Raw genomic sequence first — 51,212 nt, 5'->3', positions numbered from 1 at the left:
CGGCTATTCCGGGGGCGGCATGGCCAGCGCGTGGGCGGCGGCGCTGGCCCCGACCTACGCGCCGGAGCTGAAACTCGACGCGGTGGTGGCGGGTGGGATTCCCGCGGACCTCGAGCAGATGGCCCTGGGTCTGGGGTTCAATCCGCATCCGGGGTTCGGGCTCGCGTTCGCCGCCGCGATCGGTTTGGAACGCGAATACCCGGAGCAGCTGCCGATCTCGTCGCAGCTCAACGAGACCGGGCTGTGGCTGCGCGAGTGGATGTCGAACGAATGCCGCCGGTTCCTGCTGTTCCACGGCGCCTTCCGCAGCGCGGGACAGCTGGCCGCGTCCACCAGCCTCATGGCGAGTTCGGGTGCGCACCAGGTGTTGCGCGAGAACAGCCTGCGCTACTTCGAGGGTGTTCCGACCGCGCCCCTCTACCTGTGGCACGGGACCCTCGACGGGCTGACGCCGTTCGATTCGATCGCGGAGACCGCGCACCGCTATTGCGCTGCCGGCGCCCGGCTGACGTTCGTGCCGTACGAGATATCCGAGCACATGACGACGGCAGTGGTGGGCTTTCCGGACGCGTACGAATACGTGGCCGCACGATTCCGCGGCGAACCGGCGCCCACCCGCTGCTGACCCGTCAGGTCAGACGCCGCCGCCCGCTCTCTTCGGCGCACCCGGCCGGACGGGCGTGTTCCCGCTCATCTCGCGGGCGATGAAATCCTCGATGTCGAACAGGTTGTCGCCGGCACGCTCGACGATCGTCAGGAGCGTGTGCATGTCCGAGACCTCCTCGACCTGTTCCTCGAGGAACCACTGGATGAACCGCTCGCCGAGGTAGTCGCCGCTCTCGCGGGCCGTGCGGGCGAGCTTGGTGATCTGCTCCGTGACGGCGCGTTCGCGCTCCACCGCGAGTGCGACGGGGGCGCGCACCGAGTCGAAATCGGTGACCACGTCGTCGATGCCGGTGACTTTCACCTCGAGGTTGTTGTCGATCAGGTACTGGATCATCATCATCGCGTGGCCGCGCTCCTCGGCGGCCTGCGAATAGAAGCGGCGAGCCAGTTGCGGGAGAGCGTGCGAGTCGAAATAGACGGCCACCGCGATGTACTGCTGGGATGCGGTGAATTCGTTGCGGATCTGCTGCTGCAGGAGGGCATGGAACTCGCTGGGTGCTTTCGGCGCCGGTTGCGTCATGGATGTCAGTTTACGGCCGAGCGTCACGGACCGGTGGTGACAAGTTCGGCCGGGACCTGACGGTCGTTGGCCAGTGCGTCGAAGAACTGCGACGCCCGGTCGTGATCCCAGAGCAACACGTTCCCGGAGCCGTCGACGTCCTCGAAACCGCCGACGGGGACGGTCGTCGTGACCATGTCGCCCTTGACCGCCCAGGCGAGTGCGGCGAGATTCCAGATGTGGTCGCTCTCGTCGACCCGCAACGATGCGGCGGTGTCGGTGACGAGCGGCCAGACACGGAACGGGTTGAGCCACGTCGCCGGGCTGGTGGCCTTCGACATCAACGCCGCCATGAACATTCGCTGATGGTTCATCCGGTCGATGTCGGCGAGCGCGGTCGCGCGGCTGCGGACGAAGCCGAGCGCCTCCGCTCCCGCCAGTTCCTGGCAACCGGGCGCGAGGTTGATCCCCGCGAGCGGGTCGTCGATGGCGGTGTCCAGGCACATGTCGACGCCGCCGATCGCGTCGACGATGCCGGCGAATCCACCGAACCCGATCTCCGCGTAGTGGTCGATGTGCAGACCGGACGCTTCCTCGACCGTCTGGGTCAGCAGTTGCGGACCACCGAATGCGAAGGACGCGTTGATCTTGTCCTCACCGTATCCGGGGATCGACACGTACGAGTCGCGCGGAATGCTGACCATCGTCGCCGGGCCGCCGCCGCTGGGGACGTGCACCACGATGATGGTGTCGGTGCGGTCGGGGCCGCTGTTGCCGCCGGTCGACAGCTGCTGTTCCTGTTCGGGGGTCAGCCCGGTGCGGCTGTCCGAACCGACCAGCAGCCAGTTCGTGCCGGGGGTGTCGCCGATCCGGCCGGGGTAGTCGGCCAGCGCGTCGATCCGGTTCAGCGAACTGTCGAGGTAGTAGGTCATGCCAGCGAGCGCCAGGACCAGCACCAGGAACAGGATGCCGATGCGACGCCCCCAGTGCCGTGGCCGCCGGGGCCTGCGCTGCTGCGGCGGCTCCGGGGTCCGCGACGGTGCGGGCGGCGGGGGTGGTGGCGTGCGCGGGGGACGCCGGTCGGGCACCCATTGCGGCGGTGGTGGTGGCGCGTCGCGGTACGGCTGCGGCGTCTGGGTGGGTGCGTAGCCGCGCGGACCCTGCGGCGGGGCCGAGCGGGACAGCTGCGGTTCCGGGGCCTGCGACCACGCCTGCTGGGGCTGCGGCGGGGCGCCACGGCCGTCGCGGCGGATCACCTGGGTGCCTTCCTGCGGCGGCGGAGGGCCCTGACGCGGCGCGGGGTGTCGCGGGCGGGGCGCAGGAGGCCCCTGTTGCGGCGGACCCTGCGGCGGCACTCGCCGCGTTAGCGGAGGGACTCGCTGGTCAGGAGGCGGAACGCGGCGGTTCTGGGGTGGCGGCACCTGCTGCCCGCCCGGCGTCCGCCGAGGCGGACGGGGCGGCAGCGGAGGATAAGGGGCGTCGCCGGTCACCCGCACGACTTTACTGGTCCGGCCGGATTACGGAATCCAGCCGACGTGCCCTCGCAGCGCGGCGTAGCCGACGAACGCGACCGAATCGATGGTGGCGTGCGCGATCACGAGAGGCCACAACCGTCCGGTCTTCTGCCAGTACCGGCCGAACACCAGACCCATCGCGACGTTGCCCAGCCCGCCCCCGAATCCCTGGTAGAGGTGGTACGTCCCCCGCAGCAGCGCCGACGCCAGCAGCGAAGAATTCTCACTCCACCCGAGTTGCCGCAGCCGGGTGATCAGATACGCGACGACGAGCACTTCCTCCGCGCCGGAGTTCGCGATCGCCCACAGGATCAGGGCGGGCAGGCGCCACCAGTGGTCCCCGATCGTGCTGGGGACGACGGTGAGGTTGGCGCCGATCGCGCGGGCCAGCAGGTAGAAGCCGAGCCCGGGCAGACCGATGAGCGCGGCGAGCCCGACACCCTGCGTCGCGTCGGGGCGCCAGCGGAATCGGCCGAGCCCGACGTCGCGTGGGCGGACACCGCTCCGCCACAGGAGATACAGCCCCAGGGCGGCCCATGAGAGGAGTTTCACGATGCCGAGCAGCTGCCGGGCGACGTCGATGATCTGGTTCTCGGCGCGGGCGGCGTTGAGGGCGACGGCCTGGTCGGCGAGGTTGCCCGGTGTCAGCAGCGACTCGGTCAGCGACAGCAGTCCCGACAGCCCGCTCGTCCCGAACGTGACGAGCAGGACGATCGTGATCTCGATCCACAAGGCGCGGCGCTCGGTGCCGGTGGCCACCGGCGTGGCCGGTTCGGGTGCGGCCGGCTGTAGCCAGGACGTGAGCGTTGCGCGCGAGATCACGCCGCACACGCTAGCGTGCGGCGACGAAGGCCGGGTCAGCCGCGCGCGCGGAGCCCGTTCACGAACGGGCATCCCACCAGCAGACGGATCGCCCTGCTCAGGGCGACGGCGTCGTCGACCGGAGCGGAGAACGGCATCCAGATGTCGCGGTCGCCGTGGTCGTTCTCGACGCGCAGCCGCAGTCCGTACCGGTCGATGCCCAGGGGGCGGACGCGTCCGCGCCGCATGTGCGGCGGCAGTTTGCGGGACAGCATGTCGATGAGGTCGCGGTGGTCTTCGTCGAGGTGCTGGAGCCACGCCGTCTCCATCTCCCAGAAGGGGTCGGGCCGGGCGGCGAGCAGATCGTCGAGGGCGACGGGTTCGGCGCCACTCGAATCGGCGACCACCGCCGATTCGAGGCGCAGTTGCAGCAGCGTCGCATCGTGCCCGACGTCGAGAAGTCCGGGGTGCGGGTATTCGGAGGCCACCTCGTCGGCGAGGGTTCGGGTGTGTGCCTCGCACAGCGCGTGCAGGGTGCCGCGCAGCCAGACGAGCGACCGCACGGGCTCACGCAGCGCGAGCGGTGAGTTGTCGGTCAGTTCGAGCACGGCCGGGATTCCGCCGCCGCCGGCGAGCCAGGACAGCGTGGCGGCCGCCGACTCGGTGGGTACCGCGACGACGACGTCGCCGCTGGACCGGAGGTGGTGGACCGACGTGACGGTCGGCGCGCTGCCTTCGACGGCGAGTACCGCGTCCTGGGTCCGTGCGCACGAGCTACGCACACGCTCGGCGGTGGACGGACCGGTGGTCGTGACGGGCATGGAGCCTCCTTCAGGGTTCCGCGATACTGAGGTAACCCTAACCTAATGTGATGGAGTCGGCGAGGCAAGACCCCGAAAACACGCCGGTCCACGAGGCGGGCATACGGTGGGACGGTGGCCATACCCCTTTCCCTCGGTGTCCCGCGCTCCCGCGGACCGCAGTCGCTGCTCGCGGATCTGCTCAGCGGGACCGGGGACACGAGCCCGGCCGCCGGTGGCGCAGTTGGACCGCGGGTGGTCGCGGCGTCCGCGCTGCTCGACGCCGTCGGCACCGACGCCGGCCGCGTGATCGTGGGGCTCGACGTCGACCCGGCCGTTCTCCGCACCCGCGAGCAGGCTTCCTACGAAGCGGTACGCTTCCACCTCGACTGCCCGGCGGCCCAGCTCGGCGACGCGGTCGCGCTGCGGCTGCCGTCCCCGCTCGCCGTGTTCGTCTCCGCGGACGGCAGCGACGACGCAGGCCTGGCCGAGACGGCGCAGCACCTCGCGGACGCCGGCCGCATCCCGGGACTCGCGAGCGGGCACTCCATCGGCGAGGTCGCCGACTTCCTCGCCGTCCTCGCGCACGCCGACGTCGGATACGTGGCACGGGCCCGTGACACCGCCGAGGTGCTCGCGCTGCTGTCGGGGACGGTCGCGTCGCTCCGCGGCGACGACGTGCGGGCGGCGCTCGCGACCCCGGATCCCACGAGGCTCACGTCGCTGATCCCCGAGGCCGCGGAGGCCGTCCGCGAGGTCCTGCTCGGGGTCGAGGTCGACGACCCGGTGCTCGTCGCCCGTGAGCTGGCGGACGCGGGTCTGCGGTAAAACATTCACCGTCAATGCGCCGGACCGTCAACGCTCGGTGCGTAATCTCGTAGTCGTGCCAAAGATCGCGTATTTCGGACCGTCGGGAACCTTCACGGAGATGGCGCTCGCCCAGCTCGAGGCGGCGGGTGCCTTCGACGGGCCCGTCGAACGGGTGGCCGCGACAAGCCCGCCCGCCACCCTGGCCATGGTGCGTGACGGCGTCGTCGACGGCGCCGTCGTCCCCATCGAGAGCTCCGTCGAGGGGGCCGTGGTGCCCACCCTCGACACGCTCGCGCTGGGCGACCGCCTGCAGATCGTGGCCGAGACCGAACTCGACGTGGCGTTCACCATCCTCGGCGGGGCGGGCGTCGAACGGCTCGACCAGGTGCGCACCGTGCGGGCCTACCCGGTGGCGGCCGGTCAGGTGCGAATCTGGCTGGAGGAGAACTGCCCCGGTGCCCAACTCCAGACGGCGTCCTCCAACTCCGGTGCCGCCGAGGATGTCGCGAACGGCCTCGCCGACGCCGCCGTGTCCACCACCCTCGCCGGCGAACGGCTCGGGCTGCGCAGCCTCGCCGACGGGGTCGCCGACGAGAAGAGCGCCCGCACCCGATTCGTTCTGGTGACCGGGCCCACCCGGGTGCCCGCACGCACGGGCGGCGACCGCACCTCCGCCGTCCTCGAACCCCACAACACCCCCGGCTCCCTCGTCGGTGTGCTTTCCGAGTTCGCGACGCGCGGAATCGATCTCATCCGCATCGAATCGCGCCCCGTCCGCACCACCCCCGGTCTGTACCGCTTCTTCGTCGACTGCATCGGGCACATCGACGACCCTCTCGTCGCCGAGGCGTTCCGTGCGCTGCACCGGAAGTCGCACGTGCGGTTCCTCGGGTCCTGGCCCGCCGCCAACCCGAGCGGTCCGCCCCCGCCGTCCGACGGAGACGCGGCGGACTGGATCGAACGAATCCGGCAGGGAGAGAGGGAATCGTGAGCGGCAAGCTGATCCTGGTCCGGCACGGGCAGACCGAGGCGAATGTCGAGCGCAGGCTCGACACGAGGCTGCCCGGCGCCCGGCTGACACCCGAAGGGCTCTCCCAGGCGGAGCGGCTCGGAAACGACCTCGCCGCACGCGCGACGACGGCCGCCCTCGTGTCCTCGCAGGCACTGCGCGCCCGGCAGACGGCGCGGTTCGTGGAACTCGCGTCGGGCATCGCCGTCCAGGTGCGGGAAGGACTGCACGAGGCGCAGGCCGGCGAACTCGAGGACCGCAGCGACGAGGAGTCGCACAAGCTGTTCATGAAGACGTTCCACCTGTGGCACACCGGCGAACTGGACGCCCGGGTTCCCGGCGGCGAATCCGCCAACGACATCCTCGACCGGTACGTCCCGGTCGTGGATTCCCTGCGCGAGCAGTACCTCGACGACCCGGCGGCCTCGGGCGACGTCGTGCTGGTCAGCCACGGCGCCGCCATCCGGCTCGTGGCAGCACAACTCGCCGGGGTGCCCGGGCTGTTCGCCGCCAACAACCACCTGGCCAACACCCAGACGGTGGAGTTGACCCCGCTCGCGGGCGGCGGCTGGGAGTGCGTGCGCTGGGGAACCGTGGAGCCGCCGTTCGAGCACCGGGTGATCCCCGGCGCCGACGACCCGGTGGGGTGACAACAGCGACCTGATCGCCGCCGGTCGGCGTCGTTGCGCGTACCCCGGGGTTGCGCGACGATGGAGGAAACCGTCCTCGAGGAGTGACGGCGGTGGATTGGTTCGTTGGCGAAAACTATTCGCTCGGTCGGCTGCTCGTCACCGAGGGGCTCGCCGCGATCTACCTCGTCGCGTTCCTGGCCGCGAGAAACCAGTTCCGGCCGCTCGTCGGCAGCACCGGGATGCTGCCCATCCCGAAGTTTCTCCGTGCCGTCCCGTTCACGCGTTCGCCGAGCATCTTCCACCTGCACTACTCGGACCGGTTCTTCGAGGGCATCTGCTGGACCGGCGCCGGGCTGTCCCTCGCCGCACTGCTCGGTCTGACGCAGGTCGTCCCGCTCGCCGTGTGCATGCTCGTGTGGTTCGCCCTGTGGGTGCTCTATCTGTCGATCGTCAACGTCTCCCAGCTCTGGTACAGCTTCGGCTGGGAGTCGCTGCTGCTCGAGGCGGGTTTCCTGGCGATCTTCCTCGGCAACGCGTCGGTCGGGCCGCCGATCCTGGTGCTGCTGATGCTGAGGTGGTTGCTGTTCCGCCTCGAATTCGGGGCCGGGCTGATCAAGATGCGCGGCGACCGATGCTGGAAGAACCTCACCTGCCTGTACTACCACCACGAAACCCAGCCCATGCCGGGACCGTTCAGCTGGTACTTCCACCGGCTGCCGAAGCCGCTGCACCGGGTCGAGGTGCTCGGCAACCACTTCGCTCAGCTGGTGGTGCCGTTCGGGCTGTTCGCGCCGCAACCGGTCGCCGCCGTCGCCGCGACGATCATGATCGTCACCCAGCTGTGGCTGGTGGCGAGCGGCAACTTCTCGTGGCTGAACTGGACGACCATCGTGCTGGGTCTGTCCGTCATCCCGGACAGCGTGTACGAGGCGGTGCTGCCCGTCGACGTCCCGGCGGTCAGCGACTCGGCGCCCCTCCCGTTCGCCGCGCTGGTGATCGCGGTGACCGTGCTCGTCGTCGTGTTGAGCTACTGGCCGATTCGCAACCTGATCTCCCACGGGCAGCGCATGAATGCGTCGTTCAACAAATGGCACTTCGTCAACACATACGGAGCGTTCGGCAGCATCACCCGGGTGCGGTACGAGGTGATCGTGGAGGGCACGTCCGACGCCCATCTCGGCGTGCATTCCGAGTGGAAGGAGTACGGCTTCAAGGGGAAACCGGGTGACGTCAACCGGCGACCGCGCCAGTTCGCGCCGTATCACCTGCGGCTCGACTGGCTGCTCTGGTTCACGGCGATCTCGCCCGGCTACGCCGAACCGTGGTTCCGGGGTTTCGTCGAGCGGCTGCTACGCAACGACCCCGACACCCTGAAGTTGTTGCAGTACAACCCGTTCCCGGATCAGCCGCCGAAACACGTGCGTGCCCGCATGTACCGGTACGAGTTCACCACCTGGAAGGAGCGCCGCGAGACCGGTGCGTGGTGGAAGCGGCAACCGGTGTAGGTCAGCGGAGCCGGTCGGCCAGCGCCTCCAGCGCCTGCCGCAGACGTTGCGGGGTGCCGGGGCTGAGCGACGACCACGCCACCCCGTGCGCGGACACACTGGACGTGCCGACGATGCGCCCGGCCCCCGTGTCGAACACCGTGACCGGGCCGCCCACCGGATCGTATTGCCCGTCGCCGTAGACGATTCCGACGATCTCGGCGTACGTGGTGCAGCCGGCTATCGCGTTGCCCAGAGCGGTTGCGTCGACCGCGGGCACACCGAGCGCGGCGAGCGCGGCCGCGAGCGACTTGCCGTCCCCGCCCCGATCGAAGGCCTCGCCGAGTTGGACCGTGGGTGCGTTGACGACGCCGACGTTCAACGGTTCCACCGCCCCCAGCGCGCCGATCACCGGCGCGAAGATGTCGGCGCCCGCATCCTGGACGACGTACTGGTCGCCGGCCCGCAGGGCCAGCACCGACAGTGCCTCGCCCTGGGAGACACACAGTCTCGAGATGCTGCCGTCGACGTACCAGCGCACGGCGATCTCCCACAACGGCCGGGCCAGAACCCGCAGGCGGTCGGCGAGTTCGGCGTGGACCCCACCGCCCGGGAGCAGATCCCGGGCGGCGAGGGTGCCGGCGGCGCCGCGGAACGCGGCGTCCCTGGCGTCGTACGTGTCGTACCGCGGGGTGGCGTCGAGCACCACCGGCAGCACGTCGAGCGCGAGCGTGTCGACGAGGTAATCCATTTCGTCGAGGCTCAGGGTCACCGCCGGCAGGGTCGGCACGCCCTGCTGGGTGCCCAGGTCGATCACCGTCCGGACTCCCGGTGGTCGGGGGTCGCGCCGATGACCGAGGGAATGACCGTGCGCCCGTCCGAGAAGTGCTCGAAGTTCTTCAGGTAGTCGGGGGTCTCCCGCTCGTCGTCGTCCTGTGAACCGGTCGCGCGCGCCCCGCGACCGACCGACATCGGTCCGCTACCGGTGCCGCCGCGCGCCGCAGCGGCCGGGTTCACGTCGGCGCGAACGTCTCCGATCACCCCGCCGGGTGCGGCTGCCGGTGCGCCGGGCCGTGCGCCCTGGCCGCCGTCGGCCCTGCCCCAGCCCTCGGGCAGCGTCGCCCCGCCTGCCGCGCCGGCCGCGATGCCACCGACGGAGGTACGGGCCGCCGCGGCGCTGGTCGACGCGGAACCGCCGCCGTACGAGCCGCCGGACAGCATCGGCGCGCCGCCCATCATCGGGGCGGCGCCGCCACCGGTGACCGCGGACAACGCCGCGCCACCGATGTTGCTCGCCGCCGACGTGGCGGTGGAGACGGTGGTGCCCGCGATGCTGCCGACCTGCGACGCGGCCGTGGTGACGGCCGGGTTCTGGCCCGCGGCCATCAGAGCGGCCGCGGCAGCGCGCGTCGGATCGAATTCACCGTCGGACGGGATTTCGTCGAAACTCCCGACCTCCTTGGAATCGGCCTTGGTGACGATCCGAGGAGGCTGCCGGTAGGTGCGTTTCAGCGCCAGGATGTTCGACGCGGCCTCGTAACCCTCCATCACGAGCCCCGCGCGGATGTCCATCGCACGGTCGGCGGCCTCCGCGGCCGCGGCGGTGCCGTTGAGCGCACCACCCGTCGTGTACGCGGTGGCCTTCGCGGTCTTCACGGCGACGATCTCGGGAATGCTCGGCATGATGAGCGCGGCGGTGGTGTACGCGCCCGCTTCGAGGCCCGCCTTCGCGGCCGTGTCCGCGGCGAGTTCCGCGCATTCGGCCGTCCACACCGTGAACGGCGTGATCTTCGCGAGTGCCGCGACCGCGGACACACCCTGCCAGCCGGCCGCGAGTTCGGCCATCACGCGGACCAGCGTGAGGTTGGCGTCGACGAAGCTGGTGGACAGCGCCGTCCAGGCCGCGCTCGCCACGCTCAGCGGCACCGGTCCCGCGCCCGCGATGAGAGTGGTCGAGTTGACGGTTGCCCCGCGGGGCAACCAGATGACACCTGTCAGTCCCATGGTCATGTCTGATCTCCTGGTGGTTTCGAGGCGCCGGCCGTCACATGCCCGCAGCGAGGGTCGCGCCGAGCGCGACGTCCTCGGCGACATACAACGCGGCCTGGGTGCGGAGCGTGTTCGCGGTCTCGCGCATCTCGAGGATGCCCTGCGCTACAGCGGGGGTGAACGTGCTTGCGACGGTGTTGAAGTAACCGGCCGCGTGCAGGGACACCTCTTCGCTCCCGGAGGGGAGCACGCGGATGGCCGCGGAGCTGAGAGCGACCGCTGTCTCGAGACGCGCCGCGAGCGCGTCGAGTTCCACGGCGGCGGCGACGAGCGCTTCAGGTGCGACGTGCAGATCTGGCATGTGCGTCGAACTCCTTCTGACCTAGGCAGGCGGAAGGCAGTTGCCCCCCGGCAAACGAACTGCATGTGCAGCTGTCCCTACACACTTGGACGCCGCACCGCGCTCTTCGGTTCCCCCCGATCCCGAGAAATTTCTTCTCGGGAAAACCGTTCATCCCCAGCCGAGCTCGTGCAAGCGATCTTCTTCTATCCCGAAGTAGTGCGCAACCTCGTGTATGACGGTAACGGCTACCTCGTGGACGACTTCCTCCTCCGAACTGCAGATTTCGAGGATGGCGTCGCGATAGACGGTAATCGTATCGGGCAGCGATCCGCCGTAATGACTGTCCCGTTCCGTCAGGGCGATCCCGTGGTAGAGGCCCAGAAGATACGGGTCCTCGTCGTTGCGGTCGTCGACCAGGACGACGACGTTGTCGATCGCGGCCGCGAGCCGGGGTGGGATCAGATCGAGTGCGTCGCCCACCAATTCCTCGAATCGGTCGGGCGTCATGCTCACCGCCACATCAGTTCCCGGGGGGCGGGGCCGCGCCGGGGAGCGGAGTCGGCATGGACCTGCCCTCCGGGACCGGCGGCGGAGGCACGGGTGCGGCGCCGTTGATGAGGATCTCGCCCTTCGCCGAACCGGTGATGGTCGAGAAGCCGCCCGCGTCGGTCTCCTTGCCGACCGAGCAGTTCACCCGTCTGCTGCCCGCGAGCCAGCTGTCGAGTTCCAGGTTGTCCCAGAACAGCGTGAGCGTCTTGTTCCGCAGCGCGTCGGCGGAACCGAGGTACTCGTTGGCGGCCTGCGTGCACACACCCTCGAGATACTTGTCCTGATCCTCGACGGACGGCATCGACGACGGGAACTGGGTGGCCAGGTCGACGACGGAGATCACTTCGAAGGCATGGGGTTGCGCGCAGTCGACGGGATCGGTCGGCACGTTCTGATTGATCCCGATGCACGTGCCCGGGTCCCAGATGTTGGATTGGTCCTGCTCGGCCACCTTCCCGGTGAACGGCAGCAACGTTCCTGCCGTGCTGGAGAATTGGAGGCCGCACCGCAGGGTGCGTTCGCCCGCCGCCCAGCCGGATTCGCTGGGGAACATCAGGCCCACACTGAACTTGCCGTACGGATCGAACTTCGCGCCGAGATAGGAGTCGACGGCGGGCACGCAGTGCTCGTCCCGCAGCGCGGCGAACCGCAGCGCACCCGGGTAACGCGAACCCGGACCGAACTCGGCGCCCGGATACACGCTGAGATCCAGCGGCGCTGCCACCTCGAACCGGTGCTCGTCCGCGCAGTCGACCTTCGCGACGTCCTTCCGGTCTTCCTGGGGGTCGTTCGACGGCGTCCAGTCGAGGCAGTCGCCCGCCGTCGCCGAAGAGAACGCGTCGCCCTCCGCCGAACCCGTCACCTGAGGTCCGGCACCCGGCGAATGCGCGGGGAGGTTCTCGCTGCGGTTGAAACCGCCGGCGATCGCGACCGTGGCGATCGCCGCCACCACGGCACCTGCCGCGACGGCCGCGAGCGCGCGACGCGTCGTGGTCGCGGACATGCTGCGGGGCGCCTTCTCCGGTTGCCCGGCATTCTGCGGCTGGGGGTCGGCGCCGTTCGACTGATCTGAGGACATCGATTTCCATAATGCCTGTTCCGATCGAGGAAGCAGAACAACTCCCGCAATCGGCTCGAACCCGGCGTAACTTCGATCACCATGAGTGACGACTCTCGACGCTCCGCCGAGCCGGTGGACCCAGAACTGCAGGAGCTCGCCGGGCGCGTGTTCGACACGGCACGATCCGGCGACGCCGTGTCCCTCGCCACGTACCTCGACGCGGGTGTCCCGGTGAACCTGGCCAATCAGAACGGCGACACGCTGGTGATGCTGGCCGCCTACCACGGTCACGCCGAGGCCGTTCAGGTCCTGATCGACCGCGGGGCCGACGTCGACCGGCTCAACGACAAGGGACAGTCACCGCTGGCAGGGGCGCTGTTCAAGGGCGAGGACACCGTGGTGCGGGCCCTCGTCGCCGGTGGCGCCGACGCCAAGGCAGGCCACCCGACCGCCGTCGACGCCGCCCGGATGTTCGGCCGCGAGGACCTCCTGACCCTGCTGGAACCGAAACCGGAATGAGCCGCTCCGCGGCGCCCGGTAGGGTTTGAAGCCGTGATTGACCTGAAGTTCCTCCGCGAGAACCCCGACGCCGTCCGCGAATCGCAGCGCACCCGTGGCGAAGATCCCGCCCTGGTCGACGCGCTGCTCGAGGCCGACGCGTCCCGTCGCGCCGCCGTTCTCGCCGGCGACAACCTGCGTGCCGAGCAGAAGGCGTTCGGCAAGAAGGTCGGGCAGGCGTCCCCGGAGGAGCGTCCGGCGCTGCTCGAGGGATCCAAGGAACTCGCGGCCAAGGTGAAGCAGGCGGAGGCCGAGCAGCACGAGGCGCAGGCCGCGCTCGACGCCGCGCACCGGGCGATCTCCAACGTCGTGCAGGACGGCGCCCCCGCGGGCGGTGAGGACGACTTCGTCACCCTCGAGACGGTCGGGGAGATCCCCGCGTTCGACTTCGAACCCAAGGACCACGTCGAGCTGGGTGAGTCGCTGGGGTTGTTCGACATGGAGCGCGGCGCGAAGGTCTCGGGCGCCCGCTTCTACTTCCTCACCGGTTTCGGCGCCATGCTGCAGCTGGGAATGCTGCAGCTGGCCGCGCAGAAGGCGATGGCCAACGGCTTCCAGATGATGATCCCGCCGGTGCTGGTGCGACCGGAGATCATGGCGGGAACCGGGTTCCTCGGCGCGCACGCGGACGAGATCTACCACCTCGCCGACGACGACCTCTACCTCGTCGGCACGTCCGAGGTCCCGCTGGCCGGGTACCACTCGGGGGAGATCCTCGACCTCGCCGACGGCCCCAAGCGGTACGCCGGCTGGTCGACGTGTTTCCGCCGCGAGGCGGGCAGCTACGGCAAGGACACCCGCGGCATCATCCGGGTGCACCAGTTCGACAAGGTGGAGATGTTCACCTACTGCAAGCCCGAGGACGCCGACGCCGAGCACCAGCGCCTGCTCGCGTGGGAACGCGACATGCTCGCCGCCATCGACGTGCCGTACCGCGTGATCGACGTGGCAGGCGGCGACCTGGGGTCGTCGGCGGCCCGCAAGTTCGACTGCGAGGCCTGGGTGCCGACGCAGCAGGCGTACCGCGAGCTCACATCGACGTCCAACTGCACGACGTTCCAGGCACGTCGCCTCGGGGTGCGGTACCGCGACGAGAACGGGAAGCCGCAGACGGCCGCGACCCTCAACGGCACCCTCGCCACCACTCGGTGGATCGTTGCCATCCTGGAGAACCACCAGCAGTCCGACGGCACCGTGCGGGTTCCTGAGGCGCTCGTGCCGTTCGTCGGGACGGATGTTCTGAAACCGTGAATGCGCTTTCCTGAGATTTTGGGAAGGCTACCCTTGCGCGAACGGCAGAATGATGTAACCCTTACCTAATCTCGTTGGTAAGGAGCTCCACATGTTCGTGTGCATCTGCAAGGCCGTGACGGAAGACGAAGTGCATGAGCACTGTGCCGCCGGGGCCGACAGCGCGGATGCGATCGGCGAGCGTTGCGGCGCCGGCTGGGGATGTGGAACGTGCGTCGATCGGTTGAAGGAGATTCTGGGCGAGCGGACGGTCGTCGGTAGCACGGCCGCGTGACGTAGCTGCCTCACAACTGAATCCCGCGATTCGGCTCACAGGCGTAACGCCAGTGGTACGTTCGCCTCAACCGGGGCGAACGGAGAAGTCATGCGTGGCGACGACGAGATCATTGCTCTTCTCAACGAACAGTTGACCAGTGAGCTGACCGCGATCAACCAATACTTCCTGCACTCGAAGATGCAAGCCAATTGGGGCTTCACTAAACTCGCGGACAAGACGCGCGCGGAGTCCATCGAAGAGATGACGCACGCCGAGATCCTCACCGACCGGATCCTGTTCCTCGAAGCGCTTCCGAACTATCAGAAGTTGCTGCCGCTGCGCATCGGACAGGACCTGCGCGAGCAGTTCCACTCCGACCTCTCCATCGAAGTCGAGGTCGTCGAACGCCTGCGTCCGGGCATCCAGATGTGCCGTGAGAAGGGCGATGCCACGTCCGCGAAGCTGCTCGAGGGGATTCTCAAGGAAGAAGAGGATCACATCGACTATCTGGAGACGCAGATCGAGCTGATGGACAAGATGGGCGACCAGCTGTACATGGCCCAGCTCGTCGATCAGCCACCGACCGTCGGATAGCCCGGGTGACACCCGCCGCAGGATGAACGTACCTTTCGACGCCTCGGGTGCGCCGAAGGGTACATTCGCCCGGCGCGGTCAGAGCTTGGCGGACCGCAGTTCGTGCCCCTTGGACGTCTTGCAGCGCCCCGACTCGAGGTCCCACTGCCAGCCGTGCAGGTTGCAGGTCAGGTTGGTGCCGTCGACGACGCCGAACTTCGACAGGTCCGCCTTCAGGTGCGGGCAGCGACGCTGGATCTCGTAACCGCCGAGTTCGATCGACGCGGAGTCGTCGTGGGCCTCGGCGAACCAGCCGTCGGCGTACGCGATGCGCTCGTCGGTGAGGCACTTGAAGAACGTGTACAGGAACTCGTTGTACCCGCCGACACGCCACGCCTCGAAGCGAGTGGACAGGAAGATGGTGTTCACCCAGTCGGGCTCGTCGTCGCGCAGCACCGTGCGGACCAGCTCGGGGGCGATGCGGAAGCCGTACCGGTACTTGCCGTCCTTCTCGCCGCGCGGGCGGACGGTGCGCGCCGGGAAGTCGAGGACGACGGTCTCGTCGCCCATCACCAGGCCGACGGGGTAGCCGATGCCGTCGCAGATCAGGTCGGACTGCTTCATGATCGGCTCGAACTTCGCCTTCAGTGCCTCGAGCAGCGGTTCCCCCTCGGCGGGCGCCCAGGTGGCCTTCTCGGCGGCGAGGACCGGCGCCATCCGCTGCGCCATGCTCTCGATGTACGCGGCCTTGTCGGAGAAGATCTTGTCGACCTCGGCGTCCGGGATCGGGTGCGTGAGCGTCAGCTCGCCGCCCTTCAGGTCCGCGGTGGACCCCGGGATCATGAGGATGCCGCCGTCGTTGCCGTGAATCCGCATCTGCTCGAGGAACGTGATCTGGTCGGGGAAGATGTTGCCCTCGTCACCCCGGTCGTCGTTGAGGTAGCGCAATGCGTCGTCGAGGAACACCGGCGGTCCGGCGGACGGCACCACCCACGTGGCCGCGACCTGCTCGATATAACTGCGGCAGCGGTCCATGCCGCGCTGACGCTTCTGCTTGCCGAAGTTGGCCTTCGTCTTGGTCGGAATGTCGTAGACCATCGGGTACCAGATGGCCCCGGAGTACTGCAGCAGGTGGATGTCGATCTGGCCGAACTCGTCGTGGAGGACGTCCATGTCGACGGGCCGGGCGTCGTTCATGTTGAAACAGGTGGTTTCGCCGTCGGACACCACGAGACCCGAGTCGCCGATCGGACCGTCGGCGGGCGCACGCAGCGCGATGATCATGATGTCCAGGTCACCCTTGGGTCCGGTGACCTTGTGCTTGACGGAGTCCTCGGTCTCGAAGAACTTGTGGAAGCCCAGCGCTTCGAGCTCACGCCTGAGGTCCGGTACCGGATAGTCGGGGAGCAGCACGGTCGCGTCCTTGTCGACGTGCTTGGCCAGGTTCTCCGGGTCGAAGTGGTCCTTGTGCAGGTGCGACACGTACAGGTAGTCGCAGTTGCCGAGGGTGTCCCAGTCGAGCTGCGTGTTGTCCGGGAACGGGAACCAGGACCCGAAGTACGCGGGGTTGACCCAGGGATCGCACAGGATCGAGCCTGCCTCGGTCTGGATGTGGAATCCGGCGTGTCCGACGCTGGTGACCTGCACTGGTATGCCTCCTGGGAGCTGAGCGACTGTTCCAGGGTAGGCGTTCCCCCCAGGTGAGTGACAATGCGCGCTCCAGCACACCGTGCCACTCACGTGCGGTCAGGTCACTTCACCCAGGCAATAACCGTCGGGTCCGATGGACAGCGTGATCTGCTTGATGACGGTCACACCGGACACGTCGGTGACCGGAACGGACACGTCCAGGTAGTCGCCGCGGACGGGGGTGGCGGTCATCGCGTCGGCGGCGAACGCCGTGGTCCCGGCCAGGACGTCCGGGTCGAGCCGGAGCGGCGGCAGGCCACCCGCGCCCGTGCCCGCCGGGTCCCACGGGCTCAGGCCGGGGCAGATCAGCGGGTAGGCGGTCTCGGTGTCCGCCCGGTTCACCGGCGCCCCGGACTCCCGCGACAGGAACCGGGTGACCGCGTATTCGGCGTCGGCGGGGGTGTAGAAGTCGACGGTCCCGGCAGGGTGGACGTGCGGGCAGGCGTAGCCGGACGCGATCTCGCTGCGTTTGACGGACACCGTCGTGCCGCCCCCCGTCCACGACACCGCGAACTGCCCGTCGAGGCCGGGTTGCGCGAGCGCCCCGAGGATCGCGGCCGTGTCGGCGTACTGGTCGGCGGCCTGGGCGGCCGGCAGCGTCCAGCATTTCGCGGGGACGGCGGCGGGCCTGGTGAGCAGGTCGGTGGCCCAGGCACGGACGGAGTCGACCGCGGCGGGGTTGCCGGGCACCTCACCGACGACCACCTGCGGAACAAGGGCGGGCGGTGTGGTGGTCGTGGGCTCCGCTACCGAGGTGGCGGAGGTGGGCGCGGACATCGTGTCGGCCGGGGGCTCCTCCGTCGGGATGCCGGACTGCGAATCGCACGCCACTCCCGCCCCGAGGATCACCGCGACGACCGGCGCGATGAGCGCCCTCCTGCCCCTGACACCCATCTCCAGCGCGCCCTTTCTCTCGACTCCCCACCCAATGTCCGTCCCCGACGGCGGGCCAGATCGCGGATACCCGGCTACGCTAGCCGATTGTGGAACCCGTCTACCGAACCGTCATCGGCATCGCCCGCACCGTATTCACCCTCGAGGGGCTGAAGTTCACGGTCAAGGGTGATCAGCACATTCCGGCGACGGGTGGGGCGGTGATCGCGATCAATCACACCGGCTACATGGACTTCACCTACGCCGGACTTCCGGTCCGCAGCGTGAAGCGCTACGTGCGCTTCATGGCGAAGAAGGAAGTGTTCGACAACAAGATTTCGGGCCCGATCATGCGCGCGCTCAAGCACATTCCCGTCGACCGGTCGGCGGGTTCGGATTCGTACAAGGCCGCCGTCGACTTCCTGCGTCGCGGCGAACTGGTGGGCGTCTATCCGGAGGCCACCATCAGCCGGAGCTTCGAGATCAAGGAATTCAAGTCGGGTGCCGCCCGCATGGCGATCGAGGCGGACGTGCCGATCGTCCCGATGGTCATCTGGGGTGCGCAGCGGGTGTGGACCAAGGGGTTTCCGAAGCGGCTGGGCCGCACGAACACTCCCATCTCGATCGCCGTCGGTGAGCCGATCCAGCCGTTCGAGCCCGCATCCGAGCTGACCGAGAAGCTGCACGCCACGATGACGGCGATGCTCGCCGACCTCCAGCAGGGGTACGAGCACCCGGCCGGCGAGTACTGGGTGCCCGCGCGCCTCGGCGGCAGCGCGCCGACGCTCGAGGAAGCGAACAAGATGGACGCCGCCGACGCCGAGGCGAAGGCGCAGTCCCGTCGGGCCAAGGAGACCGGTACCGGTAGCTAGAAGGTGGCGGTGGAGCCTGTCTACACGGCCGTCGAGTCGGCGGCCAAGGCGTTGTCCCTGTTCCAGGGGCTGAGGATGACGCGGGTCGGCCTGGACAACATCCCCGCCGAGGGTGGTGCGGTGCTCGCGGTCAATCACACCGGGTACCTGGACTTCGTCCAGTTGGCCCTGGCCGTCGGTGCGGTGGACCGCAAACTGCGGCTCATGGCCAAGGCCGAACTCGCGAACAACAGGGTGATGGCGTTCCTGATGCGCGGATGCGGCGTCATCCCGGTCGACCGGACCGCGGGCGCGGGCGCCTACCTCGCCGCGGTGGAGCGACTGCGCGAGGGCGAACTGGTGGGTGTGTACCCGGAGGCGACCATCAGCCGGAGCTTCGAGATCAAGGAACTGAAGTCGGGTGCGGCGCGCATGGCCCTCGACGCCGGGGTGCCGATCGTGCCCGTCATCGTGTGGGGCGCCCAGCGGATCGCCACGAAGGGCAGACCGAAAAATCTTGGGCGGCATCGGTTCCCGGTGACCGTCGAGGTGGGACGGCCGATCGAGCCACGGGAACCGGCGGACGCCCTCACCGCGACGCTGCACACGGAGATGGACGCGATCCTGCGCCGGGTGCAGGACGGATTCGACCACCCGGCGGGCGCCGACTGGGTGCCGCGGCGCCTCGGCGGCAGTGCGCCCACCATCGAGGAGGCCGCCGAGATGGACCGCCGCGAGGCGGAGGAACGCCGGTCCCGGTAACGGCCGCCCGGCGGCGCCGCGGGCCCGGCAGGCAGAATGGCTGGGTGAGCCCAGACCGACCGAGCCTTGTAGCGTCCGATGTCGACGGCACCCTGATCGGGGAGGACGAGCGCATCAGCGCCCGCACCCGGGACGCCGTCGCGTCGGTCGTCGCGTCGGGGACACCCTTCGTGCTGGCCACCGGCAGGCCCCCGCGCTGGATCCATCCCGTGGTCGAGGGCCTCGGCTACGCACCGCTCGCCGTCTGCGCCAACGGCGCCGTCATCTACGACAGCGACAGCGACCGCGTGCTCAGTGCCGCGACCCTCGACGTGGACACCCTCACCTGGCTGTCGGCGATCGCGCTCGACGTGCTGCCCGGCGCCGGTCTCGCGGCCGAGCGGGTCGGCGTCAGCGCCCACGACGCCGCGACACCGCAGTTCGTCAGTTCCCCCGGCTACCAGCACGCCTGGCTCAACCCCGACAACACCGAGATGTCCGAGAACGAGGTCGTCGCGGCCCCCGCGGTGAAGTTGCTGATCCGGGTGCCGGAAATGTCCAGTCAGGCGATGGTCGACGCGCTGGCGCCGCACATCGGGCGCCGCGCCGACGTCACGTTCTCCACCGACAACGGGCTGATCGAACTGTCGGCGGCGGGCATCACGAAGGCGTCGGGTCTCGCGCTGGTCGCGGAACGGCTCGGCGTGACGGCGTCGCAGATCGTGGCGTTCGGTGACATGCCCAACGACATTCCGATGCTGAACCTCGCGGGCCGCGGTGTCGCCGTCGAGAACGCGCACCCCGACGCCAAGGCCGCCGCCGACGAGGTGACGGCCACCAACTGGGACGACGGGGTCGCGAAAGTACTCGAGCGCTGGTGGTCCTGAGACCACCAGCGCCCGAGAGGGAGTAACCCGGTCAGCCGGCCGGAACCGGTGCCGGCTCGACGGGAGCAGGCGCGGGAGCCGGTTCGGGCGCAGGCGCCGGTGCCGGAGCGGGCTCGGCGGGAGCCGGCGGAATCTGTGCCGGGTCCGCGGGCGGTGCGACGGGAGCCGCGGCATCGACCGGGGCGCCGTTCTTGTAGGCCTCCGCGTAGGTGTCGTTGTACGTCTTCAACACCTTGGTGACGATGCCGGTGAGCTCGTTGAAGATCAGCGAGCCGTTCTCGAAGTCGGTGCGCAGACCGCCCGGGATCGTGTACTCGTCACTCGTCGGCAGGCCCAGTTCGCCGTTGTCGGCCCCGAGGTTCTGCCACGTCTTGAAGATCTGGCCGAGGACCGCCCACACGCCGCCGTTGGGCGAGGTGAAGATGGCGCCGTTGGCGAACTCTGCGCCGGAGTTCCCGGCCTTGGCCTGCAGTAGCCCGGTGATGGCCTGGCCGAGCCTGCCGGTGTCGCCGCCTTCCGCGACCCACTTCTGGGCGACCGGCGACGGATCGGTGAGCCGCAGCAGTTCGGTGACCAGCGCGGGGATCCCGGCGCCGAGGCTGCCGCTGGCGTCCGTGCCCGGACCGCCGGACGGCGCCGGAGCCTGGCCCGAGGGTGCGTCCGAGGCCAGTGAGGCGTTGCCGCCGCTGAGGTTGGCGGCCGCGATCTGCCGGATCTCGTCCATGTGCGAGTACGCCGCGTCGCCCGGGCAGGACGTGTTGCCGACGTCGCGGTGCGCGAAGATCACCGGCAGGTCCACGGCCTCACCCTCCGCGTACGGGGTGAATTCGGTGCCCTCGGAGTACATCGTCGTCTCACCGAGCGGGTCGAGTCCGGCCTTGCCGAGCTTCCAGCCGAGGAACTTGCCGACGGCGTCGAGGGTGGCCTGCGGCGGATCCTCGGACGAGAAGTCGCCCATCATCGCGACACCGGTGGTGTTCTCGTTGAACCCGCCCGCGTGTGCGCCCTGGACGGGACGGTCGAGACCGCCTGCGCGGCCCTCGAAGATCTGGCCGTATTTGTCGACCAGCGCGTTGTAGCCGATGTCGCACCAGCCGAGCGTCTGCGCGTGGTACGCGTAGATGGCGCGGACGATCTCGGCTGATTCGGCCTTCGAGTAGTCGTTGGCGCCCGCGGTGTGGTGAACGGTGGCACCGCCGATGAAGTCGTCGTAGTCGGGGTCCTGGCAGCGGATGGACTCGTCCGCGCCCCACTGCTGGCGGCTGATCACCTTGGGACCGCCGCTGTCGAGCGGGCTCGCGATGTCGCTCAGTGTGGAGTCGCCGGGGCTGCTGCCCGGTTCGATGAGCACGGCGGTGACGTCGTCGGCGCCCGCCCGGGCAGGCTGCTGTCGCAGCGGCGTGTTGACGGCGGCGGGGATGTACCCGAGCGGCGCCGCCCCGTCAGCGGCGGGCGCCGGGGCGGGAGCGGGGGCTTCGGGTGCCGGTGCGGGAACCGCGCCCGGCGCGGGTGCGCCCGCCTGCGCGGGTGCGGAGGTGGGGGTCAGGATCTGGATCGCCTTCGTCAGCCCGACGTAGACGGGTTCGGTGGCGACCTTGCCGTCCGACGCCGTCTTGTCGGTGCGGCGGGTGTCGATCATGTCGGGGGAGACCCACTGTCCCCACGTTCCGTCGGCCTGCAGCGCACGGACCTTCGACTCCGCGGACGCGAGAGTTTCGGACGTGAGCGCCACCATGCTGAACGGGGTGTCGCGGGACAGTTCCTTGACGATCGCGCCGGGCTGCTGGTCGGCCGGGGGCAGGATCGCGGGGTCGGAGACGTCGCCCGGGGCGGGGATTTTCAGCGGGATCTGCAGGCTGGGGATCTGGATTCCGCCGGGTAGTTGCACGTTGCTGGGGATGTGGAGGTACGGCGGGATCTTCAGGTTCCGGAGGTCGCCGATGTTGACGTCCGGCAGGTTCAGCCCGGTCAGTTCCTTCAGCGGAATCACGATGTCCGGGATCTGCGACAGCACTACCTGCGCGATCTCGGTGGACACGGCGGAGTTGGAGGTTTCGTTCGTGGATCGGATGTCCGAGGGTGCGCTACTGATGCCGTAGACCGCAACGGGACTTGCGACAGCCAGCGCGGCGACAGCCCCGAGGACGATCGAGGGCTTCGGTCGACGGTGCGGCAAGGGGGACTCTCCTCAGTTGTAGTTTCCTGCGAGCGACCTCGCGTGTCTGCAACTCGTGATGCTTGTGTGACGGGAGCGACTGTTGTTGCTAACTCCAATCACTCTTGCCACACTAGTCACACAGGTCCATAACGCTCAACCTTACATTGAGACTTTATCCCGAATTTCTCGGACCCGCTGAGACGAGGTGCACGCCCCGTCTCGGCGCTCGTTGTTCAGCGATGAGGAGTGCAGTGATGGCGAAGACCGAATTCGGGGTTCGTGCAGGTAGACCTGCCTGGACTCGCAGGAGGCGGTACATCGCGGGACCTCCCGCCCCGCGCGGGTTCAGGGCCAAGCTTCTGCGCACGTCGGCACTCGGCATCGCACCCGTCCTCGTCGTCGGCGCCGTCACCGGCGTGGTCCTGCAGGTGCGCTCTTCCGGGCAGGACGTCCGGGAAACCGTCGCCTCCGACACGCCCTTCACGCTGTCCGGGCACGGCAACGGCCACGGTCGCGGGATGGGCCAGTGGGGTGCCTACGGATACGCGAAGGATCAGGGGTGGGCGGCCGAGCGCATCCTCGGCCACTACTACGGCGGCACCACGCTCGGCACCCTCGCCGACGCGCAGATCAGCGTCCGGCTGCAGGCGCGTGACGACCAGCCGCTCGACGTCTACTCGGACGCCGGCGCCGTCGTCGCCGGCAAGCCCGTCGGACCGGGTGAGGCCGTCCATCTCACGCCGACCTCGGACGGCGGCGCCAACGTCGTCGTCACCCGCGGATGTGCCGGCGACGTCCTGTGGCAGGACGCCACCGACCACCCGTGGGTCGACCCGATCGACCTCGCCCCGGACCGTCCCGCGAACGAACACCTCAAGCTGTGCGCCGGTGACACCCCCTACCGCGGCGCCCTCGGGGTCGCGCTCGACGGCGCCGCCGTGCGCACCGTCAACGTCGTCGACATGGACGACTACCTGCTGGGTGTGGTGCCCGCCGAGGCGAAGGCCGGCTGGGCCGACACCGGTGGGGCCGAGGCGCTTCGGGCGCAGGCCGTCGCCGCCCGCTCCTACGCCGCCGCCGAGAACCGGGAAGAGTACGCGAAGACCTGCGACACCCAGAGCTGCCAGGTCTACGGCGGTTCCGCGAAGGAGGACCCGCGGACCACGGACGCCGTCCGCTCCACCAAGGGCATGATCCTGACCAAGGACAACAAGCCCGTCGCTGCCGAATTCTCCTCGTCCACAGGCGGATACACCGCGGGTGGCGAGTTCCCGGCCGTCGAGGACCAGGGCGACACGGTGTCGCCGAACCACGACTGGGTGGTGACCCTCACCGCGGGCGACATCGCGTCCGCGTTCAACGTCGGCGAACTCGAATCGTTCGAGGTGGTCACGCGCAACAACTTCGGGGTCGACGGCGGACGCGTCACCGGTGTGAAGGTGGTCGGAACGTCGGGGACCGCCGAGGCGACCGGCACCGAGGCGAGGGCGAAGCTGAAGCTCAAGTCCGACTGGTTCACGCTCGGTGACGGACTCGCGGTGCCGGCGCCGCCTGCCGTCCCCGGTGAACCCGATCCGTCCATCCTCGCCTCCGCGGGCGAGGACACCGTCGGCACCACCGAGGGTTCGCCGATCGCCGAGAAGTACAAGGAACTCGGCGGCGTGAACAGCACACTCGGCGCGCCGATCGGTCCCGAGATGATGCTGCCGTCGGAGGCGGGCAAGTTCCGGATGTTCACCAACGGAACCATCATCTGGACGAAGAAACTGGGAGCGCAGGTGATCGACGCCAGCGTGCTCCGCGAGTGGCTCCCGACCGGCGGCAGCTAGGCCGAACACGCTAGACCGAAGACAGAGGAGCGGATCCCTCGAGCACCGCGAGCATCCCGTCGACGGACTCGGCCCAGCCGAAGTCCTCGGCTCGCCGCCGGGCCGACGCCCGGCGGGTGCGCGAGGGAATCTCGAGGATGCCGCTCACGGCTTCGGCGAACGCCGGGCCCCGGTCCCGGGCCAGGGCGCCGCAGCCGGGTGTGATGATCTCGGCGAGAGCCGACGACTGTGACGCGACTACCGGGGTGCCCGCCGCCAGCGACTCGAGCGCCGACAGGCAGAACGTCTCGTGCGGTCCGGGCGCCAGCGACACGTCCGCCGACGCGAACAGCGACGCCAGGCGGCCCTTGTCGCTGATGAACCCGGTGAAGTGCACGGGAAGCCCCCGGGCCCGGTACTGCAGCGCGTCGCGCCGGGGGCCGTCGCCGGCGATGACGAGCCGGGCGTCGTGCCCCTGCCGCCGCAACAGCCGGACGGCGTCGATGCTCCGCTCCACCTGCTTCTCCACCGACAACCGGCCGCAGTGCAGAAGGAAACGCTGCGCCGGATCGGCGAAGGAGTCGCGCATCACCTGGTCGTGTTTGCCGGGGTGGAACATCGCGAGGTCGACACCGAGCGGGACCCGGTGCAGGTTGGGGGCCCCGATCCGGGTGAACTCCTCGCTCGCGAAGTCCGTCGTGCAGACGACGGCGTCGTAGTTGCGCGCCATCCGGCGGTTCGCGACGTCGGCCCAGTCGCGGGCCACGCGCCGCGGAGCGAACTGGCCGAGCAACCGGTCGAGGCGCTCGTGTGACACGACGACACTGCGTACTCCGCGGGCCCGGGCCCAGGCCCCGAAACCGCGCAGCGTCAGCCGGTCGGACACCTCCAGGACGTCCGGTCCGAGACCGGTGACGACGTCGGCCACCCGGCGCGGATCGACGACGCGATAACCGCCGGTCCACGGGATGGTCGGGGCGGACCGGGTGATCCGCAGGACCCCGCTCGGCAGCAGCTCCTCACAGTCCCGCTGACCTGGGACGACGAGGATCACCTCGTGTCCGCGTCCGACGTACCCCTGGCCCCAGTTGTGGAGGGCGGTGCGGAGCCCACCCGACCGCGGTCCGTAGAAGTTCGCCAGCTGGACGATGCGCACCCGCTCATGAAGCGCGATCGCCGCGTCGGCGGGAACAACGAGGTCTGCAAAACCGGTGAATACAGGGAGAACTCCTCGTGCGTGCCGAAGGGGTCCCTGCACCCCTTGGCCGCGCACAGGTCGCGGAGTCGCTTACCCTGGTTCATCGTGACCGCTGCAACCCCAGAGACAACCGCCCCTGGCCGGTACGACCTCATCGTCGTCGGCTCCGGATTTTTCGGACTGACCGTCGCCGAGCGTGCAGCAACACAGCTGGGTAAGCGTGTGCTGGTGCTCGACCGCCGTCATCACCTGGGCGGAAACGCCTATTCGGAGGCCGAGCCCGAGACCGGCATCGAGATCCACAAGTACGGAGCGCACCTGTTCCACACCTCGAACAAGAGGGTGTGGGACTACGTCACCCAGTTCACCGAATTCACGAACTACCAGCACCGGGTGTTCGCGCTGCACAAGGGGCAGGCGTACCAGTTCCCGATGGGGCTGGGTCTGGTGTCGCAGTTCTTCGGGCGCTACTTCACCCCGGACGAGGCGCGGAAGCTGATCGCCGAACAGTCTTCCGAGATCGACTCCAAGGAGGCGTCGAACCTGGAGGAGAAGGCGATCTCCCTGATCGGCCGGCCGCTGTACGAGGCGTTCGTGCGCGACTACACCGCCAAGCAGTGGCAGACGGATCCGAAGAATCTGCCCGCGGGCAACATCACCCGCCTCCCGGTGCGGTACACGTTCGACAACCGCTACTTCAACGACACGTACGAGGGCCTGCCCGTCGACGGCTACACCGCGTGGCTCGAGAACATGGCGAAGGACCCGAAGATCGAGGTCCGGCTCGAGACCGACTGGTTCGACGTCCGCGACGACCTGCGCGCCGAGAGCCCGGACGCCCCCGTCGTCTACACGGGCCCCCTCGACCGCTACTTCGACTACTCCGAGGGCGAGCTGGGCTGGCGCACCCTCGACTTCGAGACCGAGGTGCTCGAGACCGGTGACTTCCAGGGAACGCCGGTCATGAACTACAACGACGCCGACGTGCCCTTCACTCGGATCCACGAGTTCCGCCACTTCCACCCGGAGCGGGACTACCCGAAGGACAAGACGGTCATCATGCGGGAGTTCTCCCGGTTCGCGGAGAGCAAGGACGAGCCGTACTACCCGATCAACACCCCGGACGACCGCGCGATGCTCGCCGCCTACCGCGACCGCGCGAAGGAGGAGATGTCCGCGAACAGGGTCTTGTTCGGCGGCCGTCTCGGCACCTACCAGTACCTGGACATGCACATGGCGATCGCCAGCGCGCTGTCGATGTTCGACAACTCCCTGCGTCCGCACTTCGAATCCGGTGCGGACCTCGTGGGGGAGGCCGAATGAGCGCCCGGCATCTGCTCGAATCGGAGAAGGTCACCGAGGACGCGCCGCTTCTCGGCAAGTCGCTGCTGCAGCGGGTGATCCTGCCGCGCGCCGGTGAGCCGCTGGACGTGCGCACCCTCTACCTGGAGGAGGCGAAGACCAACAGCCGCCGCGCGCATTCGCTGTCGCGGACGTCGCTGTCGGTCGGTGCCGAGTCCGAGGCGTCGTTCTGTACCTACTTCAACGCGTTCCCGGCCAGCTACTGGCGCCGGTGGAGCACGCTGAACTCCGTAGTGCTGCGGCTCGAGCTGTCGGGGCACTGCCGCATCGACGTGTACCGGTCGAAGGCCGACTCGTCGCGCATCCACGTCGAGGGGCGCGAGTTCCAGGATGGCGACGCCTCCCTCGAGTTCGAGATCGAGTTGGCGCCGTTCGAGGACGGTGGCTGGATCTGGTTCGACATCACCAGCGACACCGAGGTCGTGCTGGAGAGCGCCGGCTGGTACGCGCCGGTCGACGCCCCCGGTGAGGCCACCGTCGCCGTCGGCATCCCCACGTTCAACCGGCCCACCGACTGCGTCAAGGCGCTGACGGCGCTGGCGTCCGACGAGCTCGTCATGGACGTCGTCAAGGCCGTCATCATCCCGGACCAGGGCACTCGCAAGGTCAAGGACGAGCCGGGCTTCACGGAGGCCGCGGAGGCGCTCGGCGACCGGCTGGCGATGCACGACCAGGCGAACCTCGGCGGGTCCGGCGGCTACAGCCGCATCATGTACGAGGCGCTGAAGACCACGGACTGCCAGCACATCCTGTTCATGGACGACGACATCGAGATCGAGCCCGACTCGATCCTCCGCGCGCTCGCCATGTCCCGGTTCGCGAAGTCGCCGATGCTCGTCGGCGGGCAGATGCTGAACCTCCAGGAGCGCAGCCACCTGCACTCGATGGGCGAGGTCGTCGACCGCAGCATCTTCATGTGGACGGCCGCCCCGAACGTCGAGTACGACCACGACTTCTCCCGCTACCCGCTGAGCGACCGCGAGAACTCCCGCCTGCTGCACCGCCGCATCGACGTCGACTACAACGGCTGGTGGATGTGCATGATCCCGCGGCAGGCCGCGGAGGAACTGGGTCAGCCGCTGCCGCTGTTCATCAAATGGGACGACGCGGAGTACGGCCTGCGCGCCCGCGCCGCCGGCTACCCGACCGTCACCATGCCCGGTGCCGCGATCTGGCACATGGCGTGGAGCGACAAGGACGACGCCATCGACTGGCAGGCGTACTTCCACTTGCGGAACCGTCTCGTCGTCGCGTCGCTGCACATGCCCGGCAACGGCCGCGGCCTCGTGATCAACACGGTCAAGGCCACGATCAAGCACCTGCTGTGCCTCGAATACTCGACGGTCGCGATCCAGAACCAGGCCATCGCCGACTTCCTGCAGGGCCCCGAGCACATCTTCGAACTGCTTCCCACCGCGCTCGGCAACGTCCACGCGATGCGCAAGGAGTACCCGGACGCCGTGGTCGTGCCGTCGTCGACGGACCTGCCGCTGCCCTCGGGCGCCGAGGTCGGCGCCGTCGGTGAGCCCCGCAACCCGCTCGCGAAGATCGTGCGACTCGGCAAGGGCCTCGTCCACAACGTCAAGCCGGCCCACGAGGAACACCACGAGCGTCCCCAGCTCAACGTGCCCACCCTCGACGCGCGGTGGTTCCTGCTGTCCCAGGTGGACGGTGTCACCGTCACCACCGCGGACGGCCGTGGAGTCGTCTACCGCAAGCGCAACCCCAAGCTTGCGCTCGCGCTGCTGAAGGAAGCGATCCGGCTGCGCCGCGAACTGGCCCAGCGATTCCCCGAACTCAAGCGCGAGTACCAGGACGCCGTTCCTGCCCTGACCAGTAAGGAGAGGTGGGAACGTGTCTTCGGCATCCAGTGAGATCCAGATCCTGCAGACCGTCCAGTCGACGATCGCGAGCCGTCCCGGCGTCGTCTCGACCGCACGGGGAATGTCGCACTTCGGTGAGCACGCCCTCGGGTGGGTGGCCGTCGCCGGCATCGGCGCGGCGCTCGACAAGCCCCGTCGCCGGCAGTGGGCGGGCGTCGCAGTGGGTGCCGTCGGCGCCCACGCCGCCTCGATCGTGATCAAACGCATCGTCCGCCGCCCGCGGCCGACCGACCCGTCGATCCAGGTCAACGTGTCGACGCCCAGCAAATTGAGCTTCCCTTCTTCGCATGCGACATCCACCACAGCGGCTGCCGTGCTGCTCGGCCGACTCACCGGGCTACCCTTGCCTGCGTTGTTGGTACCGCCGATGCTGCTTTCCCGGCTCGTTCTGGGAGTGCACTACCCGACCGATGTGCTCGCCGGATCTGCCCTGGGGGCCGCCTCCGCGGTCGCGGTGCTGAAGGCCGAGCAGAAGTTTGGAGAAAAATGAGCGAGGAACCGGCTGTCGTCACCGGACCCCCGACATCCCTGGCGGCGGGCATCGTCAAGGCCGTCCGCCCGCGTCAGTGGGTCAAGAACGTCCTGGTCCTCGCAGCTCCCGTCGCCGCGGGCACGGCGACGGAATCCGCCGTCCTGCTTCCCGTTGCGCTCGCCTTCGTGGTGTTCTGCATGGCAGCGTCCGGCATCTACCTCGTCAACGACGCGATGGACGTCGAAGCGGACCGCGCGCACCCCACCAAGCGATTCCGCCCCATCGCGGCCGGTGTGCTGCCCGTCAACCTGGCGTTCGCGATGGCCGTCGTGCTGCTCGGCGGTTCGATCGCCCTGTCGTTCCTCGCGAACTGGCAGCTCGCGGTCGTGATGGCCGTCTACATCGGCATTCAGCTGGCGTACTGCTTCGGCCTCAAACACCAGGCCGTCCTCGACATCTGCATCGTCTCGTCCGGGTTCCTGCTGCGCGCCATCGCCGGCGGTGTGGCCGCCGAGATCGCGCTGTCGCAGTGGTTCCTGCTCGTCATGGCATTCGGTTCGCTGTTCATGGCGGCCGGTAAGCGGTACGCCGAACTGCAGCTCGCCGAGCGCACCGGCGCGAAGATCCGCAAGTCCCTCGAGAACTACACCACCACGTACCTGCGGTTCGTCTGGACGCTGAGCGCCACCGCGGTCGTGCTCTGCTACGGACTGTGGGCGTTCCAGCAGGACGACCTGAAGGGCACCAACTGGTACGCCATCTCCATGGTGCCGTTCACGATCGCGATCCTGCGTTATGCCGTGGACGTCGACGGCGGCGAGGCGGGGGAGCCCGAGGAGATCGCGCTGGGCGACCGCGTGCTCCAACTTCTCGCGATTGCCTGGATCGGAGTGGTGGGTGTCGCTGTCTACCTCGTCTGACTTGGTAGGCGACGCCGAGGAATCGGGCGCCGCCGCGGAGCGGACCACCGAACGCCACCGGAAGGCCATCCTCTCGAGGGTGGTCTTCCTCGGGGGTGTGGCCATCTCGGCTCTCCTGATGTTCTGGGGTGCCTGGGAACGGCGATGGATTGCCGACGACGGTCTGATCGTGCTGCGCACGGTCCGGAACCTGCTCGCGGGCAACGGTCCGGTCTTCAACTCGGGCGAGCGGGTCGAGGCCAACACCAGTACCGCGTGGACGTACATCGTCTACGCGTTCAGCTGGCTGTCCCAGGCCCGGCTCGAATACGTGGTACTGACGATCGCGCTGATTCTGTCCACGGCGGCGATCGTGCTCGCCATGTTCGGCACCGCGCGGCTGTACCGCGGTGGATCCTTCGCCGGCGGCGGCACGCTGTTCCTGATGCCCGCCGGTGTGCTCGTCTACATCGCGGTGCCCCCGGCCCGCGACTTCGCGACGTCGGGCCTCGAAAGCTGCCTCGTCATCTTCTGGATCGCGTTGCTCTGGCTGCTGCTGGTCCGGTGGAGTCAGGCGGCCACCCCGTCCACCACCTCGGTGCTGACGCTCGCGTTCATCGCCGGCATGGGCCCGCTCGTGCGCCCCGAACTGGCGATCCTGGGTGTGCTGTCGCTGGCCATGATTTTCCTGGCGCCCGGCCTCACGTGGGTGGTGCGGGTGGCGATGGTGTTCGTCGCCGGCATCGTCCCGGTGGGCTACCAGATCTGGCGGATGGGCTACTACGCCCTCCCGTACCCCAACACCGCGGTGTCGAAGGACGCGGGCGGCGCGAAGTGGTCGCAGGGTTTCGCCTACCTGTGGAACCTGCTCGGCCCGTACCTGCTGTGGCTGCCGCTGGTCTTCCTGCTCGCCGGCGCCGTGATCGCCTGGCGCGGCCGGGACAAGGACATCGAGCATGGTGTTCGTCACACCGAGGGGAATCGGCTGACGCGCCTGCGCGGATGGCTGCGCACGCAGAATGCCGTCGTCGTCTTCGTCCTCGCGAGCGGCCTGATCCTCGGTCTGTACTCGTTGCGCGTCGGTGGCGACTTCATGCACGGCCGCGTCCTTCTGCCCGTTCTGTTCTGTTTCATCGTGCCCGTCGCGGTAATTCCGGTGCGAATTCCGGACCGCGCATCATGGGGCCGTAACAGGGAATCGTCGATTTTCCTGGCAATGGCTTTCCTGTGGGCCGGCACGGTCGTGTGGGCGTTTTTCGCCTCGAACACGACGGGAATGCCGGAAGGTGTCGTAATAGGACGTTCCGGAATTGTCGACGAACGCGCGTTCTACGTTCTCAACACCGGTCATGCGCACCCGATTCGCGCGGACGACTACCTGGACTACCCGCGGATGCGCGCCATGGTCCAGACCATCGCGGACACCCCCGACGGCGGCTTGCTGATCCCGTCCGCCGACTACACCTACTGGTTCGTCGTTCCACCGCCCCTTCCGATCCCGGAGGACGGCGCAGGCCACACCGTGTACTTCCTGAACCTCGGCATGACGAGCATGAACGTCGGCCTCGACGTGCGGGTGCTGGACCAGATGGGTCTGGCGTACCCGCTTGCGGCGCACACCGAGCGGCTGGACGACGGCCGTATCGGGCACGACAAAGCCCTCTACCCCGACTGGGTCGTGGTGGACACCGGAATGATCGACAAGCACCCCTGGATGCCCGGATTCCTCGACGAGGAATGGGTGACGGAGGCGCGGGTCGCGCTCACCTGTCCGGAGACGCAGGACCTGCTGACGTCGTACCGCTCGGAACTGACGTGGCCGCGTTTCAAACAGAATTTCAAGGATGCGCTGCATTTCGCGAGTTATCGAATCGAGCGCGTTCCCGCATATGAAATTCAGCGGTGCAATCTCGAGCCGCCGTTCCCGGAACCGGCCAAATAGGGCGTACCGGGCGGGGCCTGTGTCACCGGGGCGTCCCGGGCAGATCTCGATGTCGGAACATCAGATCTCGTTTGTGTAACGCTGGAACTGTCGGCGACGATGTACGTCGATGATGAGTCATCGTGACGGTGGTCTGGAAGTTCCCCGAAAAGCGCTCCGCGAGCGTTTGTCAGGGAAGTTCGTGTGACATACAGTCCACCAAGCGCAGTGTGACTTGGAAGAGGTCCGCTGCCGACCCGGCCTCGCGCCGGGGCCGGCAGGTCGCCTGTTCCCCGACGGAATCCGCCGGAGCCGCCCAGTTGGCGGAGTCCGCAGACGAAGAGAGTGAGCAGTATTCATGCGTTTTGCCAGACCGAGGTTGTCTCAGCGCCTCAAGCAGCGTGCGATGGCCATCGGTGCCGTCGCACTGGTACTGCCTGTAGGCGCAGGAATCGCTGGTGGAGCCGTTGCTGCAGCAGCACCGACGCACGCGGGGCCCGCCAAGACCGCGCCGGCCGGTGGCTACGAGGAACTGTGGGTTCCCTCTTCCATGGGACCGATCAAGGTCCAGGTCCAGTGGGCGGCCCGCGGCGGTAGCTCCGCGCTGTACCTGCTCGACGGACTGCGGGCCCGCAACGACCGCAACGCATGGAGTTTCGAGACCAACGCGTTCGACCAGTACCGCAACGACAACGTGACGCTCGTCATGCCCGTCGGCGGCGAGTCCAGCTTCTACTCGGACTGGTACTCGGCGAGCAACTTCAACGGTCAGCCCGTCACCTACAAGTGGGAGACGTTCCTGACCCAGGAACTGCCCGACTTCCTGGCCAATTACGGTGTCTCGCGCACCAACAACGCCGTCCTCGGCCTGTCGATGGGTGGCAGCGCCGCTCTGACGCTCGCCGCGTACCACCGTGACCAGTTCAAGTTCGCCGGTTCGCTGTCCGGCTACCTGAACATCTCGGCTCCCGGCATGCGTGAGGCGATCCGCGTCGCGATGCTCGACGCCGGCCGCTTCAACGTCGACTCGATGTGGGGCCCGCCGTGGAACCCGGCGTGGCTGCGCAACGACCCGTTCGTGTTCGCCCCGCGCCTGAACGGCCTGTCGATGTTCATCTCGGCTGCCAGCGGTCTGCCCGGTGAATTCGACCACCCGCGTGCGCCGATCGACTACTACAACACCGCGAACGGCATGGGCCTCGAGGCCCTCGCCCTGGCCAACACCCGCGCCTTCCAGGTGCGTCTGGCCAGCCTCGGTGTGCCGGCCACCTTCGACTTCCCCGCCAACGGCACGCACTCGTGGCCGTACTGGGGTTCGGAGCTGTGGAAGGCTCGCGGCCAGATCCTGGACACGCTCGGCGCCTGGTGATCTAGACGCCACCACGTTCGTGGCGAATGCCGCCCCGCCTCACCGGCGGGGCGGCGCTCGTGCGTTCTGAAAAGTGCTGCGTCCGGGATCGGAGGGTGAGAGGAAAACCTCGAAATCCGTTCCCCCCGGGAGTGCACAACGGGTCCCTTTGTCAGTAAGGTGATCCCGTCGAGACGCCACCCGCGCAGCGAGCGCTGCGCGGGTGGCGTCTGTACGTGAGATTTTCACGAGAGTTGTCAAGAGGTTGCCGCGGCCGCGGCGCGAGACGCATCAAGCGGAGGGAAGACGAGTTCATGCGAGTTGGGGGTTCGACGAGAACAAGCGGATGGGCCAGGCGTACCGCCGCCGCAATTGCTCTGGCGGTCGCACTGCCACTGGGCGTGACCATGGTGGGCGGCGGCGCAACCGCATCCGCAGCCTTCGACCCCGCAGCGCAGGACTTCTGGGTCGACTCCTCCATGGGTCCGATCAAGAGCCGCATCTGGCGGGCCGCTGACGGCAACACCAACCGTGTCGTCTACCTGCTCGACGGTCTGCGCGCGCAGGACGACCTGAGCGGCTGGGAAGTCAACACCGACGCGGGCCCGTTCCTCGCCTCGCAGAACATCAACGTCGTCCAGCCGGTCGGCGGGCAGTCCAGCTTCTACTCCGACTGGTTGTCGAACTCGAACCTCAACGGGCAGAAGACCCCGTACAAGTGGGAGACGTTCCTCACCGAGGAACTGCGCGACGCACTGGCGAACCGCCTCGGCTTCCAGCCCACCCGCAACGGTGTCATCGGCCTGTCGATGGGTGGCAGCGCCGCCCTGACGCTCGCCGCCTACCACCCGGAGCAGTTCAACTACGCCGGCTCGCTGTCCGGTTACCTGAACATCTCGGCTCCCGGCATGCGTGAGGCGATCCGCATCGCGATGCTCGACGCCGGCCGCTACAACGTCGACGCCATGTGGGGCCCGCCGTGGAACCCGGCGTGGCTGCGCAACGACCCGTTCGTCTTCGCGAACAAGCTTCGCGACAACAACACCCGCCTGTGGGTGTCGGCTGCCAACGGCATCCCCGCCCCCGGCGGAGCCGCACCGACCGGACCCATGGACGTGTTCAACGCGACCACCGGTGCGAGCCTCGAGGCGCTGTCGCTGGCGAACACCCGTGCCTTCCAGGTCAAGATGGCGACCCTCGGCGCGAAGAACGTCACCTACAGCTTCCCGCCGCGCGGCATCCACACGTGGCGCTACTGGCAGCAGCAGATCCACGATCTGGCAGGCGACCTCGGCAACACGATCGGGTAGCTCGGAAGTAACAATTGCACCAGCTGTAACAGCGCGGCACTCCCACTCGTCAGTTGTTTGCGTGTAGAAAGAACCGGAACGCGAGGCCGTGCTCCGTGTTGGCCTCGACGCGCAGAGAGAGAGTGAACGTCATGCGAGTAGGCCTGTTCAGGGCAGAACGTCAGCGTTCGTCGACCGGAAACGTTCGAAGGCGCGCGCTCGCCTCGCTTGCCGCTGTGCTCGTGGTGCCGGTGGCGGTCGGGTTCACCCAGACCGCCACCGTCTCGGCTGCGCCCGTCGCCGCGCAGGCTCCGGTGGCCACTCAGGCCCCGGGCGGCGCGACGATCCATCACGTCGACTGGCTCACCGACCGTCGCGTGGCGATCTGGATCAACTCTCCGTCGATGGGTGTGCCGATCCAGGTGCAGATGCTGCTGGCGCGGGACTGGAACTCGAAGCCGACGGAGAAGTTCCCGTCCGTCTACATGCTCGACGGCCTCCGCGCGCAGGACAACGAGAACGGCTGGACGCTCGAGACCGACGCCGAATCGTTCTTCGCGGACAAGAACATCAACGTCGTCCTCCCGGTCGGCGGCCAGTCCAGCTTCTACTCCGACTGGGTGGCCCAGGACAACGGCCAGAACTACCAGTGGGAGACGTTCCTCACGAAGGAACTGCCCCCGATCCTCGAAAGTGACTGGCGCACCACGCAGACACGTGGCGTCGTCGGACTGTCGATGGGCGGCACGTCCGCGATGTTCCTCGCGGCCCGCAACCAGGGATTCTTCAAGTTCGCCGCGTCGCTGTCGGGCATGCTCACCACAACGGCCCTCGGCATGCCGCAGGCCGTCGCCTACGCGATGAGCGACGCAGGCGGATTCGACGCGGACGCGATGTGGGGTCCCCCGACCAGTTCCGCGTGGGAGGAACACGACCCGTACCTGCTGGCCGACAAGCTCAAGGGCGTCAGCCTGTACATCTCCAGCGGCAGCGGCACCACGGGCCCGTACGACCAGCCGTCCGGAATCCCGGGCGTCAGCACCAATTACGCGGGCATGGGACTCGAGATCCTCTCGCGACTGACGTCCCAGACGTTCGCGACCAAACTCAACAAGCTGGGCATCCCCGCCCAGGTCAACTACCGGCCGTCCGGCACGCACTCGTGGCCGTACTGGCAGTTCGAACTGCACCAGCTGTGGCCGCAGCTCGCGAGCGCCGTCAATGTCGAACCCGAGAAGCCGGTGTGCACCACCGGTGGCTCCATCGCCGGTGTCGCCGGCGCGAACCCGTGGATCGGCGACTGCCTGACCCCCGAATACAGCCTCGCGGGCGGAACGGTCCAGGACTTCCGCAACGGCCGGATCTTCGCCAAGTCCGACACCGGCGCACAGCCGGTGGCCGGTGCCATCGGCGGCGTCTACCAGGCGACCGGCGGTCCCGGCGGGCCGCTCGGCTACCCGACGACGCCCGAATTGGCCACCCCCGACGGACGCGGTCGCTTCAACCACTTCGAGCACGGGTCCGTCTACTGGTCGCCGCAGACCGGGGCGCACGCCGTCCGCGGCGCGATCCGTGACGAGTGGGCACGGCAGGGCTGGGAGTCCGGACCGCTCGGATACCCGGTGGCCGAGGAAGTTCCCACGCCCGGCAAGGACGGCGCGGTGCAGGGCTTCGAGATCGGCGCCATGTACTTCAGTCCTGCCAACGGCACCCACCGCGTGCAGGGAATGATCATGGGCAAATACGCCGAACTCGGTTACGAGGGCGGCTGGCTCGGATTCCCGAAGACCAGCGAGATCCCCGTCAAGGACGGCGGCCGGTTCAACCAGTTCGAGGGCGGCAACATCTACTGGAGTCCGCTGTCGGGCGCCTGGGCCGTCGAGAACGGGCCGATCTTCGACGCCTGGAAGAGCGCAGGCTACGAGGGTGGCCGCCTCGGCTTCCCGATCAGCGACAAATTCGCCATTCCCGGTGGCGTCCAGCAGAACTTCCAGACCGGATTCGTCACAGTGATCGACAACAAGGCCGAGATTCACTGATGGCCGGACCGCACTAGAAATCTCACACGCAGCGGGCGGGGCCGGGTCCGGCGGACCAGGTTTCCGCCCGAACTGCGTCTGTACCCTGTCGAGAGACAACGACTTGGAAAGCAAGGACGGAAATAGATGCCGCAGCACTCACGTATCAGCACCACCTTCCGACGGTCGATCGCGGTAGGCGCGCTCGCCGTCGCAGCGAGCGGATTGTTGGTCGGGTGCGGTAGCGACGACTCCACGGCGACGTCCAACCCGTCCACCAGCGCGCCCACGACGTCCGCGGCCGCGTCCAGTTCCGCCGAGAGTTCGGCGTCCGCCGCGCCCAGCGCGAGCGCGTCCGCGTCTGCCTCCGCGCCGGTGACGAGCCCCGGCGAAGCGGCCACCGCACCGCCCGCGCAGCCCGAGGAAGTTCCGGGCGACTTCCCCGGCCCCAGCGAGGTCCCGGTCAGCGCCGACGGCCAGAAGTTCCTCGACGCGCTGAAGGCCAAGGGCATCGAGCCCGCCGCCGACGGCACCATGGCCGTCAGCACCGCCGACTTCATCTGCCAGGCCAAGGCCGAAGGTAAGAGCGACCCCGAGACGATGGTGTTCGTCACAGCGATGGTCGGCACCGAGGCGTCCGCTGCGGGGAAGGAACTGACCCAGGAGCAGGCGACGGCCAACGCCACGACCTACATGAACGTCGCCCACGCGACCTACTGCAAGTAGACGCCGATGTCGGTGACCGGGCGCGGAACGCGGAAGAAGAAGAGCAGCCTCCTGCGCAAACTGCTGGTGCTGATCGTGATCCTGCTGGTGATTCTCGGCGCAGTGATCGCGCTCTGGTATCTGCTCGCAGGGCGGCTGCCCAAACCGATCCCGACCCCGCCCGGTCCCGAGCGTCCCAATGCCCAGCCGGCGAGTTGTCCCGACGTCCAGGTGGTCGTCGTCCCCGGCACGTGGGAGTCCAGCGCAACCGACGACCCGTACAACCCGACGGCCAACCCGGCGTCGCTGATGCTCAACGTGTCGCGGCCGTTGCAGGAGCAGTTCGAGTCCTCGCGCGCCGACGTGTACACGGTTCCGTACGTCGCGCAGTTCTCCAACCCGGTCGCGTTCCCGCCGGACGGGCAGCAGTCGTACAACAACAGCCGCGGCGCCGGCACCGCCGCCACCAACGACATCCTGATCCGCCGGCACGCCGAGTGCCCGCTGACCAGCTTCCTGCTCACCGGCTTCTCCCAGGGCGCCGTCATCGCCGGCGACGTCGCGTCGAGCATCGGCGCAGGTAACGGCCCTGTTCCGGCGGACCTGGTGCTGGGTGTCGGGCTCATCGCCGATGGTCGCCGCGACCCGGCCGCCGCGACGAACGTCGGGCAGCCGGTCGCCGGTGTCGGAGCCGAACTGTCCCTGGCCGGTCTGCAGATCCCGGGAATCACGATGACCGGTCCGCGGCCCGGCGGTTTCGGGGAACTCGCCGACCGGGCGGTCGAGATCTGCGCCCCCACGGACGGGATCTGCGACGCGCCGGCGCAGGCGCTGAAGCCGAGCAACTGGATCGGCAGCGGATTGCGTCTTCTCGAGTACAACAACAACCCGGTCCACGCGATGTACAACTCGTACGTCGTCGACGACTCCGGCACGACGGCCACGCAGTGGATCGCCGGATGGGCAGCCCAGAAGATAGAGGCCGCCCCGACCCCGGCCCACAGTTGATTTTGTGGCGGGTGGGTTCACCGTGGTCGGTGAGCCGTGAATCGTCCCGAACAGATAGGCACGACGCGTACTCGCCGGTAGTGTGCGTTTCCCGGCACCGGTAGAGTGCTGCACTGTTGCTGCACCACCCGTGCCCGACCCACCGATGTTCACGTCCTGAACGGGGGCGTTTCACCACAGGAGAAGCTATTCATGAGTTCCGACGTCAGCTCGTTGCGTAAGTTCCGATTCGCCGCAGGCGGAGAGGGCAACGCGGACGAGGGCGGCGCGCGTCGGTTCGTCAAGCTTGCGCAGAAGGCCGAGGAACTCGGGTTCGACAGCTTCATGATCCCCGACCACCTCGGTAACCAGGTCGGACCGATCGCCGCGCTGGGTGCGCTCGCGATCGCGACGGACAAGATCCGGCTCGGCACCGCCGTCCTCGCCAACGGCTTCCGGCATCCGGCGATCCTCGCCAAGGACGCCGCCACCATCGACGTGCTGTCGGGTGGCCGCCTCGAACTCGGCATCGGCGCAGGCTGGATGAAGGAAGAGTTCGACAAGGGCGGCATCGACTACGAGCGTCCGGGCGTCCGGATCGCCAAGCTCGAGGAGACCCTGCAGATTCTCGATGTGCTGCTGCGCGGTCAGGAGTGCAACTTCGACGGCAAGTACTACCAGATCAAGGGCCTGACGGGCAGCCCGCGGCCGCGGCAGGGTCCGCGTCCCCCGATCGCCGTCGGCGGCGGCGGCCCCAAGATGCTGGCGCTCGCCGCCAAGTACGCCGACATCATCTCCGTGGCGACGCCGACCAGCAAGGAAGGCAAGCTCCTCCTGTCGGGTGTCACGCTCGAGAAGACGATGGAGCGCGTCGACCGGATCCGGGAGGCTGCCGGTGACCGGTTCGACGACATCGAACTGAACTGGACGATCACCACCATCGTCATCACCGACGACCGTGAGCAGACCGCCGAGATGGCGCTCGCCGCAATCGACCAGGGGTTCCCGCCCAACATCGAGGCCGACGTGAAGCTGTCCGTCGAAGACATCCTGAGCTCGCCGTATCTCGCGATCGGAAGCTTCGAGGAGATCGCCGATCAGATCCGTATGGTGCGAGAAAAGACGACAATGTCCTACGTCGGTGTGTTCCCCACACAGATGGATGCGTTCGCGCCGATCATCTCCCAACTGAAGGGCGAGTAGACGCAGCGTACCGAGGGCGGCGATGCCAATCTGTAACATATCGATGGTTTGGAATCGATGAACTTATTCGGGTGAGTGGCGTGTTACGTCATTTCCCACGAGTTTTACAAGATCCGATTCGGCGAAGGAAGTCTGGGGCGCAGTCATGCTGGGGCATGCCTGTGTGATCGCTTCGGAGGAGATGGAATGAACGCGAAGTTCGATGATTTTATCGACGAGAAGGGCCACATCAGGCTCGACTCGGGAAGCACGCTGGTCGACTACGTCCAGCGGCACACCCGGGAGAACTCGGACGAGCTGGCATACCGCTACATCGACTACTCGCGGGACAGGGACGGCGAAGCGCAGGAGCTGACCTGGGAACAGTTCGGCTACCGGCTGCGCGCCGTCGCGGCTCGCCTCCAGCAGGTCACCAAACCCGGCGACCGTGTCGCGGTCCTGGCGCCGCAGGGTCTCGACTACGTCATCTCCTTCTTCGCCGCCATCCACGCCGGAGCGATTTCGGTGCCGCTGTTCGACCCCGACGAACCCGGCCACACCGACCGTCTGCACGCCGTCCTCGGTGACTGCAAGCCTGCCGCCATCCTCACGGCCACCTCCTCCGCCGCGGGTGTTCGACAGTTCTTCCGGTCCCTCCCGGCCGCCGAGCGCCCCCGGATCATCGCCGTCGACGCCATCCCCGACAGCGTCGGCGAGTCCTGGGTGCGCCCCGAGATCGATCTCGACGACATCGCGTACCTGCAGTACACGTCCGGCTCGACCCGGGTGCCCGCCGGTGTGGAGATCACGCACCGCGCCGTCGGCACGAATGCACTGCAAATGGTCGACTCCATCGAGCTCAACGAGAACTCGCGCGGCGTCACCTGGCTGCCGCTGTTCCACGACATGGGGCTACTGACCGTCATCCTGCCCGCCCTTGGCGGCAAGTACATCACCATCATGAGTCCGCGCGCGTTCGTGCAGCGGCCGTACCGGTGGATCAAGGAACTGGCCGCGGTGTCGGACGGTGCGGGCACATTCGCGGCCGCACCCAACTTCGCGTTCGAGCACGCGGCCGCTCGCGGCCTGCCGAAGAGCGGCGAGAGCCTCGACCTGAGCAACGTGATCGGCCTCATCAACGGCAGCGAGCCGGTCACGACGTCGTCGATGCGCAAGTTCAACGAGGCGTTCGCGCCGTACGGCCTGCCGAAGACGGCGATCAAGCCCTCGTACGGCATGGCGGAGGCCACGCTCTTCGTGTCCTCCACCCGGCACTCGGACGAGGCCCGCGTCATCTACGTCGATCGCGACGAGCTCAACGCCGGTCGCGTCGTGAAGGTGGACCAGGACGCCGAGAACGCCATCCCGCAGGTGTCCTGCGGCTACGTCGCGCGCAGCCAGTGGGCGGCCATCGTCGACCCCGAGTCGCGCATCGAGCAGCCCGACGACCGGGTCGGTGAGATCTGGCTGCACGGCGAGAACATCGGCATCGGCTACTGGGGACGCACCGACGAGACCGCGGAGACGTTCCACAACAAACTCACCAACCGGCTCGCCGAGGGCAGCCACGCGGAGGGTACGTCCGAGGACGCCAACTGGATGCGCACCGGCGACTACGGCGTGTACATCGACGGCGAGCTGTTCATCACGGGCCGCGTCAAGGACCTCGTGATCGTCGACGGTCGCAACCACTACCCGCAGGACCTCGAGTTCTCGGCGCAGGAGGCCAGCACCGCGCTGCGCCCCGGCTTCGTGGCCGCGTTCGCCGTCCCGGCCAACCAGCTGCCCGCCGTCGTGTTCGAGAACACGCACTCGGGCCTGAACTACGACGCGGACGATTCCTCCGAGCAGCTGGTGATCGTCGCCGAACGCGCACCGGGAGCCGGCAAGGCCGACCCGCAGCCCGTCGCCGACACGGTGCGTGCCGCGCTGTCGACCAGGCACGGGGTCACGGCACGCGACATCCTGCTGGTGCCCGCGGGCTCGATTCCTCGTACGTCGAGCGGCAAGATCGCCCGCCGCGCGTGCAAGGCGAGCTACATCGAGGGGACCCTGCGCGGCGGATACACGCAGACGGCGTTCCCCGACAGCGTTTCCGAATAGTCCACTTCCTGACGGGTAGCTTGGTGAGTTGATGGCTGAAAAAGATGATGACCGGACCAGCACGGGTGACATGACGGTCGCGCAGCTGCGCGACTGGCTGCGCAACTGGATTGCCGACGCAACCGGGCAACCGGTCGGTCAGATCACCGACGACCGCCCGATGGAGGAGTTCGGTCTGTCGTCCCGCGACGCCGTCGCACTCAGCGGCGAGATCGAGGAACTGGTCGGAGTCACGCTCACCGCGACGGTCGCCTACCAGCACCCCACCATCGCATCGCTGGCCACTCGCATCATCGAGGGCGAACCCGAGCAGCCCGACGACTCGGCCGACGCCGCGTACTACGCGTCGGCGCCGACGTCGGACGCGCACGACATCGCGATCGTGGGCCTGGCCTCACGCTTCCCGGGCGCGGGCAAGACACCCGCCGAGATGTGGCAGATGCTCGCGGAGGGCCGCGACGGCATCTCCGACCTGCCCGCGGGCCGCTGGGAGGAGTTCACCTCCGACCCGCAGATCAAGGCCGCCGTGGAGAAGGCCAACACCCAGGGTGGCTACCTCGACGACGTCAAGACGTTCGACGCGGAGTTCTTCGCGATGTCCCCGCTGGAGGTCGCGAACGTCGACCCGCAGCAGCGTCTCGCGATGGAACTGACGTGGGAGGCCCTCGAGCACGCCCGCATCCCGGCCAGCGACCTCAAGGGTGAGCAGGTCGGTGTGTTCATCGGCAGCTCGGCCAACGACTACCAGTTGCTCGCCGTCAGCGACCCCGTCCACGCGCACCCGTATGCGCTGACCGGTACGTCGACGTCCATCGTCGCCAACCGGGTCTCGTACTTCTACGACTTCCGCGGACCGTCCATCGCCCTCGACACGGCCTGCTCGTCGTCGCTCGTCGCGGTGCACCAGGCGGTGCGCTCGCTGCGGTCCGGTGAGTCGGATCTCGCGCTCGCCGGCGGCGTCAACATGCTCGTCGCGCCGCCCGCGACGCTGGGCTTCGACCAGCTGGGTGTGATGGCCCCCAACGGCCGCATCAAGGCGTTCTCCTCCGACGCCGACGGCATGATCCGCGCCGAGGGCGGCGGTCTCGTCGTCCTCAAGCGGCTCGAGGACGCCGAGCGCGACGGCGACGAGATCTTCGCCGTCATCGCAGGCAGCGCCGTCAACCAGGACGGCCGCTCCAACGGTCTCGCGGCCCCGAACCCCGACGCGCAGGCCGACGTCCTGCGGCACGCCTACCGGGACGCGGGCATTAACCCGGCAGGCGTCGACTACATCGAGGCGCACGGCACCGGCACCATCCTCGGCGATCCCATCGAGGCGGACGCGCTCGGACGCGTCGTCGGTCGTGGACGTGCCGACGACAAGCCAGCGCTGCTCGGTTCGGCCAAGACCAACTTCGGTCACCTCGAGGCCGCCGCGGGCGCCGCGGGTCTGATCAAGGTCGTGCTGTCGATGCGGGAGGACACGCTTCCCCCGACGCTGAACTTCGCCGGACCCAACCCGTACATCGCGTTCGACAAGGCGCACCTGCAGGTCATTCCCGAGGGTGCGGCGTGGCCGCGCTACACGGGGACGGCCGTCGCCGGTGTGTCCGGATTCGGGTTCGGTGGCACCAACGCGCACGTCGTCGTGCGCGAATACACCGGGCCTGCCGTCGACGACACCGCCGAGCCCGCCGACACGGTCGCCCCCGCCGAGGTGGCGGTCGCCGAGACCGAGCCGACGGTCGTCCTCGCGGTGTCCGGTGCGCTGCCGTCGCGTCGCCGCCGGGCCGCCGCCGATCTGGCCGACTGGCTGGAAACGGAAGAGGGCAGCACCACCCCGCTCGCCGACGTCGCCCGCGCTCTCGCGCGCCGCAACCACGGCCGCTCGCGGGCCGTCGTCCTGGCGAAGACCCGCTCGGAGGCCGTCACCGGTCTGCGGGCCGTCGCCGCAGGCAAGCCCGGCCAGGGTGTGTTCACCGCGGATTCGCCGTCGTCGAAGGGCGCCGTCTGGGTTCTGTCGGGCTTCGGCTCGCAACACCGCAAGATGGCCAAGCAGCTGTACCTGGAGAACCCGGTGTTCGCTGCGGCCATCAACGAGGTCGACGCGCTGATCGAGGACGAGGCCGGCTACTCCATGAAGGAGAAGTTCCTCGACGACGCGATCGACTACGACGTCGAGACGTCGCAGGTCGGCATCTTCACCATCCAGATCGGTCTGGCGGCGCTGCTGCGTCACCACGGCGCCGAGCCGGAGGCCGTCGTCGGCCACTCCATGGGCGAGGCTGCCGCCGCGTACATCTCGGGTGGTCTGCCGCTCGAGGACGCGGTGCGGGTGATCTGCGCGCGGTCCCGCCTCATGGGTGAGGCCGAGGCCACGCTCGAGGGCGACGACATCCGTCTGATGGCGCTCGTCGAGTACAGCGCATCCGAGATCGAGACCGTTCTCACCGATTTCCCGCACCTCGAGGTCTGCGTGTACGCGGCTCCGACGCACACCGTCATCGGCGGCCCCGAGCCCGAGGTCAACGCCATCGTCGCGCGGGCCGAGGGCGAGGAGAAGATGGCCCGCGTCCTCAAGACGAAGGGCGCCAGCCACACCTCGCAGGTCGACCCGCTGCTGGGCGAACTGGCCGCGGAACTGGCGGGCATCGAGCCGACCAAGCTGAAGCTGGGCGTGTACTCGTCCGTCGACCAGGACACCTACTACCGCGCAGGCCACGAGCCGATCCACCGCGAGGAGTACTGGACCAAGGGTCTGCGCCACAGCGTGTACTTCACCAACGCCGTCCGCCTCGCCGTCGGCAGCGGGCACACCACGTTCGTGGAGCTGGCACCCAACCCGGTGGCCCTGATGTCCGTGGCCGCCACCGCGTTCGACGCCGGCCTGCACGACATGCAGCTCATCCAGACGCTCAAGCGCAAGGAGGACGAGCCGCTCGGTGTTCTCGCCGCGCTCGCGCAGCTGTACGTCCACGGGCACGCCGTCGACCTGTCCTCGCTGCTCCCCGAGGGCGACTTCGCGGCCGTTCCGCGCACCGCGTGGATCCGCAAGCCGTACTGGGTGGAGACCCGGATCGACGGGGGCGGCAACACCCGGGTTCCGGGTGCGCACGTGTCGCTGCCCGACGGCCGCCACGTGTGGGAGGTCCAGGCCGGCGCGGTCACCGACCTGCCCGCACTGGTCACCGCCGCCGCGTCGCAGGTGCTGTCGGACGTGACGCTCGCCGCGTCCGTCCTGCACGCCCACGCGCCCGCGGAGGGAACGCTCACCACCACGCTCAACCCGCATCCGGGTGGCGCGTCGCTGCAGGTGCACGCGAAGAGCGGCGCGAACTTCACGCTGCTGTTCGACGCCGCCGTCACGTCCGGGGACGCACTGCCCGAGCCCGTCGTCGCGGCGCCGGTGCAGGCGGCGTCTCCGGTGGAGGAGCTGCCCGAGGTCGTCGAGGACATCGGCGAGAAGTGGGACCCGAACGGTTCGCAGACGCTCGAAGACCGTCTCGCGCTGATCGTCGCCGAGTCGATGGGTTACGCCCCCGAGGACCTGCCCGCCGAGATCCCGCTGATCGAGCTGGGCCTCGATTCGCTGATGGCCGTCCGCATCAAGAACCGCGTCGAGTACGAGTTCGACATCCCGCAGTTGCAGCTGCAGGCGGTCCGCGACGCGAACCTGATGGAGGTCGGCAAGTACCTGCGCTACGCGGTCGAGAACCGCGAAGAGGTGCAGGCGCTGGCGGACAAGCAGAAGGCCGAGAAGGAAGCGGAGGAGGCTGCAGAAGCTTCGGAGGCCGCGGCTCCGCTCGATGCCGAGAACACGTCCGTGGAGGCGGAGGCCGAGGCGATCATCGCGGCCACTCCCGATGTTTCGGAGGCGCAGGCTGCGCCCGAGGAAGCCGCTGTGGACAGCAAGGAAGCGTTCGCCGAGGCGACCGGCACGGACGTTCCGCCGCGTGACGCCGCCGAGCGCCTGACGTTCGCCACGTGGGCCGTCGTCACCGGCGAGTCCGCCAAGGGCATCTTCAACACGCTGCCGATCCTGAACGACGACACGGCGGAGAAGCTGGCCGCCCGGTTGTCGGAGCGCGCGAACGGTGAGATCACGTTCGACGACGTCCTGGATTCCACCACCATCGAGGAACTGGCCAATGTGGTGCGCGGCTTCCTCGAGGATTCCGGCAAGATCGACGGGCTCGTCCGCGCGCTGCGGGCTCGCCCGGAGGGATCCGACGCCGTCCCCGTGTTCGTGTTCCACCCGGCCGGTGGGTCGACGGTCGCGTACGAGCCGTTGCTGAAGCGTCTGCCCGAGGGCACGCCGATGTACGGGTTCGAGCGCACCGAGGGTCCGATCGACGTGCGGGCGGCGGAGTACCTGCCGCTCATCCGCGAGATCCAGGGCGACGGACCGTACGTGCTGTACGGCTGGTCGCTGGGCGGTGTGCTGGCGTACGCGGTGGCGAAGCTGCTGCGCGAGTCGGGCGCGGACGTCCGGATCGTCGGCCTGATCGACACGGTCATGGCCGGGGAGAAGGTCGAGGACACTCCTGACGAGATCCGTAAGCGCTGGCAGCGGTACGCGGCGTTCGCGAAGAAGACGTACAACGTGGACTACCCGCTGCCGTACGACAAGCTCGCGGCGGCGGAAAGCGACGAAGAGCAGATCAAGATCCTCACGGAACTGCTCAAGCTGAGTGGCACCAAGATTCCGGGCGGAATCATCGAGCACCAGCGCACGTCGTGGCTCGACAACCGGGCCATCCAGACTGCCGAACTCGAGCAGTACGACGGCGACGTCGTCCTGTACATGGCCGACCGCTACCACGACGACGTGATGAACCTGGAGCCCGCGTTCAAGACCCGGAAGCCGGACGGCGGCTGGGGCGACGCGGTGAAGAACCTGGAGATCATCCACGTGGGCGGCGATCACATCCAGATCGTCGACGAGCCGTACATCGCGAAGGTCGGTGCCGACCTCACCAAGAAGCTGGCGGCGATCCAGGCCGCCGGAACCGGAGCGCATCAGTGACCACCACGACCGCAGAGAAGCTTGCCGAACTGCGCGAAAAGCTGGAAACGGCGAAGGAACCCGCGGGCGAGCAGGCTATTGCCAAACGCGCGAAGAAGGGCATTCCGAGCGCGCGCGAACGCATCGACATGCTGCTCGACCCGGGAAGTTTCATCGAGGTCGGCGGTCTGATGCGTCAGCCCGGTGACCCGAACGCGCTGTACAGCGACGGCGTCGTCACCGGCCACGGGACCGTCGAGGGACGCCCGGTCGCGGTGTTCTCGCACGATCAGACCGTGTTCGGTGGTTCGGTCGGCGAGATGTTCGGCCGCAAGGTCGCCGCGATCATGGAGTTCGCCGCGAAGATCGGCTGCCCCTGTGTCGGCATCAACGACTCCGGCGGAGCCCGGGTGCAGGATGCGGTGACGTCGCTCGCCTGGTACGCGGAACTCGGCCGTCGGCAGGAGCCGCTGTCGGGCATGTGCCCGCAGATCTCGATGATTCTCGGCAAGTGCGCGGGCGGTGCGGTGTACGCGCCGATCAACACCGACGTGCTGGTGGCCACCGAGGAGTCGTACATGTTCGTCACCGGGCCCGAGGTGGTCCGGAAGATCACCGGCGAGGACGTCAGCCTCGACGAACTCGGTGGTGCCCGGAACCAGGCCCAGTACGGCAACCTGCATCACGTGGCGCCCGACGAGAAGGCCGCGTTCGAGTGGGTGCGCAAGTACCTGAGCTTCCTGCCGTCGAGTTGCATGGAGAAGCCGCCGGTCGTCAATCCTGGTCTCGAGCCGGAGATCACGGACTCCGACCGTGATCTGGACACGTTCATCCCGGACGCCGACAACGCCGGTTACGACATGCACGACATCCTGCTGCGGATCTTCGACGACGGCGAGTTCCACGAGATCGGCGGGCAGGTGGCGCTGAACATCATCACCGGCTTCGCCCGCGTCGACGGCCGCACGGTCGGGGTGATCGCGAACCAGCCGCTGGTGGCGGCGGGTGCGCTCGACGCCCAGGCCTCGGACAAGGCCGCGCATTTCATCCGCATCTGCGACGCCTTCGACATCCCGCTGGTGTTCGCGGTCGACACCCCGGGTTTCCTTCCCGGCCTCGAGCAGGAGCGGATCGGTGTCATCAAGCGCGGTGGCCGGTTCATCTTCGCGTTCGTGACGGCGACGGTGCCGAAGGTGACCGTCGTGATCCGCAAGGCCTACGGCGGCGCCTACGCCGTCATGGGCTCGAAGCAGTTGGGCGCCGACATCAACTTCGCGTGGCCGACCGCCCGCATCGCGGTGATGGGCGCCGAGGGCGCTGTCGACCTCATCGGTCGCAGGCAGATCGAGGCCGCGGGCGAGAACGCGCCCGCCGTCCGCAGGCAGCTGATCAACTTCTACAACGAGAACATCGCGACGCCGTACATCGCCGCGGAGCGCGGATACATCGACGCCGTCATCGAGCCCGCCACCACCCGGCTCGAGATCCGCAAGGCGCTGACGATGCTGCGCGACAAGACGGTGCAGCGCAACCCGCGCAAGCACGACCTGATGCCGCTGTAGTTCGATGCCGCTGTAGTTCGTTTCCGCACCTGCGGTCGGCAGTCATGCCGACCGCAGGTGTGTTTCGGTGTGCACGAACACCGGCGGCCGGGGACGCGACGCGGCCAGCGTGTACGCGGCGCGCAGGTCGGCGAGAACGGTCGACGGGTCGGTCCGGATCTGCTCCGGCAGGTGCGTCACGACGACGATTCCCTCACGCTGCATCCGGGCCCGCCGCGTCCTCGTCGCCTCGTGTAGTTCGGGCGAGAAGTGGTACTTCGGCGAGTCGATCTCCCAGGCGACGGCGACGTCGTCCAGCCAGCCGTCGGGTCGGGCGACCCACAGTCCGGCCGCGGACAGCACGTCGACGTCGTGCCGCATCGGCGGAAGCCCGCTCGTCGCATACAGATTCTGCGCGTGGACCCGGGCGACGGAATGCGCGTCTTCGGTCAGTTCACGCAGGACGGCCCGGGGCAGGTGGTTTCCGCGGTCGCTGCCGTGTGCGAGTTCACGGACCAGTTCGTCTACCGTCACGTCGCGGCGCCGGATGCCTTCCGCCAGGAGCGCGTGACAGGCCTCGGCGGTGAGCGTGCGACGTCCGGCGTCCAGAAGGCATCGCGGCGGCGGAGCGAGACGCAGGAGCCCCCGGTGGACGGGTGCGGGCAGGTGCCGCGTCCGCTCGACCTTCACGTACGACCAGTCCCGGCGATGCCGGGTGGACGGGATGAGCAGCAGCACGTCGTTCCGGGGCGGTGACGCCGGGTACCCGAACGCGGCCAGCGCGGCGTGCCCCGACAGGAGCGCGTCCGGGCCGCCGTATTCGAGCGCCGCCAGGTTGCGCTGCAGCGTCGTCGGTGGCCGGTCGTGCAGGAGGACGACGCCGGGGAGGATCCGCTGCCAGGGACCTCCGGCGCGGCAGCGCGAGGCGATCGTGCCCCTCGCGACGCCCAGCCGCTCGAGGGCAGCGACGCGGACTACTCCGTCGCGGCCGACAGCTGCTGTCCCAGGGAGGTCTTCGGCCCAGCTTCCACTTCGCATGGGTTCGAGCCTGCCCTGGGCGCAGCGGCCCGCCGCCGAAAAGCCCAGGTCGGAAATTGGCCTGTGGATGGACGGAAAGTTGTGGACAACTCCACCCCCGGGCCCGCTACGGGGTGGGGTACACCCGCAGGGTGCCCGGCTTCCACAGACCGGACCGGGTGGCGGTCTCGGTGTCGACGGTGGCCGCGGTGGCGTCCGGGTAGTACCGGTCGAAGCGCTCGAGGGAGCCCCAGTCGCGTCCCCAGTCGTCCCGCATGTACGTGGGGATGGCGGTGGCGCTGGCGAGCAGTTCGGTGAAGCCGAGGGGGCCACCGTTCTCCGCGGACTGCCAGGTGTCGGTGGAGCTGACGGCCAGCGGACGGTCGGGGAGGATGCGGTAGTTCGGCATCTCCGCGACCCCGTACTGGTGGTCGAACGGACGCTGGCACGGGAACTGCAGTCCGACGGCCCAGTCCAGCAGCACGGGCTGCGAACTGCCGATCGTCGAGTTCAGGGTCTCGAGCTTCGGGACCCGCGGCGGGGTGAACGCCAGCCACTGGTCGCCGGTGAGGTTGGGGTCGTTGGCGACGATCCGCACGGAGTCGGCGTCGGGGGACAGTTCGCTGATCGGCACGCGCAGGTTGCGCCACGACGGCGCGGGCCCGATGTCCTTGGGCAGGTAGGTGCCCTGGGCCTGGACGGTGCCGTCGGGCTGACGCTTGCCGTATTCGAGCAGCAGCGACTGCCCGTACGTGAGGGCGCCGGTCGGGTCGACCGACCAGATGCGGCCCGCCGCGGACATGACGATCAGCGGGGTGTCGTCGCTGCGCTCGGGGAGGGCGTACCAGCTGGACGACAGTGTCGCCGGTTCCTGCACGCCTTCCTGGTAGCTGCCCATGACGGGTGTCGTGGCCGGGTTGAGCCCGAACGGGAGCTTGGCGGTGCTGCCGTTGACGCCGACATTCCCGGTGCCGCCGGAGGTTCCGGCGCTCGATCCGGTCTCGAAGCTGGGGCCGACGCTCTGGTTGTCGGTGTTGCCCATGCCCTGCTTGACCTCGACGTAGTCCGCGGTCAGGTCGGACGGCACCCCGTTGGGGGAGAAGCCGACGGGGTTCGCTCCGCCGAGCGGGTCGGCGGGGTTCGCCAGCGGCTGCGCGGGATCGTTGATGGGCGTGAGGTTTCCGCCGTTGGTGTCGCCCTCGACGAGGACGTCCTCGGCGAGCCCGCACGTCTGCCCGGCGAGGGAGTCGAAGTTGGAGCGGGCCAGCGAGTACGCCGGGTACTGGGAGACGGCGCCCTTGAGTAGGGAGAGGACTTCGAACAGCACCATGATGCCTGCGATGACGGTGAGCGGGGCGGCCGCGAATTTCCTGATCCGCCTGCCCTTCTCGGTGTTCGCGCGGACGGGGGGCGCGGCGAATCCCTCACGCAGGTACTGCCAGGCGGCCAGGGCGACGGCCAGCCCGAACAGGACGAGGAAGAACGTGTTGGACTGGCGGCCGCCGATGGAGACGGTCTTGTCGAACCACGGCACGCCGTAGCTCGATACGTACCAGTAACCGTTGATGCCCGCGAACGTCAACGCCAGCATGAGCAGCAGTCCGGCCAGGAAGATCGTCCGGTTTCGGCGCGAGCGCAGCGCGGACGCCGACACCGCGACGGCGGTGAGTGCGGCCAGTGAACCGGCGATGCCCGCGTACGCCCCGAAGTGGTGGGTCCACTTGGTGGGGTTGAACATCATGAAGAAGATCGTGCCGAACACGACGCCGAGCAGGCGCCACGACGGTCCGGTGGCGGCACCGGGAATCCGCCTGCGGCGCAACAGGATGAACAGTGTCGTCAGCAGGCACAGGATCATCGTCAGGAACGCGAAGCGGCGGGCCACGGAACCGTCGACGGTCGGGACGAACAGGTAGTAGTAGCGCAGGAAGTCCTTGTACCACTCGAGGTTCGGGCCGATCAGGGTGCGGACCCGGGTGGCCTCCATCACCGCGGCGACGGTCTGGTCGGCGAACACGACCACGAGGACGATCGTTCCCGCCGCCGCGATCGGCGCGAGCAGCGGCAGCGTCCCCACCTGGCGGTGACGTTTGACGATGATCCGGACGAGCGGGCGGGCGCCGGCGAGCAGGGCGGCCACACACATCAGGCCCGTGGGAGCGGCCGCGAGAGTGAATGCGCCGATCAGGACGGCGACGGCCGCGGGGAGGAGACGTCCGGTCGCGATGGAACGCTCGATGGAGCACCACGTGAGCAGGGCGCCGAGCGCCACGATGGGCTCGGGCCGCAGACCGTTGTTGTAGGGCAGCCAGAACGCGAGGAACACGAGTCCGCCGGTCCACAGCGCCACCTTGTTGCGCCGGACCGACCGGCCGAGGCGCGGAGCGACCTCCCGGCTGATCACCATCCAGCACAGGATGCCGGCGATGAGGGCGGGCAGTCGCATGAACGGGCTGGCCGTCGAGATCTTGGCCATCGCGGCGAGGACGTCGTAATACC

Annotated in this window: 42 protein-coding genes; 27 read left to right on the top strand and 15 right to left on the bottom strand. The window is 68.5% G+C overall.

Annotated elements, in window-relative coordinates; translation table 11 throughout:
* Window positions 1-625: lipase family protein (locus MLGJGCBP_RS31585; protein ID WP_236581474.1), on the top strand; the 625-nt coding region annotated here is incomplete at its 5' end.
* A 9-nt stretch (window positions 626-634) separates the two neighbouring features.
* Here the strand turns inward: MLGJGCBP_RS31585 and MLGJGCBP_RS31580 are convergent.
* The 4 genes from MLGJGCBP_RS31580 to MLGJGCBP_RS31565 form a co-directional block, all read right to left on the bottom strand.
* Entirely contained in the window at window positions 635-1,186 is a 552-nt protein-coding gene (locus tag MLGJGCBP_RS31580; RefSeq protein ID WP_143543148.1) for a ferritin, read from the bottom strand.
* A gap of 23 nt (window positions 1,187-1,209) precedes the next feature.
* Window positions 1,210-2,421 carry an LCP family protein gene (locus tag MLGJGCBP_RS31575; protein ID WP_236581473.1) on the bottom strand — a complete coding sequence of 404 codons (1,212 nt, stop codon included), beginning with the start codon at window positions 2,419-2,421 and terminating at the stop codon, window positions 1,210-1,212.
* A gap of 261 nt (window positions 2,422-2,682) precedes the next feature.
* On the bottom strand, window positions 2,683-3,501 hold the full coding sequence (locus MLGJGCBP_RS31570; RefSeq protein WP_160100549.1) for a CPBP family intramembrane glutamic endopeptidase: 819 nt from the start codon (window positions 3,499-3,501) through the stop codon (window positions 2,683-2,685).
* Between the two features lie 35 nt (window positions 3,502-3,536).
* A complete protein-coding gene (locus MLGJGCBP_RS31565; RefSeq protein ID WP_160100547.1) occupies window positions 3,537-4,301 on the bottom strand; it encodes a DUF2470 domain-containing protein in 765 nt (254 codons plus the stop codon).
* Between the two features lie 114 nt (window positions 4,302-4,415).
* Between MLGJGCBP_RS31565 and MLGJGCBP_RS31560 the strand changes: the two genes are divergently transcribed.
* The 4 genes from MLGJGCBP_RS31560 to MLGJGCBP_RS31545 all read left to right on the top strand — a co-directional run bounded on the left by MLGJGCBP_RS31560 (window position 4,416) and on the right by MLGJGCBP_RS31545 (window position 8,236).
* Complete coding sequence (locus MLGJGCBP_RS31560) at window positions 4,416-5,108, top strand: hypothetical protein (protein ID WP_160100545.1); 693 nt, start codon at window positions 4,416-4,418, stop codon at window positions 5,106-5,108.
* A gap of 55 nt (window positions 5,109-5,163) precedes the next feature.
* Window positions 5,164-6,081 carry a prephenate dehydratase gene (pheA, locus tag MLGJGCBP_RS31555; protein ID WP_160100543.1) on the top strand — a complete coding sequence of 306 codons (918 nt, stop codon included), beginning with the start codon at window positions 5,164-5,166 and terminating at the stop codon, window positions 6,079-6,081.
* The gene (locus MLGJGCBP_RS31550; protein WP_160100541.1) at window positions 6,078-6,749 is read left to right on the top strand and encodes a histidine phosphatase family protein; all 672 of its coding nucleotides are present in this window, start codon (window positions 6,078-6,080) and stop codon (window positions 6,747-6,749) included. The genes pheA and MLGJGCBP_RS31550 overlap by 4 nt, the downstream gene beginning before the upstream one ends.
* An 83-nt stretch (window positions 6,750-6,832) precedes the next feature.
* Window positions 6,833-8,236, top strand: coding sequence for a lipase maturation factor family protein (locus tag MLGJGCBP_RS31545; RefSeq protein ID WP_160100539.1), 1,404 nt, complete (start codon window positions 6,833-6,835; stop codon window positions 8,234-8,236).
* Between the two features lies 1 nt (window position 8,237).
* Here MLGJGCBP_RS31545 and MLGJGCBP_RS31540 read toward each other — a convergent pair whose 3' ends face one another.
* The 5 genes from MLGJGCBP_RS31540 to MLGJGCBP_RS31520 form a co-directional block, all read right to left on the bottom strand.
* A complete protein-coding gene (locus MLGJGCBP_RS31540; RefSeq protein ID WP_160100537.1) occupies window positions 8,238-9,032 on the bottom strand; it encodes an ESX secretion-associated protein EspG in 795 nt (264 codons plus the stop codon).
* Window positions 9,029-10,225, bottom strand: coding sequence for a PPE family protein (locus MLGJGCBP_RS31535; protein ID WP_160100535.1), 1,197 nt, complete (start codon window positions 10,223-10,225; stop codon window positions 9,029-9,031). The genes MLGJGCBP_RS31540 and MLGJGCBP_RS31535 overlap by 4 nt, the downstream gene beginning before the upstream one ends.
* A 34-nt stretch (window positions 10,226-10,259) precedes the next feature.
* Window positions 10,260-10,565: a PE family protein gene (locus MLGJGCBP_RS31530; RefSeq protein WP_087561195.1), complete on the bottom strand. Its 306-nt coding sequence runs from the start codon at window positions 10,563-10,565 to the stop codon at window positions 10,260-10,262.
* A gap of 150 nt (window positions 10,566-10,715) precedes the next feature.
* Window positions 10,716-11,066, bottom strand: coding sequence for a metallopeptidase family protein (locus MLGJGCBP_RS31525; protein ID WP_087561196.1), 351 nt, complete (start codon window positions 11,064-11,066; stop codon window positions 10,716-10,718).
* A 1-nt stretch (window position 11,067) separates the two neighbouring features.
* Window positions 11,068-12,174: a septum formation family protein gene (locus MLGJGCBP_RS31520; protein ID WP_160100533.1), complete on the bottom strand. Its 1,107-nt coding sequence runs from the start codon at window positions 12,172-12,174 to the stop codon at window positions 11,068-11,070.
* Between the two features lie 81 nt (window positions 12,175-12,255).
* On the opposite strand from MLGJGCBP_RS31520, the gene MLGJGCBP_RS31515 reads away from it, so the two are divergent.
* The 4 genes from MLGJGCBP_RS31515 to bfr all read left to right on the top strand — a co-directional run bounded on the left by MLGJGCBP_RS31515 (window position 12,256) and on the right by bfr (window position 14,815).
* Window positions 12,256-12,675 carry an ankyrin repeat domain-containing protein gene (locus MLGJGCBP_RS31515; RefSeq protein WP_160100531.1) on the top strand — a complete coding sequence of 140 codons (420 nt, stop codon included), beginning with the start codon at window positions 12,256-12,258 and terminating at the stop codon, window positions 12,673-12,675.
* Between the two features lie 33 nt (window positions 12,676-12,708).
* Complete coding sequence (gene serS / locus MLGJGCBP_RS31510; protein WP_087561198.1) at window positions 12,709-13,965, top strand: serine--tRNA ligase; 1,257 nt, start codon at window positions 12,709-12,711, stop codon at window positions 13,963-13,965.
* Between the two features lie 91 nt (window positions 13,966-14,056).
* Window positions 14,057-14,239, top strand: coding sequence for a (2Fe-2S)-binding protein (locus MLGJGCBP_RS31505; RefSeq protein ID WP_012691106.1), 183 nt, complete (start codon window positions 14,057-14,059; stop codon window positions 14,237-14,239).
* Window positions 14,240-14,329: 90 nt separating this feature from the next.
* Window positions 14,330-14,815, top strand: coding sequence for a bacterioferritin (gene bfr, locus MLGJGCBP_RS31500; RefSeq protein WP_072938629.1), 486 nt, complete (start codon window positions 14,330-14,332; stop codon window positions 14,813-14,815).
* A 78-nt stretch (window positions 14,816-14,893) separates the two neighbouring features.
* On the opposite strand, the gene MLGJGCBP_RS31495 is transcribed toward bfr, so the two are convergent.
* Together MLGJGCBP_RS31495 and MLGJGCBP_RS31490 are read right to left on the bottom strand one after the other, a co-directional pair.
* Complete coding sequence (locus MLGJGCBP_RS31495) at window positions 14,894-16,441, bottom strand: Rieske 2Fe-2S domain-containing protein (protein WP_160100529.1); 1,548 nt, start codon at window positions 16,439-16,441, stop codon at window positions 14,894-14,896.
* Between the two features lie 99 nt (window positions 16,442-16,540).
* The gene (locus tag MLGJGCBP_RS31490) at window positions 16,541-17,377 is read right to left on the bottom strand and encodes a hypothetical protein (RefSeq protein WP_160100527.1); all 837 of its coding nucleotides are present in this window, start codon (window positions 17,375-17,377) and stop codon (window positions 16,541-16,543) included.
* Between the two features lie 89 nt (window positions 17,378-17,466).
* Between MLGJGCBP_RS31490 and MLGJGCBP_RS31485 the strand changes: the two genes are divergently transcribed.
* The 3 genes from MLGJGCBP_RS31485 to MLGJGCBP_RS31475 are packed head-to-tail and all read left to right on the top strand — an operon-like array spanning window position 17,467 to window position 19,835.
* On the top strand, window positions 17,467-18,228 hold the full coding sequence (locus MLGJGCBP_RS31485) for a lysophospholipid acyltransferase family protein (protein ID WP_087561201.1): 762 nt from the start codon (window positions 17,467-17,469) through the stop codon (window positions 18,226-18,228).
* Between the two features lie 9 nt (window positions 18,229-18,237).
* A complete protein-coding gene (locus MLGJGCBP_RS31480) occupies window positions 18,238-18,969 on the top strand; it encodes a lysophospholipid acyltransferase family protein (protein WP_160100525.1) in 732 nt (243 codons plus the stop codon).
* A gap of 44 nt (window positions 18,970-19,013) precedes the next feature.
* Window positions 19,014-19,835, top strand: a complete 822-nt coding sequence (locus MLGJGCBP_RS31475) for a Cof-type HAD-IIB family hydrolase (protein WP_072938619.1) — start codon at window positions 19,014-19,016, stop codon at window positions 19,833-19,835.
* 31 nt (window positions 19,836-19,866) lie between these two features.
* Here the strand turns inward: MLGJGCBP_RS31475 and MLGJGCBP_RS31470 are convergent, their stop codons facing one another.
* The gene (locus MLGJGCBP_RS31470) at window positions 19,867-22,011 is read right to left on the bottom strand and encodes an N-acetylmuramoyl-L-alanine amidase (RefSeq protein WP_160100523.1); all 2,145 of its coding nucleotides are present in this window, start codon (window positions 22,009-22,011) and stop codon (window positions 19,867-19,869) included.
* 236 nt (window positions 22,012-22,247) lie between these two features.
* On the opposite strand from MLGJGCBP_RS31470, the gene MLGJGCBP_RS31465 reads away from it, so the two are divergent.
* Window positions 22,248-23,822, top strand: a complete 1,575-nt coding sequence (locus tag MLGJGCBP_RS31465; protein WP_160100521.1) for a SpoIID/LytB domain-containing protein — start codon at window positions 22,248-22,250, stop codon at window positions 23,820-23,822.
* Window positions 23,823-23,832: 10 nt separating this feature from the next.
* Here the strand turns inward: MLGJGCBP_RS31465 and MLGJGCBP_RS31460 are convergent, their stop codons facing one another.
* Window positions 23,833-24,957, bottom strand: a complete 1,125-nt coding sequence (locus tag MLGJGCBP_RS31460; protein ID WP_160100519.1) for a glycosyltransferase — start codon at window positions 24,955-24,957, stop codon at window positions 23,833-23,835.
* A 147-nt stretch (window positions 24,958-25,104) separates the two neighbouring features.
* Here MLGJGCBP_RS31460 and glf point away from each other — a divergent pair, with 147 nt between their 5' ends.
* The 14 genes from glf to MLGJGCBP_RS31390 all read left to right on the top strand — a co-directional run bounded on the left by glf (window position 25,105) and on the right by MLGJGCBP_RS31390 (window position 47,717).
* Window positions 25,105-26,322, top strand: a complete 1,218-nt coding sequence (glf, locus tag MLGJGCBP_RS31455) for a UDP-galactopyranose mutase (RefSeq protein ID WP_087561247.1) — start codon at window positions 25,105-25,107, stop codon at window positions 26,320-26,322.
* Window positions 26,319-28,235, top strand: a complete 1,917-nt coding sequence (locus MLGJGCBP_RS31450; protein ID WP_087561206.1) for a glycosyltransferase — start codon at window positions 26,319-26,321, stop codon at window positions 28,233-28,235. Before glf ends, MLGJGCBP_RS31450 begins: the two co-directional genes overlap by 4 nt.
* The gene (locus tag MLGJGCBP_RS31445) at window positions 28,216-28,734 is read left to right on the top strand and encodes a phosphatase PAP2 family protein (protein WP_087561207.1); all 519 of its coding nucleotides are present in this window, start codon (window positions 28,216-28,218) and stop codon (window positions 28,732-28,734) included. Before MLGJGCBP_RS31450 ends, MLGJGCBP_RS31445 begins: the two co-directional genes overlap by 20 nt.
* The gene (locus MLGJGCBP_RS31440) at window positions 28,731-29,636 is read left to right on the top strand and encodes a decaprenyl-phosphate phosphoribosyltransferase (RefSeq protein ID WP_072938605.1); all 906 of its coding nucleotides are present in this window, start codon (window positions 28,731-28,733) and stop codon (window positions 29,634-29,636) included. The genes MLGJGCBP_RS31445 and MLGJGCBP_RS31440 overlap by 4 nt, the downstream gene beginning before the upstream one ends.
* A gap of 1 nt (window position 29,637) precedes the next feature.
* Window positions 29,638-31,557 (top strand): flagellar motor control protein ZomB, encoded by a 1,920-nt coding sequence (zomB, locus tag MLGJGCBP_RS31435; protein WP_160100553.1) that lies wholly within the window; start codon window positions 29,638-29,640, stop codon window positions 31,555-31,557.
* 337 nt (window positions 31,558-31,894) lie between these two features.
* On the top strand, window positions 31,895-32,905 hold the full coding sequence (locus MLGJGCBP_RS31430; RefSeq protein ID WP_160100517.1) for an alpha/beta hydrolase: 1,011 nt from the start codon (window positions 31,895-31,897) through the stop codon (window positions 32,903-32,905).
* A gap of 293 nt (window positions 32,906-33,198) precedes the next feature.
* Window positions 33,199-34,194 (top strand): alpha/beta hydrolase, encoded by a 996-nt coding sequence (locus MLGJGCBP_RS31425; protein WP_087561210.1) that lies wholly within the window; start codon window positions 33,199-33,201, stop codon window positions 34,192-34,194.
* Window positions 34,195-34,325: 131 nt separating this feature from the next.
* Complete coding sequence (locus tag MLGJGCBP_RS31420; protein ID WP_087561248.1) at window positions 34,326-36,212, top strand: alpha/beta hydrolase-fold protein; 1,887 nt, start codon at window positions 34,326-34,328, stop codon at window positions 36,210-36,212.
* A gap of 126 nt (window positions 36,213-36,338) precedes the next feature.
* Entirely contained in the window at window positions 36,339-36,917 is a 579-nt protein-coding gene (locus tag MLGJGCBP_RS31415) for a DUF732 domain-containing protein (RefSeq protein ID WP_087561211.1), read from the top strand.
* A gap of 6 nt (window positions 36,918-36,923) precedes the next feature.
* Window positions 36,924-37,904 (top strand): cutinase family protein, encoded by a 981-nt coding sequence (locus tag MLGJGCBP_RS31410; RefSeq protein ID WP_160100515.1) that lies wholly within the window; start codon window positions 36,924-36,926, stop codon window positions 37,902-37,904.
* Between the two features lie 192 nt (window positions 37,905-38,096).
* Window positions 38,097-39,086 carry an LLM class F420-dependent oxidoreductase gene (locus tag MLGJGCBP_RS31405; protein ID WP_160100513.1) on the top strand — a complete coding sequence of 330 codons (990 nt, stop codon included), beginning with the start codon at window positions 38,097-38,099 and terminating at the stop codon, window positions 39,084-39,086.
* Between the two features lie 186 nt (window positions 39,087-39,272).
* Window positions 39,273-41,168, top strand: a complete 1,896-nt coding sequence (fadD32, locus tag MLGJGCBP_RS31400) for a long-chain-fatty-acid--AMP ligase FadD32 (RefSeq protein ID WP_087561214.1) — start codon at window positions 39,273-39,275, stop codon at window positions 41,166-41,168.
* A 70-nt stretch (window positions 41,169-41,238) separates the two neighbouring features.
* Window positions 41,239-46,176, top strand: a complete 4,938-nt coding sequence (pks13, locus tag MLGJGCBP_RS31395) for a polyketide synthase Pks13 (protein ID WP_160100551.1) — start codon at window positions 41,239-41,241, stop codon at window positions 46,174-46,176.
* Window positions 46,173-47,717 carry an acyl-CoA carboxylase subunit beta gene (locus MLGJGCBP_RS31390; protein ID WP_072938577.1) on the top strand — a complete coding sequence of 515 codons (1,545 nt, stop codon included), beginning with the start codon at window positions 46,173-46,175 and terminating at the stop codon, window positions 47,715-47,717. The genes pks13 and MLGJGCBP_RS31390 overlap by 4 nt, the downstream gene beginning before the upstream one ends.
* A gap of 42 nt (window positions 47,718-47,759) precedes the next feature.
* Here MLGJGCBP_RS31390 and MLGJGCBP_RS31385 read toward each other — a convergent pair whose 3' ends face one another.
* Both MLGJGCBP_RS31385 and MLGJGCBP_RS31380 read right to left on the bottom strand, forming a co-directional pair.
* Window positions 47,760-48,734 (bottom strand): hypothetical protein, encoded by a 975-nt coding sequence (locus tag MLGJGCBP_RS31385; RefSeq protein ID WP_160100511.1) that lies wholly within the window; start codon window positions 48,732-48,734, stop codon window positions 47,760-47,762.
* Between the two features lie 106 nt (window positions 48,735-48,840).
* A partial coding sequence (locus MLGJGCBP_RS31380; protein ID WP_160100509.1) for an arabinosyltransferase occupies window positions 48,841-51,212 on the bottom strand: 2,372 nt, incomplete at its 5' end.

The sequence above is a fragment of the Rhodococcus sp. T7 genome (genome assembly GCF_009872365.1).
Lineage (GTDB): Bacteria > Actinomycetota > Actinomycetes > Mycobacteriales > Mycobacteriaceae > Rhodococcus_F.
Note: the sequence above shows the minus strand (reverse complement) of the source record. Positions and strands in the feature narration are given on the sequence as shown.

Coding starts and splice junctions, on each gene's coding strand:
- MLGJGCBP_RS31535 (WP_160100535.1), bottom strand. CDS start 10,225: ATGACCATGGGACTGACAGGTGTCATCTGGTTGCCCCGCGGGGCAACC.
- MLGJGCBP_RS31440 (WP_072938605.1), top strand. CDS start 28,731: ATGAGCGAGGAACCGGCTGTCGTCACCGGACCCCCGACATCCCTGGCG.
- MLGJGCBP_RS31580 (WP_143543148.1), bottom strand. CDS start 1,186: ATGACGCAACCGGCGCCGAAAGCACCCAGCGAGTTCCATGCCCTCCTG.
- MLGJGCBP_RS31425 (WP_087561210.1), top strand. CDS start 33,199: ATGCGAGTTGGGGGTTCGACGAGAACAAGCGGATGGGCCAGGCGTACC.
- MLGJGCBP_RS31410 (WP_160100515.1), top strand. CDS start 36,924: ATGTCGGTGACCGGGCGCGGAACGCGGAAGAAGAAGAGCAGCCTCCTG.
- MLGJGCBP_RS31520 (WP_160100533.1), bottom strand. CDS start 12,174: ATGTCCTCAGATCAGTCGAACGGCGCCGACCCCCAGCCGCAGAATGCC.
- MLGJGCBP_RS31385 (WP_160100511.1), bottom strand. CDS start 48,734: ATGCGAAGTGGAAGCTGGGCCGAAGACCTCCCTGGGACAGCAGCTGTC.
- MLGJGCBP_RS31430 (WP_160100517.1), top strand. CDS start 31,895: ATGCGTTTTGCCAGACCGAGGTTGTCTCAGCGCCTCAAGCAGCGTGCG.
- MLGJGCBP_RS31490 (WP_160100527.1), bottom strand. CDS start 17,377: ATGGGTGTCAGGGGCAGGAGGGCGCTCATCGCGCCGGTCGTCGCGGTG.
- MLGJGCBP_RS31465 (WP_160100521.1), top strand. CDS start 22,248: ATGGCGAAGACCGAATTCGGGGTTCGTGCAGGTAGACCTGCCTGGACT.
- MLGJGCBP_RS31420 (WP_087561248.1), top strand. CDS start 34,326: ATGCGAGTAGGCCTGTTCAGGGCAGAACGTCAGCGTTCGTCGACCGGA.
- MLGJGCBP_RS31530 (WP_087561195.1), bottom strand. CDS start 10,565: ATGCCAGATCTGCACGTCGCACCTGAAGCGCTCGTCGCCGCCGCCGTG.
- bfr (WP_072938629.1), top strand. CDS start 14,330: ATGCGTGGCGACGACGAGATCATTGCTCTTCTCAACGAACAGTTGACC.
- MLGJGCBP_RS31450 (WP_087561206.1), top strand. CDS start 26,319: ATGAGCGCCCGGCATCTGCTCGAATCGGAGAAGGTCACCGAGGACGCG.
- MLGJGCBP_RS31415 (WP_087561211.1), top strand. CDS start 36,339: ATGCCGCAGCACTCACGTATCAGCACCACCTTCCGACGGTCGATCGCG.
- MLGJGCBP_RS31515 (WP_160100531.1), top strand. CDS start 12,256: ATGAGTGACGACTCTCGACGCTCCGCCGAGCCGGTGGACCCAGAACTG.
- MLGJGCBP_RS31565 (WP_160100547.1), bottom strand. CDS start 4,301: ATGCCCGTCACGACCACCGGTCCGTCCACCGCCGAGCGTGTGCGTAGC.
- MLGJGCBP_RS31405 (WP_160100513.1), top strand. CDS start 38,097: ATGAGTTCCGACGTCAGCTCGTTGCGTAAGTTCCGATTCGCCGCAGGC.
- fadD32 (WP_087561214.1), top strand. CDS start 39,273: ATGAACGCGAAGTTCGATGATTTTATCGACGAGAAGGGCCACATCAGG.
- pks13 (WP_160100551.1), top strand. CDS start 41,239: ATGACGGTCGCGCAGCTGCGCGACTGGCTGCGCAACTGGATTGCCGAC.
- MLGJGCBP_RS31505 (WP_012691106.1), top strand. CDS start 14,057: ATGTTCGTGTGCATCTGCAAGGCCGTGACGGAAGACGAAGTGCATGAG.